The following is a 57671-nucleotide window of genomic DNA, read 5'->3' on the forward strand; positions in this document are numbered from 1 at the left end:
TCGGACGTGAAGCGGTGCCGTCGCGGCAGCGCCGCACGGTGCGGAGGCATCCGGCCCGGTGTCACCAGGGTCGCCCGGAGGCGGTCGCCGGATCCGCGGTCGCCGGATACGTCACCCAATCTGGCAGGAGACGGCGCGGTCAGCCTGGGCCAGGTTGGCCCACCCTGACGACGGCCGGCTCACCGGCGTCGTCGACGATCTCGGCGAGCCGCGCCGCATCGGCCGAACGCGGTGCCGCGGTGAGCATCAGGGCCGCCAGATCGTCACCCGGGATGGTGACCAGGCTGCCGACGAGGGTGACGACTCCGCCGTCCGGATGGACGAACGCGGCGCTGCTCTCGTAGGCCGTCACCGGACGCGGCTCCCGCCACAGGGTGTCGAACAGGCCGCTGCGGCTGCGCATCTCGTCCACCAGCCCGGCGAGGGAGGCGTCGGCCGGGTAACGCAGCACCGCGCTGCGCAGCCGGGCGACGAGGACCGCCTCGTGATCGGTCGCCTCGGCCGCCGACTGCCGGAAACCACGGAACGGATCGCAGAACGTACGCCAGGCGACGTTCCACTGCCACGGGTCCCCGGTGAGTTCCCAGTGCCCCAGGGCCAGGAACGCGGTGTTCACGGCGACCAGGTTCATCGCCGCGTCGGAGACGAACATCGGGGTGTCGGTGAACCGCTCCAGCAGCCGCATCGCGCCCGGACCGATCTCGTCGGGCACCCGCCCGTCCGCGGCGGCGTACCCGGCCAGCGCGCAGAGCCGCTCGTACTCCGCCCGCCCGACCCGCAGCGCACGGGCGATGGCGTGCACCACCCCGGCCGACGGATGACTGCGCCCCTGCTCCAACCGGCGTACGTAGTCAGCCGACATGCCCGCCAGCTCGCCGAGTTCCTCCCGCCGCAACCCCTGCACCCGCCGCCGGCCCACCGGCAGCCCGACCGTCGCCGGCGGCGTGCTCTCCCGCAACTGGCGCACCGCGACGCCGAACTCGTGACGTTCCACGGCACCAGTCTGCCCCGACCGGTCAGACCGCAGGTCGCGGGCGGTCCCGGTAGGTGCCCGCGCGACTGCTCCCGTGGGCTACGCCCAGGTCGGTCACCTACCGGGCGTATGCGGTGCGGTTTCCGGACGTGGTCGATCGCGCCCGGACCGTGTCATGCTGCACGGGCCCCGACGGGAGGACGACGATGGCTGCTGGCGATGCCGTACAGGTGCGGCCGACGCGGGGGTCGCTGCGACCGCTGCTGTCCGGGGCGACGCTGATCGCGGTCCTGGCACTGCTGTTCGGGCTGCCGTGGTGGACGTTGACGGTGGCGGCGCGGTGGCCGACGCCGGTGCAGGCCGCCGGCACGACCCTGTTCGTCGTCGCGCTCGTCGCGTTCCCCGTACTGATGTATCTCGGGCACGGCCGCCGGCGGCTGGACGCGGCGGCCCGCGCCGGGGACACCCTGCTCGGCCTGGTGTGGATCCTGTTCGTCTGGGCGCTGATCGGCAACGTGGCCCGGCTTCCGCTGGCCGCCGCGGGGGTCGCCGATCCGGCGCGGTCCCGGTACGTGGCGGCCGGCGCGGCCGTCGTCGCGGTCGTCCTGGCCGTCTGGGGGTACGCCGAGGCGATGCGGGTGCCCCGGGTCCGGCGGGTGGACGTCACCATCGACCGGCTGGGAGCCGGCCTCGACGGGGTCCGGGTGGTGCTGCTGACCGACACCCACTACGGCCCGATCGACCGGGCCCGCTGGTCCGCCCGCACGATCGAGGTGGTCAACGGCCTGGCCCCCGACATCGTCTGCCACACCGGCGACATCGCCGACGGCACGGTCGACCAGCGCCGGGCGCAGGCTGCGCCGCTGGGCACCGTGCAGGCCCGGCTGGCCCGGGTGTACGTGACGGGCAACCACGAGTACTACGGCCAGGCGCAGGGCTGGGTCGACCACATGCGGGCCCTCGGCTGGGAGCCCCTGCACAACCGGCACCTCGTGGTGGAGCGGGGTGGCGACCGGCTCGTCGTCGCCGGGGTCGACGACGTCACCGCCGCCTCGTCCGGGGTCGCCGGTCACCGGGCCGACCACGCCGCCGCGCTCGCCGGCACCGACCCGCAGCTGCCCGTGCTGCTGCTGGCGCACCAGCCGAAGCAGATCGGCGACGCGGTCGCGGCCGGCGTGGATCTGCAACTGTCCGGGCACACCCACGGCGGCCAGATGTGGCCGTTCCACTACCTGGTCCGGCTCGACCAGCCGGTCGTGCAGGGCCTCAGCCGGCACGGCCGGACCCAGCTCTACACGAGCCGGGGGACCGGCTTCTGGGGTCCGCCGTTCCGGATCTTCGCGCCGAGCGAGATCACCCTGCTCACCCTGCGGGCGGGTTAGCCTCCAGCCGTAACCGATGGGCGACCCCCGGTCCTCTTCCGGTGGGGTTCCCGCCGTCGTCGAGTGCGGCCAGCAGGCGCAGCCCGTCCTCGGCGGGGCTTCCCGGCGGTGCCGCCAGGACAATCAGTTCCATGCCCGATTCGTCAGGAAGGGCGAAGTTCTCCTGGTGCAGTTCGAGCAGTCCGACCAGCGGATGCCGGTAGGCCTTGCGGCCGTGCGTGCGGGCGCGCACGTCCGCGCGGGCCCAGAGCCGGCGGAAGCGTTCGCTGCCCATTGACAGTTCGCCGATGAGCGAGGCCAGGCGGGGATCGTCGGGGTACTTGCCGGCGGCCAGGCGAAGGTGCCCCACCACGTCGAGGGTGCACTTCTCCCAGTCCGCGTAGAGGCCCCGCTCGGCTTCGTCGAGGAAGATGTGCCGGGCGGTGTTCAGCCCCGTCGTGCTCCGGCCGTAGAGGAGTCCCGCGAGGCGGTTGCCGGCGACCACGTCCATCCGGTGGTCCATGATCAGGGCGGGGGCGTCGACGACCAGGTCGAGGACGCGCAGCAGCTCCGCCCGGGGGCGACCGCCGGGCGACCTGGCGCGACGGCGGCGTTGCCGGGCCAGCCGGTACAGGTGACCGCGTTCGGTCTCGTCGAGTCCGAGGACGCGGGCGAGCGCGTCGAGGACCTGTTCCGACGGCTGGGTGGCGCGGCCCTGCTCCAGGCGTACGTAGTAGTCGACGCTGACCCCGGACAGGTGGGCGACCTCTTCGCGGCGTAACCCCTCGACGCGGCGTCGGCTGCCGGTCGGGATGCCGGCGACCGACGGGTCGACCCGGGAACGCCTGGTACGCAGGAAGCCCGCGAGATCGTCCATGGCCTGAAGTATCGCTCGGGGTGACAGGCGTGCGGGTGGCCCTGCCGGTACCAGGAACTCCGGTCCGACGGAACGCGCGCCCCTGAACGGCGCGGTCCCGGCCGCCGAGCATGGGTGGCGACACACGTCGTCGAAGGGACCAGCCATGAAGACGCTCATCGTGTACGCCCACCCGGAGCCGCGTTCGCTGAACGGCTCGCTGAAGGACGTCGCGGTGTCCACCCTTGAGGCCGCCGGTCACGAGGTGCGGGTGAGTGACCTGTACGCGATGAACTGGAAGGCCGTCGTGGACGCGGCCGACTTCGGCGGGTACGCCACCGGCCCGCTGCGGGTGGTACCGAGTTCGGGTGGGGCGTACGACGCCGGCGCGCTCACCCCCGACGTGACGGCCGAGCAGGAGAAACTGCTCTGGGCCGACACGGTGATCCTCCAGTTCCCGATGTGGTGGTACACGATGCCGGCCATCCTCAAGGGCTGGGTGGACCGGGTGTTCTCCTTCCACTTCGCCTACGGCGTGGGCGTGCACGACGAGACCCGCTACGGCGAGCGTTTCGGCGAGGGAACACTGCTCGGCCGGCGGGCGATCCTCTCGGTGACCGTCGGCGGCCCGCAGTCGCACTACACCGACCGCGGGATCAACGGCCCGATCGAGGATCTGCTGTTCCCGATCCACCACGGGATCCTCTACTACCCGGGTATGGAGGTGCTGCCGCCGTTCGTGCTGTACGGCGCCGACCGGATCTCCGGCGGCGAGTTCGAGGACGCCGCGAAAAGGTGGAAGGAGCGGTTGCTGACGCTGGAGACGACCGCGCCCATCGCGTTCCGGCGGCAGAACTCCGGCGACTACGAGATCCCGTCACTACGGCTGAAGGAGGGCCTGGAGGCTCCTGGCCGTGCGGGTTTCCGCCTGCACGTGCGCGATTAGCCGCCCGTGCTGAGGCACCGTGGAGTAGTGGCGGAGGGGCGAACGCTCTCCTGTGGGTGAGGTCAGTCTGCTGTCGGGGCGGGTGCCTGCCACAGGGTGCTGACCGGCATTGCGCGGAGTCTGTCGCCGAACGGCAGCGTGGAGGTTCCGGTGTAGAGGACGATGCCGGCGATGAAGTCGTCACCGAGGCGGTCGGCGAGTCGGCGTAGCCCGCGGAAGTCCTCGGGCCCGATGGTGGTGGCTGCTTTGACTTCGATCCCGACTACCTGGCCGGATCTGTTTTCGAGCACCGCGTCGACTTCGTACCTGCTCTGGTCGCGGTAGTGGGACAGGTCGACGGGCTGCTCGGACCAGGTGAGCTGCCGGGACAGCTCGGACAGGACGAATGATTCGAGCAGCGGGCCGAACGGTGCGCCCGGCCGTAGTAGTGCCCGGGCGTCGGTCGCGATCTCGTTGGCGGCGATGCCCGAATCGACGAAGATCAGTTTCGATGCGGCGGTGGCCCGGGTGCCCAGGTTGCGGGACCAGCCCGGGATCCGCTTGATCAGGAAGATCTCTTCCAGGGCCTGGAGGTAGCGGGCGATCGTCGGTCGACTGAGCCCGAGGGTGGATTCGAGGGAGTTGGCGGCGATGATGGTCGCGGACCTGGCCGCGAGCAGGCGTACCAGTTTGCGTAGCTCGCCCTTGTGCTGGATGTCGGACAGTTGCCGGACGTCGCGGTCGATGAGCGCCTGGACGTAGGCGTCGAGGAACCGTTGGCGGCGGCGGGGGTCGGTACGGGTGGTGGCCTCGGGTAGGCCGCCGCGCACTATCCTGGCCGCATAGTCGGCGCGGGTCACCTCCGACTCGTGTCGCAGGTCCGGGCCGAGCGTGAAGACGGCGTCGATGAATCCGTCCGGCTCGGCATCGAGTTCTCCCTGGGAGAACGGCCAGAGTTCCACGGTCTCCATCCGGCCGGGCAACGCGTCCGGGGCGGCAACCATGCCGAACAACCGAGACGAGCCGGTGAGCAGATACCGGCCCGGACGAGGGTCCTCGTCGACTGCTGCCTTGATGGCCAGCAGTAGTTCCGGAGCACGCTGGATCTCGTCGATGACCAGGAGTTCGGAGGAGTCCACGAACCCGACCGGGTCGGCGATCGCCGCCGCCCTGTCCTGGGCCCGATCAAGATCGCGGCGCTCGGCCAGGCGATCCCCGGCGACGAGGCGGACCAGGGTGCTCTTGCCTGCTTGCCGTGCTCCGGTGATCAAGACGACCCGGGTGTCCGCCAGAGCAGCGTCGACCTGCGCGGCGGCGCGGCGGGGGACCAGGTGCGGTGTGGGCACAGGGTGATGATAGCGGGAGAGTTTTCGATCTGCGGGGACTGTGTCTTTCAGTTTGCGGCATCGTTCGTATTCGTTATGCGGCCATCTGGTGTTCGATCTGCGGGTCACTGGTCGTGCCGTTCGAGGGTCCCCCGCCGTATCGGGCATGTGTGTCGGTATGGGTGCGCATCCGGTGGAGACCGTCGCGGTGGGTATGGCGGGGTGGGAGCGACCTCAGGGTGAGCTCTCCGCGCCCCTGTGGTGCAGACGCTGAAGGTGGGTGCGTGGACGACACGTCGTCGATCTTCGATGAGGTGCGCGACGTGTGCTCGTCAGCGGATGCCAACCCGGGTCACTCGGTGTCGACGCAGCCGCTCGTGGTCGCAAACGGGGGTTCGTGTGCTCGGGCTGTGGTCCTGGGCTGGGCGAACACGGGTCCTGGCGCTGCGGGTGAACGTGGGCCACTCCCTGCCACCCCAGGTGAACCCGCAGGTCGCTAGACTAGGCGCTCGCGCCCTCGTAGCTCAGGGGATAGAGCATCGGTTTCCTAAGACTGGCCTCCGCCGGTGTCCACAGGCCGATGTCCTGCAGATTTCCTATCGTCCCTGTTGCGTGCCGGTCGCTTCGCGGGCTCGCTGCGATCCCTTGCCGAAGATCAGCTGGAACGTTGTGGGCCCTGTGGTGTCGGCATGACGTAGCCGTGAGTCGGGGCCGAGTCATCGTTCCTCGTCGTCGAGTAGTTCGCGGCGCCACTCCGCGAATCGCCTTCGGAGATCGTCCAGCGCTGGGCCGGTGACGCCGTACTGGGCGAAGTCGTCGGGGTCGAGGTGGGTGGCTTGTCCGAGGGCGTCGGCGAAGATGCGCGGGTCGAAGCCACGGTCGGCGCGCTGCGCGAGGGCGAGAAGGGCGTTACGGGTGTAGCGGCCGGAGCGGAGGGTGGCGTCGATGTCGATGAAGTCCCGGGCGAACGCCCGCCCGTAGAGGGCGCTCATCTTGTTCGCGACCGCGTCGTCGGGGTGGAGGACGGGTCCGATCGCCATGAGGATCGGTTCGTTGGCCCGCCAGTCCACGCCGAGTTCGACCTTGGCAACCCGAATGCCGTCGGTGACGGCCAGCCGGGCGAAGGCGTCGTACTGCCGCTCGGTCTCGACGGTCAGGCCGTCGCCGCGATAGGCGTGCACGACGGCGGTGACCGCGGAGGTGAACTCGTTGCGGCGGTCCCAGGCGGTGAACAGGTCGACGTCCTCGCTGGGCCGCTCGACAAGCCCGGCGGCCTGGACCGCGTATCCGCCGGCCAACGCGAAGCCGTATCGATCGGCCGCCGCGAGCCCGGTGCGGGCGAGGCGTTCGTGGAAGGGGTCCACCGCTACGCCGCGTTGCTGCGGGTCGCGGCGAGTTCGGGGAAGGCTTCCTCCCAGCGCTGCCGGAGCTGGGGCGGCAGCCAGAGGCTGGGCCAGAGCCGCCGGAGGAGGTCGGCGTCGAGCCAGGTGTTCAGATCCTCGACGGTGCTGGCTTCGGTGAGCACCACCTTGTACATGCTGGCCAGGCGTGCGGGTCGATCGAGGTCGTACTCGGCGTGCCCGGACCAGTCGAGGTGACGCGGAAGCGTCACCCTGCCCTCAGCTGGGCCGTGCAGCGCGGTAAGGGTTTCGGCCACCACGTAGGGCTTCCGGTCACCGTAGGGCCGGTAGTCCGCCGGCGGCTGGGGTGATGTCCTGCGTCGGCTGAGGTTGGTCGCCCGTCGGACCTCCGGTCGGAGGGCCTGGCGGATCGTCTCTCGGCTGTACCCGGTGACCCGCTGCAGGTCCACCGGCCGCCATCCGGCCGCGTGAAACGCCCGCAACTGCTCGTCCCGCTCGGTCAACGCCTGCGCCCGCGTCGCCTCGTACCTGGAGACAACCGCCTGCAGCTCATCCTCCGAGAACCGACCCATGGCCGTAAGCCTACCAGGCTAGGCCCAGCACGCTTGGCTTATTGCGATATTCGATCTGCGAGAAGGCACTCTTTCGATTTGCGGCGACGCCCGTGTTAGGTACGGGGGCCCACGACGTTCGACCTGCGGCATCCACCGAGTAACACCGGCCTGCCGCTATCTGGCTCCGGCCGCCCGTAGGTCGGCGATGAGCCGATCGAGCAGCCGTTCCTCCGTCACTGCTCGGCCGGCACGCCGCATCGACTCGTCCCAGGGCGTCCGGGTGGGCGTGCCGAGCAGTGCTGTGCCGGTGCCCGCCGCCGGCAGGTAGTCAGCCGCAGTCATCCGCCACGGGACCGCGCCCGGATACCGCTGGAGAGCCGCCGCAGTCAGTCGTACGCCGGTCGGTGGGCGCTCAGCTGCGCTACAACGGCGGCCTGCACATGGGGCAGGTGCGGGCCGCTTACGCGAGCGTGATGCGGGGGCTACAGGCTCCGCCGGAGGTAGACCTCGAGAGAGCCCGTTCCGCGGGGTGTAGCTGGGTGGGCCGTGGTGGCTTCACCGCAGGCCACCCAGGAGCCCCGGCATCCGGATGTCGACCTGCCAGTCGTCGCCCAGCACGCTCTGGACCACCGCGCGGACGTCGTTCTGCCAGTCGGTCACCACATCCATGACGGGTGTGCGCTTGCGCACGCGCAGCTCGATGCGCCGCGCGTCGGTGCGCTTCCACTCGGCGTCGGCGAGCACCGCCACAAGCTTCGGAATCCGGGGGCGCATCGACGTCTCAGCGAGCGCCTTGGCCACCTCCAGATCACCGCCCTCGGCCCGTCTGCGCGCCCGCCCGGTCGCATCTTCGCGCTGCTGGTTCCTGCGCTCTAGCTCCTGAGCGGCTTCCTGTTCCTGGCGACGGGGCCTAGCGTACTCCAGCGCTAGCTCGCGTGCCTCCGCCGCAGTGGGTCCGATAAACCAGGGGCTGACCGCCACGTACACGCCTCCGCCACCGTGGTCGTCGCCCTGCGTCACAAACACCGGCGAGAGCTCCTGCGGGTAGGCCGCCTCGTTACTTGGCGGCGGCTGCCACCCGATGACCGCGCCGACCAGCGGGGACGCGAGGTCGCTCATCTCCTGGGCCAGCCACAGGGGGTACGGCTGCAGGATCATCGCTCTCCTTCACTAGAGGGGCTTCCACCGTCGCACGCAGACGAGGCCCCCACCATGGGCGGGGGCCTCGTCTGCGTGCTTGGTGTCAGCCGAGCGCCAAGCGCTCGCCGTCAAAGTCGGCGACGAGCTCCAGCTTGCCGCCGAGGGCCGAGACGTAGCGCTGGATGGTGCCGACCTCGGTGGCCGGCACCTCGCCCTTTTCGATGGCGGCGACCCGCGGCTGCGAGACGTCCATGCGCTCGGCGACGTCCTTCTGGCTCAGCCCGCGCCGCTCGCGCACCTCGCGCAGCCGGGTGGCGCGGACCTCAGCGAGCATCCGCTCCTTGTGCTCGGTGACCTTGGCCTCATCGAGGTCGATGCGGGAGCGCGTGTCCCGCCAGCTGCGTGCCATCAGCGTTGTCCCTTCAGCCCTTTGAGGTGTTCAGTGAACCGTTGGTCGGCCTCGAGGATGCTGGTCTCGTACCAGCCCTTCCAGTTGCCGGCCTTGTCGCCTGCCACCAGCAGGATCGCTTCCCGCTGGGGGTCGAAGGCGAACAGGATGCGTACCTCGCTGCTGCCGGATGAGCCGGGTCGCAGTTCCTTCATGTTCTTGTAGTCGGATCCCTTGATCCTGTCGACGAGCGGACGCCCGAGTGCCGGGCCGTGCTCGACGAGCAGGTCAATCGCGGCGGCTACCTGGTTGGCGGAGTCGGGGTCTTCTTTGGCCAGGCGCTCGAACCAGTCGTCGACCTCGTCGGTCAAGCTGACTTCCCACCCGGCCATGAGTTCACTATACCTCACATCAAAACGCCAGCGTTATATCCCGACGATACGGGGAGCGCTTTGGCGTTGCCGACGGGGGAGCCGTGAAAAGGACATACGGTGCCATAACACTCGAAGGATCATTCCGGCGACTACCACCTTCTCGCCCATCCGGCCGGTAGTGAAGCGCAGCGCCCGAGGGTGTCCACCGACTGCTACCGGCAGACCCGGATCCGCAGCGGCCACCACAGCGGCGAGCCGGAGCGGGTCATGGCGTCGCGCAGGGAGTGGATGAACGTGCCGGCGCCGGCGGCCAGCCCCACCCACCACCACGAGCGGCCTGCCATGAGCGCCTGAATGAGCAGCACGGCCGCACCGGTGATCAGCAGTGAGCCCAGTGCCGCGGCGGTCCGAGCGCCGACGGCGTGCCGGGCCTCGCCGAGCAGGCGCGCACGCGTGCGCACGCTCAGCGCCGGATAGCTGGCCAGCCACACGCCCCCCGCCACGGCCAGACCGGGTGTGGGAGTGTTCAGGCAGGAAGAGGCTCAGTGGGCCGGTTCGGTCGCTTCGGCCAGTCCACCAGTCCATCGGGAGGAACGAGTGCCCTATCAGTCCGCCGAAGCGTGGAGGCACCAGCCTTCGTACCTGCGTGGACACCCTCGCAGTGACGGGGCGGCATGACCTGACCGACGTGCAGCGGGCGGTGCTAGAGCCGTTGCGACCCGCGCCGAAGCGGCCAGGTCGATCGTCGTCATGGACCAAGCGGCAGTTGATCGACGGGATCCTCTGCTGGGGCGCGAGAAGGGGGATCTGCAGGCCGAGGCGCCCGGCCGTGTCAGCGTCGAGCCAGACGACCATGCCTGGGTCGCTCTCATCCTGGTCCTGGCCGCTATTCGTGTTTCCCGCCTGGCCGCCGGCACCCCAGGACCCGACCGGATCGGGTCCTGGCTGACAAGGCGTACACGTCGAAAGCCAACCGCCGGTACCTGCGGCGGTGAGGCATCGCTGCGACGATCCCGTCGAAGGCCGATCAGGATGCCAACCGGCGTCGGAAGGGGTCGAAGGGCGGCCGGCCCCCGGCCTTCGATCCCGAGCGGTACATGCAGCGTCATGCCGTGGAGCGGGGCATCAACCGGCTCAAACGCCATCGGGCCGTCGCGACCCGCTCCGACAAGCTGGCCGTCCGCTACCAGACCAGCCAAGGGACGTATGAGCGTGGTCCTTGACGGACGCTCCCGCCGAACCGGTGAGCATCATGATCTCTCGGTCGTTTACGATTGACCGTCCCAGAGTCGACCAGCGGTTCGGACCTGGGGCGCAGGACCGAGGACAGCGATGTCTAAGGGGCGCGACGGGTGTGCAGCAAGTTGTCCTGATGTCCGCTGCGGCAGAATTCTTGCTTCCACGAGCGTGTCTGTGTTCTCCTGGTCCTGGTTGATGTCACGCGTACGAAGGGTCGTGCTGTGAAAAAGGGGCACTACGGCGTACCTCTTGAACGCAGTGACTACCTCAAGCTGGATCCGAACGAGAACAGCTGCACCCTGGAGGGTTTCCAGGACTGGCTGGAAGGCTTCGGCAAGGGCAAGAGGCTGGCTGTGGACCTCTTCTCCGGCGCCGGCGGCCTCAGCTCCGGCATAGAGCGGGCGGGATGGACCACAGCAGCAGCAGTGGACTTCGATGAGCGTGCGCTGGAAACCCACCGGGCGAACTTCCCGGGCCTCAGCCTGAAGATGGATCTCGGTGACCCCGCCGAGCGCGACAGGCTTGAAAGTGTCCTCAGGCCAGCCAAGATCGATCTCGTCGCAGGAGGACCCCCCTGCCAGCCGTTCAGCAGGGCGGGGCGCAACAAGATCCGCGACCTCGTGAAGAACCATGGCCGCGACCCGGAGGACCGCAGGAAGGAGTTGTGGAGCGCGTACCTTGACATGGTCAAGCGGATCAGCCCGCGCGCGGTCCTCATGGAGAACGTTCCCGACATGGGGCTCCACGACGACTTCTTCGTCATCCGGACGATCGAGGAGGAGTTGGAGGAGCTCGGCTACGCAACGCAGGTGCGGCTCGTTGACGCCTGGCACTACGGCGTTCCTCAGCATCGGAAACGTCTCATCCTTCTGGCGAGGAGGGATGTCGACGACTTCACGTGGCGGAAGCCCGACTCTGTGCGCACCACCCTGCGCGAAGCCATCGGCGACCTGCCCGAGCTGGAGGTCGTTCCGACGGAACGGGTCGGAGATCGGGAGCTGAAGTACCGTAAGCCCCGCGACCTGTCCGCTTTCGCCGCGAAGATGCGTGAGAAGACGCCTCGGGGAGTGGTCTGGGACCATATGACGCGGAGGGTCCGGATCGACGACCACCGGATCTTTGAGGTCATGGAGCCCGACACCAAGTACTCGGATCTCCAGGAGAAGCTGGCCGAGGACGAGAGGGGGTACCAGCGCTACAGCGCGGAGAAGTACACGGACAAGTACAAGAAGCTGGCCTGGAACAAGCTCAGCCGTACGATCACCGCCCATATCGCCAAGGACGGCTACTGGTACATCCACCCGCAGCAACTTCGGACGCTCACCGTGCGGGAGGCGGCACGTGTTCAGACGTTCCCGGACCATTTCCGGTTTGCCGGTACCCGGAGTGACGCCTTCCACCAAATCGGGAACGCCGTCCCTCCGCTGCTGGGCGAGGCCGCAGCGGAGGTACTGAAGCCTGTTGGCGACGCCACTGCCATGCCTGTCGGGCTCCGGCCCCATTGGCGTCAGGTCAGGAGTGGCCTCACCGACTGGGCTAGGCAGAGGCTGGTCGGCAAGGACTGGTATCAGTTTCCCGGCGAGAAGCCCGTATCGCTTCATGCCGCCGTGGTAGCCATGGTCTCCGGCGCGAAGACCAAGCCAGCCGTGATGGCGGAGCTCATGACGAACGTCAGGTCGTCGAAGACGCTCACCGCAGCCCTGTTCAGGAGGCTCGTCGACGCGGCGCCCTCGGCGTCGGTCCGGGCCCGCGTGGACCGCTTGGCCCCACTGGTGGACAGGTCCTATGACTGGCAGTGGAAGAAGCGATTCGACGTACCCGCCAAGCTGGCCATGAAGCCAGCCGAGGCGGCTCTCTACCGGCTGCTGATCGGAGAGGATCTCATGCTGGTGGGCCAGAGCACGTTGAGGGTCGCGGCTCGGGTGAACGGTATCGAGCCGGATCACGCCAACCGCCTCAGCGAGGGCCGCGTCAACCTGGTGAAACTCGTGGGCGCGGGCGCGGACGCACCTCTACGCATGGGCGCGATACGGTTGATCGGTATGGACCTCTGCAGGGAAGATCAACCTGTGTGCTCGGAGTGTCCACTCATTGCTCACTGTGCCAGCCGGAAGGAACTGCCCGGAGACCTGCTGACTCTGACCTTCGGTCAGGAATAGCCGGTCGGCGGCGTCACACCGCGCCGTTCGAATCCGCGGTCTTGGCGACCCGCTGTGCGGCTCCCTCAACATCACGTCGGATCTCGCACTCCCAGATCCGAAGCACGGTCCATCCAGCAGCCGTTGCTTGCTCGGTGTTGCGCGTGTCCCGTTCTCTGTTAGTTTTGATCTTCTCCCGCCAGAGTGCCGCGTTGGGGCCCCGGAACTCCCTGGGAGTGTGGTCGGGGCAGCCGTGCCAGAAGCATCCGTCGACGAAGACCGCGACGTGGTACTTGGGAAGTACAAAGTCCGCCGTGCATCGCGGCGTCACTCTCCTTTGAAGGCGAAACCTGAGACCGAGCCGGTGCACCGCGGTCCTGAGGGCGATCTCGGGCTTGGTATCCCTTACCCGCCGACCACGAAGGTGTTCCCCTTCTGCAGTGGTTACCCACTGTCGCCTTAGCGCCCCGCCACCTCCGGCCATGATCACACCCCCGGCCCGTGAACGTCATCCGAGTGGGAGAGTGCCACACCCTTCCCGCGGTTCGAAACCCACCCGAACCCGTCACCTGAGGTGGAAGCGAGGACGGCCTGGCAAGGCGTTGGGCGCGTGACGAGCACGCCCAACGCGCGGCCTACATGCCGGGGTTGAATCCCAACCGTAGCGCCTCGCTACGAGCATGCAGGGCCTGAATGGCGTGCGTCTCGGGGACCTCTTCTTCCAACTCGAGTCGCCTCGCCACGAACTGGGCCAACTGTCGCTGCCAGGGTTCGAGGTTGCGAGTCTCCTTGGCCCAACGCTCGATCGCGTACCACTCGTCGACCGAGATGAGAGCTACCTCTTCACCCCCGCCCTCTTCGCCACCGTCACCGCCAGCGAGCGCCGCATCGTCAAGGGCGTGATCCGACAACTCCACCGCCAGATCTCGGGGAGTCTTCCAGGGCACCCTGGACACGGCGTCCCAGCACGCCGCCTTCTTTGCCCACTCGCCGACATGGTTTCCCTCGTCCGGCTTGAGGACCGCCCCCATGACACGGGGGCACAGGTCGTGCAGCGCAGCCTCCAGTACGACCGAGATGCCCTGTTCCCGCCAGATCCGGTCAAGATCGAGGCGGCGGCCGGTCGCGAGCGACAGGCGAGCGACGGTATACGTGGTCACCAGGCTCTTGTGGCTACCTGCTTCGTGAATGCCGGCAACTCGATCCACCGCCTTGAACAGGATGGCCATCGCGATCACTCTCTGGCAGTACTGAATGTCGACGCGTGGCGGCAACTTGTCCACATTGAGCATGAACTCGACAAAATTCTTCTGTGCTCCTCGGCTCACGTGGTATGGCAGTTGGTTCCATGAGTGAACAAACTTGGCGAGGTCCGCCTTGGTGAACTTCTGCTTCGTGGGGTTCAGCTTCTTGAACTGCCGTTGCCGTGCTGGGGTGCGGGCCTTAGCCAGTTCGTCCGTGTACTGGCCTCGCACACGCTCGTAGAACCAGTGGGTCTCCTGGCCGCTGCCATCGACCGCTGGGGCCCACAGGGATCGAGTGATCCGCTGCATGTCCACGTGGTAGTCGTGGTTGGAGCTAAAGTCGACCTGGGTCACCCGGTTCTGCGTGTTGGAGTACTCCGAAATCTTCGGAACAATCTCCGCGAGTCGCTGGGGTGCTACCTCCGTCAGCTTCATCTGTACTCGGACGTGAGACAGGTCTGCCTTGTCGCGACTTAGCGCGTGATGGAGCGAGGCGGTCGTCTGACCGCCGTTCACGATCTGGAGGCCGTGCACCGCAGCGATGTGGCTGGGCTCGCCGTCCGGGCCCGTCACGAACTCGACCTGTGAAGCGGTCGCGGTGATGCCGTTGTTGTAGGCCAGGAACCGTCCCGGTGCGTTCAGCAGGGTTTCCCGGATGCCTCGGTTGACCGCACCGCGGGTCTGGAGGAAGGAGCGAACGTTGAGTTCGAGGAGCCGGGTGCCGTACTCGGCGTACAGTTCGGCGAGCATCTGACCGGGTACGACTGCTAGGACCACTGAGTGGTCCTCCTCCGAACTCGGCGCGGAGACGCACGGTAGTGGAGGCTTGAAGGGCACCACTATGGGCTCGCCGAGAGCGCCCGACGTTGCGTGGCGGTGCAGTCGCGCCAGGTCCCACACCTCGTGGGTCACCGGAAGGCCGTCAAACTCCGAAACTGGAACCTCGTTTGCGGTGCACGCCCTGTTGCTGAGCAAAAAAAGTCTGATCCGGCGCACCTCGGTGAGGGCCTTCTCGACCGCCTCGCACATGTCGTACACGTCGAACGACTCGTCGATATGCTGCTGCAGCCCGTCCCGGCAGCGCTGCACGAACACCAGAAGCCGTCGGAAGGACGTCAGGGTCTGGGCCTTCGTGAGCTTGGTCCCCAAGGGGTCCAGCTGGAAGTCCGTGATGAATAGGTCCAGGGACTCACCTGAGTCGCCGATACCGTATCCGTGAACCTCATGGCCGTGCATCTTGTGATAGGCGGTGAAGGTGTTCGACACGACGCCGGCCTGCTCCAGGTCCTCGAGAACACGGCGCGTAAACGCCTCGGGGGTGGTGGTCCCCTCAGCATCAGCGGTCGCTTGAGTGTCAGCAACGACGCTCCGCGCGAACTCGGCCAGGTCGAGTTCAGCCACGGGATCCTCCGATCAGCTCCTTTACCGCATCGGGTGTGGTGCGGTAGGCGTCAAGACCCGAGGTGCTCACGTGGTACGTGCAATTGCCGACGCCCTCTGGCAGATTCGACTCGACCAATCTGGGGAAGCCCTCGCGTACATGCCAGAACCGCAGCTCTCGAAGGGTGTACCGGGGTTCTTCGTAGAGGTCAGGGCGCCCGGGTAGGTAGCCGACCTGAATGAGCAGTCCGTCGAACCTCGCCCGGGCGGCGGGACTCGTGAGCCGCTGTCGAATAATGTCCACCCTTCTGTTCAGGCTCTCTCCCGATCCGCCGCGTCGCTCGTCGAGGCTCGCGAGCGCCAGGAACAGCGCAGGCGTACCGGTTCCGTCCAGCTGCCTCTCACTGGCGATCCGTACGCTCGTCGGCCGCCTCGCGACGCTGGCCTTGGTCTCGATGGCCAGATCAGGCAGCTGGAAATCCTGGTTGGTTCCGGTGGGACCCGTCCACGCTCCGACCGCGTCGGACTGGCTCAGGGAAGTCAAGAGAACATCCCCGAGCACCAGGAGCTCACCGTAGAGTCCACGCCGCGCCTCGGCGCTTAGCCCGTCCCTGCTCACCGCACGCAGCAGTTCCTGCCACCTCTCGAACCTGTTCACAGCGGCTGCCAGAGCCTCCGCCGCGGCGCGCGCGGCCCTGGCGGTCTCGGCAACGTCGGTGACGAGCGGGTTGAACACCTCACGGAGCCCGTCCGCCGTCAGGATCACCTGCAGCTCGTACTCGGTCCGCGACACCGCGCTCAGGCCCATCTCGATCCCGGCGGCTGTGGGGAGACGACCCACCGACCGCACGATCGGGTCGACGGAACGCGCGTCCGCTCTGAACACCAGCATGCGCTGTCGGCCGGGGTGGGAGACGGAGAGGAAGATGTCGAGCGGGGCATCCGGATGCAGACGGAGGCTGGACCGTCCCGGGACACCCTGTGGGCTTTCCAGCTCACGCCACTCGTTCTCGGTGACCGTCACGCCTCGTCCTCCTCGTCGATGGTGTAAATGTCCTCCTGGAGCCAGACGGTGTTGGCGATGTACTCGGTCTTCGACTGGTACTCGGAGTGCGGGAAGCTCGCCTGGAAACCGACAAGGACAAGAGGTCGTGTCGTTGGCTCCCCGTCGTCAGCCTGCGGCACCTTGATGGGGTAGATCAGTAAGAGACCCTGGTCGGTCCGCCGCTGCCGTCGGATGTGCGGACCAGCCGGCGTTTTCGGGACTGACGGTTTCTCCTTCTCCTCTGCGGCTCTTCTCGCGGCCTCGGATGCAGCAGCCCGCTGTGATTCGTCGAGATCGACGAGCTCGTCTGGTGGGCTGAGCACTCGGCGAATCGTGTACCTGCCCTCGGTCCTGAAACCGGGATTGAGGGGCTTGCGGGTCACGAGGCCGACGGTGTGCCCGGCGATGGGCAGCGAAGTGGCCGTCGGCGTTGTGTTACTGACCAGGCACACCGTCCAGCTGCCCAGCTCGCCCACCTTGGCGCACTGCTCCACGTACCTGGCAATGAGTCCCGGACGTACCCGCTGAGCCATGCGGTCCGGCTCGTAGGAGGTGAGGAACTCGGAAACAATGCCAGGGGGAACTCCTTGCCACCGCACATTACCCGCTGGGGGACCGGGTACGGACTCCGCGACAGCGTCCAGCCGACGGACAAGGGCTTCGAGGGCATTGAAGTTCTTCTCAACGGCCTTGTCCGCAAAGTTGAAGATCACTGTCTCGGGTCCCTCCCCCGAGTAGCTGAGGAGGATCCTCGTGCCCTGCCGCATCTTGTTGGCCGCAGTCACGGTGAGTCCCAGCGAGGAGGACCGAACCTTCAGCCCGAACTCCCTCGGGGTGAGTCTGAGGGCCGCCATCTCCTCGACCTCCCTGCGAAGTTCGTCGGTGGCAGCCGTGACCTCCGCGTAGGCCGCCTGAAGCGCCGGCGTCGTGTACAGACGGCACATGTCCTCATAGCCGGGCCGGTACCCGAACCACCGACCCATCTGCAGGAGGGTGTCGTATGTTTTCGAAACACGCAGGTAGTAGCTGACGGTCAGGCCGTCCAGGGTGAGACCACGGGAGAGCTTCTGTCCTCCGATGGCGATCACGGACAGGCCGTTCCGCCGGTTCTCGTAGTAGTCGAGCGCATCCTTGGACGCCCCATTCACGGTCTTGACCTGGATCTTCCTGAGGGCAGGTAGGAGCTGCTCCGATACCTGCTCCCAGGTCAGGCGTTGGGCCTCGTCGGCCGGGAAACAGGCCGTGGTGGCAACAAAGTCCTGCTCCCAGAGAGCCCTGAGTTCGGCACGAAGCGCAGGGCCTTTCCCGTACCGGTCACGGAGCGTTTCCACGATGAGCCGTAGGTGGTCGTCGACCTGGTCGCGTACCAGGGTCTGCACGGCGGTGAACCGGGTGACGTGCACCAGCATCGAGTTGTGGACCTTCGTCTGGCCCCGCGCCCGGCGAGCCGCACAGGCGAGCACAAACGAGGAAATCGCGTCGCGAAGGGACTGCGGGAGTCTGTCGCCGGGGCTGTCACCGGACCTGTGCTTGGTGGGGAGCCAGGTGTCCGTGTCGTTCACGTGCCGTACGAGCGGCAGCGGCTCCACGTCGTCCTCATCCTCGTCGTCCACCTGCAGGCCGAAGACCCGCTCAGGACCCAGGTAGTTCGATGGGGACGGGAGAGTGCGGATAAAGCTGTACGGGAAGAGGTCCTCCCCGACGATGTCGTGGTCAACCTCCGGGTCGATGTAGATGTTGGCGAAGGGAGTGGCCGTGTATCCGACGTACGCGGCCTTGTCGAAGCTCTTCATGAGCCTACGGATCGCGTCGTTGGTCTTGGTCGGGTCTGCCTCCGGGTCACGGGCCGTGTTGATCGAGGCGTTGTCGGCCTCATCGTCGATGACGAACAGGGGGAGGTCCTTCACGACCTTGTCGCCGTGCTCGCCTTCGGTCCCGTGGACGTCCGTCACCCACTTGCGCAGGTACTCGAGAATCTTGTAGTGCTTCTTGACGACGAGGACGACGGGGAAGCTGCCGAGAGGGAAGTTGATGGCCTTGGCCGTCGCGAGGCCGAAGTCGCCCTTCTCCGCGCTGCTTGTCGGGGACGCGATATCGAGCTTCTTCGCGAGGGGCATGGCACCCGCGCCGATCGCACGCGAGCGGCCCTCCTCGTTGGACCTGCTCTGGTGCTGGGTGTCGAAGCCCAGAAGTCCCTCGTCGATCCGCAGCTGCGTCTGGCTCCGGAGATCGTTGTGGATGCCGGCAAGGACCACGATGAACCGGTATCCCGCATCCACAGCCTTCGCGGCAAGGCCAATGTACTGGCCGGTCTTGCCCGACTGCACCTGGCCGATCACCAGACCCTGCCGACGCCAGGGGCCAGGCCGGCGTGGATCCTCGATCTGGCTGAGCACCTCGTCAGAACTCTGGTCCAGCCGTCTCACGACCCATGGTGGAAGGTTCACGACGTCCTCGAGGTACCGCCGGTAACGCTCCCAGAAGTCCCAGGCTCGGTCGTTCTTCGCCTCGGGCAGCCAGGGTTCATGCCCCTTGGGATCGACAAGCGCCATGGACCGCTCCTGGAAGACGGCGGTCATGGCCTCTATCTCCTTGGCCAACTGGTCCCGGTCAAGGTTCTCCCCCTGCGCGGCGAGCATCCCAAAGATCGCGTTGACCGCGGTCTGCACCTCCTCCAGCTTCGGCTGGCGATCCTGAGGAAGGAATCCGAGAACCAGGCGCGTGGCCTTAGCCATCGGCTCGTCGGCAGGGGCACTCACAAGACAACCTCCAGCGGGACGTAGAGAGCAGGACCGGCCGCCGACAACGGGTCAGGGCTCATCTATTCCAGAAACCCTGCAGTTGGTTGAAAGGGGGCATGGTGCGTAACCTCTCACGCGCGGCGGCGGGCGACCGTCCGCCCGAAACCAGCGACTCGTAGATACGCTGCGCGACCTCGGTCGCCGCCTCGCCAGCGGGCCCTGGCCCGCCGAACGGTTCCGGGTCGTCGCTGGTGTCCGTCTCGTGCATCACGCGCAGGGCGGTGACGGGCACCGTCTCCTCCAGCAGTCGAACCAACGCGCGAACGTCCGCGGTGTTGCTGCCGCCAGGTCGCAGCACGGCCTGGACCAGTGGATGGCTGCGGTTGATCCGACAGGTGACCCTGCCGTCCGTTCGGCGCACGTTCCAAGCGTACGAAAGAGGATCACCATGGATGCGCGCAGCGACCTGTCCACGGTGCCGCAGCACGTCCGCCGCCGACGCCCGGGCCTGCCTCGCGATGCGGTTGAGGTGCTGCCGTAGGCCGACGGGCGGAACGACGCTGGACTTCCTCACGTCGACGCTCCACTCGGCGTCTGTTCCGGCCGGTATATCGATGGCAATACGCGCCAGGTTGTACTTCTCCTCGCGGCGCATGCCCCTGTGCCCCAGCCAGTCGCCGGCCAGAATCAGGCGATTGCGGCGGTAAACGTAGAAACCCTGCTGGTCGAGCCACCCCTGCGGTCCCGCAGCTGCCTCATACTCCTCCGGCGTGAGCCGGTGGGCGCTGGGGAGGATGAAAGCCTCGACCCGTACGGAATTGCCCCCGATGGGCAGGTTTTCAGTGGGGAGCCGCTGTACCGAGGGGTGGTTGCTCATGAACGGATCCCAGGGTTCCACCGCGCTCCCGGACACCCGCAGGTTCCGGCGATGGCCCCCAGTGAGGAAGCGGGCAAACACCATTGCGAGGTGCGACTCCGTACGGGCTGCCTCGGCATAGAACTGCCTCTGGGTGCGCTCGTCGTCCTCGCTCACGTCACCACCGCGGTAGCCGTTGAGCCGACGCCAGAGCACGATCGTGCCGTGGTCAGTGCCACTCCGAAGTCTGTCCAACACGGTGGTGGTGTCGACGTCAGCCCCGTGGAGCAGCCGCCACTCGCCAGTCTCCTCGACGACGTCGAGATCCCAGGTCCGTACGTACCAGTCACCGGCCGTGGCGGTGGCCACGGAGAGCTGTCGCGACTGCGAGAACGAGGCCGACTTCAGGCCCACTCCGAAACGGCCCAGGTCGGTGGAGGCGCGTGACGTCGCAGGCCCGCGGGCCGCCACGGTCATGGCCGTTACGAGCTCTTGGACGCTCATGCCCCTGCCATCGTCGATGACCGCGATCCACGAGTCCCGCCCCGCCCAGGTGAACTCAACGTCGATGTTTCGGGCCTCCGCCGAGACGCTGTTGTCTATCAGATCCGCGACAGCCGCCGGCAGCGAGTACCCCAGGGAGCTGAGCGAAGCAACCATGCCCGCAGGCTCAGGAGCCACGATGTCGTACGTCATGGTTCGTAACAGCCTGCTTCCCTGACAGGGCCACTGCTTGGCGTACGGCTTTGCCGGATCGAGCGGACCATGCGAGGGGGCACCGCACGGGTCGGGGGATGCCTCAGCATCGTCGGCCTATGCACGCGACACTCCCCTCATGGAACGATGGTAATGGAGACACGTGCGCCTAAAGCTCTTCAAAGTGAAGCACCGTCCATCTCGGATGGTGCCCCGAGAGCTTACATCCATTCCGATTTGGACCGGCTTCGCGCGGCTGCGCGCATTGCCCGCCGCGCACCGGGGCATCCTCGCCGCAGCAGGTTTCGGCCTCCAGGTTCACCGCCCAGCTCTTCAGCGATGTGCACGGGCTACGTAAGCCGAACCCGGAACTGACACGGCGGACAACTGGCGCTGTTGGCGTGCAGATCGAGGAGTGCTGGTTCGCCGGAGACATCATCACCGAGACATCCTGTGCGCTCGCCGCTACGCTTCAGCTTCATGTGCTGGGGAGGTGGCCGGCGAGTATGGCCGTGGTTGCCGCCAAGCTGCACGCGGTCTTGAACGGCATCGCGCAGACACAGGTACGCGCGGCGGCTGGCATCGAGGCGGCCATCCAGACTCGTGACCAGCTTGCCGCAGTGATTGCGTCCAGCCACACCCGCTGGCCGAACAGGCGATGCAGCACTTTACGGCCGCGATCGAGCGCCTGCGTGAGGCTGACCGGGACGCAGCCCTGGCAGCGGCGGCACCTGTGGCGTATGGCCGCACCGGCATCAACCTCCCGGTGTCAGCCCCAGCACGCCTGAGGTGACTCGCGCGTCTCACAGCACCCGTGACACAGCTTCAGCTCAGCATGTCCTGCCGTGACACGACGCTTGTGTCACGGCAGGAGATGCTGTGACACCGATTGCGCCCCGACGAGCTGATAGACCTTTGACAACGAGGCTCCTGTGCCCGCCCCTGCATTGCTGCAGGCTGGACGCTCTCGCGAGGGGACCGACACGTCAGCGTTAGCGACGATCATCGGATTGATCGCTGACAGAACGACCCTGAACTGCGAGTTGACACGCGGAGCTGCGGCACCCCCCCCGCGAGCGGGGGGTGCGTCGGTACCGATGGCTTGGTCTTGGACATCGCGGGTGGTTGAACGGTTATCTCCGTCAGCAGCTCCGACAACGTCTACTGCCGGGCGCTCGTCAGGCTCGTGAGCGTGCTTGTCAGAGCACGGAGAAGCGCTGTCAGGGCACCGGGTCTCTGTCAGAGGCGGTGTCGCGGCGCGGTGACACCTGTCAGCGCGGGCTCTGCCAGGACAGCGGTCCTCTGACAGAAGTCGACCAGGATGAAGTGACAGCTTCACGACGCCTGTCATGAGCTTCGCCGGGGGCCGGAGGGCTGACAGCACCGGCCAACCGGCGACCCTATCGATCATGGCCTCTGAATGGCCGAGTGGTGGCGAGGCGTGGTCCCCGACAGGCGGTCGCCGATCGAGCAGGCCGCAACCCGCGGGCCCAGTGGGCGGACTGTGAGCAGCAGCGGCCAGCGTCTTTTGCGTGTTCTGTGAGATCGCCGTGGCCTTGTGAGCCGATGTCAGAGGGCTGTGAGGCCGGGAAGTGTTCGCCAGAGCTGACAGAGCCCGGTTTGGGGGTGTCAGCGCATCGTGGCCGGTGACCATGGCCGGCAGCCAGTCGGTCGATGCGGATGACCTCAGCCTGCTCGGCCAGTCGCTGCAGAGAGTTCCCCTCGTCTCGCGCCGGGTTCCCATTGCTCTGTCAGGGTGGAGGGGCCGGCCTGGTCGCCGCCGTCCGTCGGCATCACCTGCGACACGTAGCACTGCACGGATGCGTGGTAGCCGGCGACGACGGTCGTCGGCTGCAGCTACCGCCGTCGGGGTCCCCACCAGGGCAGGATGGGCGGCAGGTCGGCCAGGGGGTTGCTGGGTCGTCTCGGCGCGGCGGACCCGTCGTCGCCGTCCCAGCGGCGGCCGTACTGGTCCGGTAGGTCGCCCCAGCCCCGGTACGGGGTGGGCTGGGCGGCCATCAGGCCGAGTTCGTCGAGTGGGTCGATGCGGTGGTCGGCGACGGTGCACAGGTGGGCCCAGTCGTCGCCCATGTCGAACACGTAGGCGAACTGATCACCTGGCGTGAGTCGGTTCAGTGTGGTCCTGTCGCTGTCCACCGCGCCGTCCGGTGTGTCTTCCCAGGTCCGGAAGGAGCAGATCGGGGTCTGGTCGGCCAGGGTGAACAGCCGTAGGTGTGCGAGGTCCCAGCGGGCGAAGGCCAGGTCGATGGCTGTGCCCAGTTGCTCGAACGTGTGCGATCTGGCGGCGGCGATGATTCGGCCTGGTCGGGGCCAGTAGTCCTCGCCCCGCCCGGAGACGAGTTCGACCCGGATCGACAACCACGTCCTGGCCACCGTTCACCTCCGCTGCCGCAGGCCGACCACGCTACCGCCGTGCCACGGCCCGTACACCAAAGACACGCCTCGCACCGCTCGGACCCGGCGTCCTTCGTCGCCGGGTCTTTCACCATGCCACCGCAAGCTTCTTCATCAGGGAGATTGACCATGCGACCGCCACGACGAACCCGAACCGCTACACCCGCCACCGGTGAGGCGTCCCGCCGTGAGGAACGGCAGGCGTGGACCGCCGAGCGGATCCGCGCGCTGGGTCCGAGCACGGACCTCGCCACGGCCGCCGCCGTCCTGGGCATGTCCCGCTCGGCCGCCTACAAGCTGGCCCGCCGCGACGCGTTCCCCACGCCGCTGTACCGGGTCGGTGCCCGCTACCGGGTACCGACCGCGCCGATCCTGGCCATGCTGCACCTGCCGCAAGCGGCCGGTCCCGGGCCGGACGTAGGGGACGCCGACAGCGTCGGGGACCCGCCCTGACCGCCTCCGCGCTGCCCTCCGGTCTCGCCGGGGCCGGAGGGCGGACCCCGCCGGCCGCAGCCTTGACCCCGCCGATGGCCGGTGTCCGTCGATGACTTGATCGTCGCGGCGTGTCACGCGTGGATGTCGATCGACAAACCGATGCCGCACCACGAACCCGAGGAGCACCACGAGCTATGCCAGACGGGAGCATCTTCAAACGCTGCGGCTGCCGCCACCCCGATACCGGTAGGCCGTTGGGCAACGAGTGCCCGAAGCTGCGTCGCCCCAACCGGTCCTGGAGTTTCGAGCACGGTCACTGGACCTACCAGCTGGAACTGCCGCCGACCAGTGACGGTCGGCGTCGGCAGTTGCGCCGGTCCGGGCTGTCGACCCGCCGTGACGCCGCCGCCGAGTTGGACCACGCGCGGGCCCTGCTCGCCCTCGCGGTCCGGGACCGGGGCCGTCGTACCGAGATCGCCGACCTGTTGCAGACCTGTGTGCGGTCGGGCCGGCCGCTGCCCGAGGTCGACCGGATCCGGCAACGGCTGCGTGGTGACGGTTCGCTGGCTGACATGGTGACCGTCGGCGAGTACCTCACCGAGTGGCTCACCCACCTGACCGTCGATGACAACACCGCGTGTGGCTACGAGTCGCTCGTCCGGGTTCACCTGATTCCGCATCTCGGGGAGATCCCGCTGGACCGGCTGCGTACCGGCCACATCAGGGCCATGTTCGCCGCGATCGAACGCCGTAACCAGGAGATCCGTGCGGCGAGGGCCAGCGGCGACCCTGACGTGCGCGCCTCGGTCGTCGGTGTCCGGACCACGGGCGCGTCGACCCGGCAGCGTATCCGCGCCTGCCTGCGTAAGGCCATCAACGACGCTCTCGCCGAGGAGGTGATCGTCGGTTCCAACCCGGCCGCGCTGGTCAAGGTTCCCGGCGACCGGCCGGTGCCGATCGTGTGGGAGGCCGAACGCGTGGAGCGGTGGAGGGCCACCGGGCAGGTTCCGGGTCGGGTCATGGTGTGGACCGACGAGCAGATCGTCGCGTTCCTCGATCACGCCCGGATGCACGCACCCGACCTGTACCCGATGTGGCACCTCATGGCCTACCGGGGTCCCCGGCGTGGAGAGGCCTGTGGGCTGCTCGACTCCGAGGTCCGCCTCGACAGGCGTGAGCTGACGATCAACCACCAGATCGCCACCCACGGCTACACCGCCGTACGCAAGAAGCCCAAGAGCAGGGCGGGTAACCGGGACCTCGCCCTCGACGCCGAGACGGTCAGGGTTCTCGCCGCCTATCGGGCCCGCCGCGCCCAGTGGCGCTTGGCCGCCGGCGAGGGGTGGCCCGACACCGGCCTGTTCTTCGTCCGCCCCGACGGCCGGCCGTGGCATCCCAGCGGGGTCACCCAGCGGTTCCGCAGGCTCGTACGCCAGGCCGGGCTCCCGCCGACCCGCCTGCACGACCTGCGGCACAGCGCGGCCACCATCGCCCTGGCCGCCGGGGTGGACATCAAGGTCGTCTCCGAACAGCTCGGCCACTCCACCACCACCCTGACCCGCGATACGTACCAGAGCGTCACCAGGGAGATGCACCACGACGCCGCCGACGCCGTCGCGGAGAAGATCCGCCGGAACCGGCCCAGAACCGCCTGACCGCCCGCGTGCCGCCGGCGGCGGTCTCCACCGGCTCGGCTAGCGTGCGCGGCATGGTCGCCCGTTCGTCCGCTCGTGGTGCCGCCCGGTGGCGCGCTCCGGCGGCACCGAAACTGCCGGCGTCGCCGGACCTGACCTCCGCCGGGGACCTGACCATCGGCGACGAGGCGACGTTCGAGCGGCTGGGCCTGGGCGATCTCGACCTGTCCGGGCGGTCGGCGGACGGGGCCGAGTTCACCCGGTGCCGCCTCACCCGCACCGACCTCAGCGGTACTCGACTGGAAGCGGCGCGGTTCACCGACTGTGTGTTCGAGGGTACGAACCTGGCGAACCTGCGGACGGACAGGTCGTCGATGCTCCGGGTACGGCTGTCCACGGCGCGGATGACCGGCCTGCAGTGGGTCAACGGGGCACTGCGGGACGTCACGATCTCGGACTGCCGACTCGACCTGTCGTCGTGGCGGTTCACCACCTTCGCGAACGTGGCGTTCGAGGGCTGCAACCTGACCCGCGCCGACTTCCAGCACGCGGACCTACGCGGTACCCGCTTCACCGACTGCGACCTGACCGGCGCGCAGTTCTCCCAGGCGGGCATGGACGGCACCCGTTTCGCCCGCTGCGACCTCACCGGGATCGGCGGCGTGACCAGCATGACCGGCGCTGTCCTCGCCCACCAGGACCTCATCGCCCTGTCGTACGCCCTCGCCGGTGCACTGGGCGTCCGCATCGAGGGCCCCGACGACGGGTAGGCCTGTCGCACCCGAAGCCGCGTCGGGAAGGGCTGCCGGGAGCGGCATCCGGTGAGGCCGCGCCGGCAGTGCTGTGTTCGATGCCGGGCGTGTCGGCTGCTTGATTTCCGCAACATCAACTGCGGTATGGACTAGATTCTGCGGCATGGGGTTGCTGGATGACGCGGTGGCGGTGCTGGACGGGCGGGGTGTGCTGGAGCCGCTGGGCGGGTTGATCCGGCAGGTGTACCGGCGGGCCGCGGACCGGCACGAGCCGGAGCTGGGTGACGACGCGATGAGTTTCGGCACCACGGTGTGGCGGAATCTGACGAACCTGGGCAAGGCGTCCTTCGACGGGGTCGACGGGGTGCGGGTGCGGGTGGAGGACAACTCCCTGGAGATCCTCTGTGCCGGCTATGTGGTGCGGTTGTACTCGTTGCAGGGCGGGATCGAGTCGATCCGGTGGGAGGGCAGCGAGGCACGCCTCGGCGGGGCGGTGGAGAACAGCCGCGACGGGCAGTTGGCCTTCGACGACGCCGAGCAGTTCCCGGAGGTCTTCGCCGGGGTGGTGCCCCCGAAGCGGCACCTGCGGGTCGCGCACACCGGTGACATCACCACGGGTGAGGCGACGGCGTACCTCGGGTTGCCCCGTGACAACCGTGAGGGCGGGTCGCCGTGGTTCGAGGTGACGCTCTGGTTCGGTGACGCCGTCACGGTGGGGACGCCGCTGCCGATCGTCGGTGACCCGGTCGGGGTTCCGGTGCAGCGGCACGACGAACTGCCCGTGCCGGAGCTGCCGCTCGGGACGCTGCGGCCCGCCTCCGGTGCCGGCCGTACCCTCGGTGCTGTTGCCGGCCGACGGGCGTGACGGGCGGGGTGCGCCCGCCGGTGCCGGTCACCGCGGCCGTGGCGGGGTTCGAGCCGCACGCGCTGGGGTTGGCGCGCAGGTGGCGGCGGATGCGGAAGAACGAGTTGGCCCGGCAGGTCGGGGTGACGGCGGCGGCGGTCAGCCAGTACGAGTTGGGGCAGGCCCGCCCGTCGGCGGCGGTGCTGGCCCGGTTGGCGTTGGCGTTGGCGATGCCTGTGGAGTTCTTCGCCGCCGGTGTCCCGGCTCCGGCGTCGCCGGGGCGGGCGCACTTCCGTAGCCTGCGGGCCACCAGTCAGGCGGAGCGGGACCAGGCGGAGGCGTTCGGTGAGGTCGCCTGGCGGGTCGTCGAGGCCGTGGGCCGGCAGTTGCGGCTGCCGCAGTTGCGGCTGCCGCAGCTCGACTGGCCGGAACCGGCGCGGGCCGAGGACGTCCGTACGGTCGCCGCGGCGGCACGTGCGGAGTTCGGCCTCGACGACGGTCCGGTGCCGCACATGGTACGGCTGCTGGAGGCGCACGGCGTGATCGTGTTGTCCCTACCGGACGCCTCCGAACGGGTCGACGCGTTCTCACACTGGTACGGCCAGCGGCCGTTCGTCTTCCTCAACCCGGCCAAGAACGACAAGGCCCGCTCCCGGATGGACGCCGCCCACGAACTCGGCCACCTGCTGCTGCACCACGACGCCGAGCCGGGCAGCCAACTCCTGGAACGGGAGGCCACCGCCTTCGCCTCCGAGTTCCTCGCCCCCAGCACCACCCTCGCCGCCGAGCTTCCCGCCCGGCTGGACTTCGACCGGCTGCACGAGCTGAAACGCCGCTGGGGCATCAGCCTGAAAGCCCTCGTCTACCGGGGACACGACCTCGGCGTCTACCGGGACCACACCTACCGGCGCGGGATGAGCCTGCTCGCCCAGTGGGGCCACCCCGAACCCGGCGACCTCGGCCCCCGCGAACAACCCTCCCTCCTCGGCAAGGCCGTCGACCTCCTCAACCAGCAGCACACGACTATCGAGGACCTCGCCGCGCAGGCCGGCCTCCCGGCAACCCTCGCCCACACCGTGATCGCCGCCGCCACCGAACACCTCCCCGAACTACGACTCACCCCGACCAGCCCCTGACCTGAGCCGGGACCCTCCCTGCCAGGGCGATCCCCATCGCTTACTCAGGCGGTGTGGCGGTGGGTGCTGTCGGTTCGACGTGGTGGCTGTCCCAGACCCACTGGTCGTCGCCGTGGTCGACCAGGGTGCTGCACCGGTACCGCAGCAGGTCCACGTCCGTGCTCGGGTCCGGGCGGCCGGGATGCGGAGGTGTCGGGTCCAGCGCCGCGTCGGCGTTGTAGACAAGCCGGTCGGGCAGTCGGTAGTCACGGCGGAAGCCGGTACGCCACTGCGAGTTGCTGCCCCAGCCGTGCGACAGGTCGGCCACCTGCCGGTACCGCCGTCGCCACGCCCAGTACAACGTCGAGCTCGCGGTGAGCGCGGGATCCAGGTGATCGGCACCGGCGCGGACACTCACGCCGCCGCGCATGAGCAGTAGCGACCCGACCAGGCAACCCGGCCACCACTGCCCGGCCAGCACCGGCGGTGCCTGCGGATCGTCTGCCGGTTCGACCTCGACGATCTCGTGCGGGAACGGATGGAACCCTTCCCCCGCCGGGAACGTGCCGCCGATCGCCGCGACGAACCGCCGGTACGCCGAAGCCGGAAGCCAGTCCACAGGGTCGCCGGGACCGGTGGCGGGCGGCTGGCCGGGCAGGATCAGCAACTCCATCACCCTGCTCAACGCGTACAACGTCCACAGGTCCTCGTGCGCCAACGCCACAGCGGCCATCCTCGGCTCGCCGACCTGCCGCAACGCCGCCAGGACCGACGAGTGGGCGGCAACCCAGGGGTCGAGGACCTCTCGATCCCATGCGCTGCCGCCGTAGTCGAGGGTCGGCTCGAACAGACCGAACCTGACCTCCTGCCAAGCGCCGTCCGGGAACACCATCTCGGCTCTCACGACCGCCAGTCTCCCGACCGTTGGGCAGCGCGTCGAGCGAGATCCGCCCACCTCCGCCCACCTCCGCAGGCGGCCGAGCCCGCCGACCGGGATCGATGAGAACGCCGTGCAGGGGGTGAGCCGGATTCCCGGCTCGACGCAAGGATCCCCACGATCAGCGGTCTTGGCGTCTTGGCTCGATGGGCGAGCCGAGTGGCGGAAACGGGGAGTTACGGGACGTTGCTCCTGGGCAGGAAGAGGTTCCCTCCCGATCGGGAGGGTGTCTGGACCGGGTGGGGACGGCACGGAGGGCCTGTCAGGGGGCGTGTGCAGCACTGACAGCCCTGGTCAGCACTGTGCCGGGCATGTCCGGCGGTCACGGCTGACGATCCCGGGAACGAGCCGGTGCGCGACCCGTCCGACGCCACCGCCTGACAGCCAGTCCTCAATGCCGCTCGATTCTCGGACGGGATCGGCATTCGTCGGGCTGCGGCGGAGCTTCCCGACGAGGTCGCCGACGCCGCAGGGGCCCTGGCCCAACACCTCGCGTACGCCGTCATCAGGCGCACTGGACCGCTGACCTTGCTGCCCACCACACCGAGTCCCCGCCGCCACGTTCATCGTCGCCGGTGAGCCAGGGTGGCGGCATACTGCCAGTCCGAACTGCGGCACGACCACACCAAGGCCAGTCAAGAGGCGCGCTGTCGGAGTTTGTCGGAGTCGAACTCCGACAAACTCCCAACGTCGTCGGTCCGCGAATCGCGAGACGCGGTGCCGGCCTCCCGAGCTGGTGTTTCGGGTGCCAGGTCCGGCCGGCGGCCTGTGTCCGGATCTGCGGCTGGTCCATATCCTCGGGCGGTAGGTTCGTCGGTGTGCTTGCGATGACTCTGGGAGAGATCGCCGCCGCCGTGGGCGGGACGGTGCGGGACGGGTTTGACGAGGTGACGGTCACGGCACCGGTGGTGTTCGACAGCCGGCGGATCGAGCCGGGTGGGATGTTCGTCGCGCTGCCCGGTGAGCGGGTCGACGGCCATGACTACGCCGCCCAGGCGGTGGAGGCGGGCGCGGTGGCGGTCCTGGCGTCCCGGCCGGTCGGTGTCCCCGCTGTCGTCGTTGACGACGTGCCCACCGCGTACGGCCGGCTGGCCCGCACGGTCGTCGACCGCCTGCCGGACACGACGGTGATCGGCGTGACCGGGTCGGTGGGGAAGACGTCGACCAAGGACATCCTGGCGCAGGTGTTGTCGGCGTTCGGGGAGACGGTCGCGAACCGGGCTTCCAACAACAACGAGCTCGGCCTGCCGTACACGGTCACCCGCGCCACCGCCGACACCCGCTACCTGGTGCTGGAGATGGGCGCCCGGGGTGTCGGGCACGTGGCCTACCTGACCCGGCTCGCCCCGCCGTCGGTCAGCGTCGTGACGCGGGTCGGACACGCGCACCTGGGTGAGTTCGGGTCGGTGGAGAACATCGCGCTGGCCAAGGGCGAGATCGTGGAGGCACTGCCCGGCGAGGGCGGGTTGGCGGTGCTCAACGGCGACGATCCGCTCGTGGCCGCCATGGCCACCCGCACCCGGGCGAGGGTCCTCACCTACGGCATCGACGGGCCGGCTGACGTACGGGCCGAGGACGTGACGGTCGACGAGTTGGGCCGCGCGGCGTTCCGGCTCGTCCACGAGGGGAAGACCGCGCAGGTGCGGTTGCGTCTGTACGGGCTGCACCAGGCGTCCAACGCGCTGGCCGCCGCCACCGTCGCCCTGGGCCTCGGGCATCCGATCGGGGCGGTGGCCGAGGCGCTGTCGCGGGCCGAGGCGGTGTCACCGGGACGCATGCAGGTCACCACCCGCCCGGACGGGGTGACGATCATCAACGACGCCTACAACGCGGCACCGGATGCCATGCGGGCGGCACTGCGGGCCCTGTCGACGATGACCGGTGGGGAGCGGCGGGCGGTCGCGGTGCTGGGTGAGATGGCCGAACTGGGTGAACACGCCGCCCAGGTGCACCGGGAGATCGGCCGGCAGGTCGTCGAGGCCGGCGCGGGTTGGCTGGTCGCGATCGGTGGGGCGGACGCCGCCCACTACGCCGCCGGCGCCGACGGCGGCGCGACGGTGGTCGACCGGGCGGCCGACGTGGCGGCGGCGTGGGAGTTGCTGCGTGACGGGCTACGTCCGGGCGACGTCGTCCTGGTCAAGGCCGCCAACAGCGCCGGGCTCCTGACGCTTGCCGACAAGCTGGTCGAGGAGCCCGGCGCTGTCACGGCGTGAAGGTCAGGCGGACAGCAGCACCTCGGACCGGCTGCCGAGGCCGCCCATGATCACCGATCCGTAGCCGGTCACGTCGCCGAAGGTCAGTACCCGGGTGACCGGACGGCGGGAACACCACAATCACCCGTCTGCTGACCAAGGCATGCCAAATTTCTGCCGGCGCGGGTGTGAATCGGCGCGCGGCCTGAAACACGTCCTGGGCCGGTTCGCCCCTGCTGATTGCTGCGACGGCACCGATGAGCACTTCCGGCGAGACGATCAACACGGCCCTTCGACGTGGTTGTCCGAGGTCATCCGGCGGCCACCGTTGCGATGGCATTCACAGCCGGCGGGATCATGGCCGGCTGTGTGAGGGATGGGCTGGCTGACGGGGACGCGTGGGCGGTCAAGGCGGACCTCGGATCGGCGGGGGCGCTGGTGCGGCAGCCAGCGAGGAGGACGGTGCCGAGCAGGCCTACCGCCAGGTGAGCAGGGAGCCGGGGTGGCCATCACGGTGACGGGGTTCCCTCCTGATGGTTAGCGGTAGGTGGCGGTGGCGAGGTCGCCGACTGCGGCGTCGACGGCGGCGGTGATGTCGCGGACAGGGCGCAGGTGTTGGTGGGCGATGGCGCGCAGGTGGGTGGTGATGACGGTGGTGTTGTCCGGGAGGAAGAGGTGAGGGGTGAGGTGCAGGGCGACCACGAGTCCGGCGAGGGCGGCGGTGTGGTTGTCGGGTTGTTCGCGGCCGTCGGCGAGGTAGCGGAGTCGGGCGCGGGCGATGACGGGCCATAGGGTTTGGGTGGGCAGGTAGGTGTCGGCGCGGATGAGTCCGGCGAGTCGGCGGCGGCTGGTGTGTCGCAGGATCCCTGCGGCGTGCAGGCCGGCGCGGGTGCGTTCATAAAGGTCGTCGGCGAACCCGCGTAGCCAGTGGCGCAGGGGTGGGGCGGGTCGGGTGTGGCGGAGGCTGATGAGGGCGGTGTCGGCGATGAGGTCGCCGACGGGCCGGTCGATGTGCATCTTGACCCTCTGCTCGCCGGCAGGGTGGTCGTCGTTGTCGAGGATGGTTCGGCCGGCGAGGACGAGGTCGATGAGGACAGCGCCGGCGAGGCCGAGGGCCAGGGCTTGGCGGTGGATGTGGGGTTGGCCGGTGTCGTCGTTGTGGGCGAGCAGGTACAGCTCGTCGCGTAGCGGCAGCCCGGGGACCGGAGTGGTCATGGCCGTTCCTGGGTGAGGTGGCGGAGCCGGGCGTGGACGCCCTGGTAGGCGGGCTGGGGGCGGGGGAGGTGGGTTTTGTCGATGGCGGCCAGAATCGTGTAGTTGGGGTCGCAGACGTTGCCGATCGGTGCCCGGCCGGCCTGGGAGATGAGTTGGTAGGCGTCGAGCGTGTCCAGACGGCACAGGTCGGCGGTCCAGGTGGTGAGGTCCTGGTGGGCGATGCGGTAGGCGTCTTCGAGCGGTCGGGCGCAGCCGACGGACATGAGGGCGGTGTCGGTTTCCAGCCGCGGCCAGGTGGTGGGCAGGTCACCCTTGATGACGTCGACGGCGAGGGTGGTGACGGTGGCGATCTCCACGGCGACGCCGCAGGCTTCGCCGTGTCCTTGGCGGGCGTGTCCGTCGCCCAGGGCGAGGAGAGCACCGTGGACGTTGACGCCGAGGTAGAGGGTGGTGCCGGCGCGGAGTTCGGGGGTGTCGAGGTTTCCGCCGTGCTGGTCCGGGACGATCGTGGCCCGGGCTTCCATCGCGGCGGGGGCGACGCCGATCGTGCCGATCATCGGGTCCAGCGGAAGGTCAACGCTGTGGTCGCTGGTGGTTGCCCGGTACCGCACGATCCCGGCCGACGGGTCGATGTCGTAGACCCATACGCGTTCGTCGAGGGGTGGTTGGAGGGTGGTGGTGTGCGGGGTCGAGGTCAGCGCCCCGAAGTAGGGGAACGTCGCGGACACGCCCCAGTTGCGGGCGGGTTCGATCGCGGCGATGTGGACGGCCAGGGTGTCACCGGGCTCGGCGTCCTCGATGAAGAACGGTCCCGACACCGGATTCAGGTACGGCATCGGGCACACCTGCGCAGGCAGATCCGCCGGTCCGCGTACCCGACCGCCGAAGCAGTCCTCGGTGTGCACGGTGAACACGTCACCGGAGCGCACGTGCGCCACCGGGATCCGGCCGCCGAAGGTGTAGGCCAGTTCGTCACGCGCCGGCCGATAGGTGAAGTGGCTGCGGTCAGACATCGTGCTCACACCCGCTCTGGGCTGCGGCCGGTCGGCTGCGCCTCGGTCATGCCCGACAGGGCGGGTCGGCGGCCGGTGGCGTAGAGGCCGGCGAGGACGAGGACGCCGAGGGCCAGCCACGCCAGGCCGAGACGCTGCGCGGCGATGTTGGCGTTCACCACCACCCACGCCAGGACCGCGAAGCCGACCGCAGGCATGAGCAGATGAGCCCACCAGTTCCCGCTGCGTCGGCGGATCAGATGGTGCACGACGACGGAGACGTGCAGGACCAGGAACGCGACCATCGCCCCGAAATTGATCAGCGACGACAGCAGGGCGATCCCGTCCGCCCGCGTCGCCATGTACAGGCCGAGTGCGAGGGACACCGCGCCGGTGAGCAATGTGGCGTTGATCGGCACGCTGCGGCGCACCGACACCTTCGCCAGGAACGTCGGCAGTTGCCGGTCGCGGGCCATCGCGTACAGCAGCCGGGACGTGGCCACCTGCGCGACCATCGAGTTCGGCAGGCCCCACGCGATCGCCGTCGCCACCGCGCACACCGTCGCCAGCCCACTCCCGCCGGCGACCGCAGCGGCGTCGTAGAACGCCGTGCCATTCACGTCGCCATCCGCGAGCAACGCGTCGGGACGGGGTACCAGCATCGCGGCCAGCCACGTCTGCGCGATGAACAACACCCCGGCCAGGACGAGGACGGCGGCCATCGCCCGGCCGATCTGCCGGGTGCCGTCACGCGTCTCCTCCGCCAGCATGCTGATGCCGTCGAAGCCCAGGAAGGACAACACCGCGATCGACACCGCACCCGCCACCAGGGACCAGGTGAACGTGTCGGGGTTGTAGAACGCGTCCCAACTGAACCGGCCCCTGCCCGAGGCCATTGCCCAGCCGGCGACGGCCAGGAAGACCGCCAGGACGATCAGCTCGCCGACCAGCATCACCCTGGTCACCATCGCGGTCATCCGGATACCGACCGAGTTGACGACCGTGTTGACCCCGACGAACCCCAGCAGCCACAACCACACCGGCACCGCCGGCACCGCCGCGTGCATCGCCACCGACGCCACCAGATACAGCAACCCCGGCACGAGCACGTAGTCCAGCAGGATCACCCAACCGGCCAGGAACCCGACCGGCGCGCTGATCCCCCGACCCGCGTAGTTGTAGACGCTGCCGCTCATGGGGAACGCCTTCACCATCTGCGCGTACGAGAACGCGGTGAACACCAGAGCCACCACACCCACCGCGTACGCCAGAGCCACCATCCCGCCCGAGCCGGCGTAGACGCTGCCGAAGATCGCCATCGGCGCGATCGGCACCATGTACACCAAGCCATACGCGACCAGGTCCCGGAACCGCAGCCTCCGGGCCAACTCCTGGCGGTAGCCGTAGCGCGCCAATTCCTCCTGTAGCTGCATCGGGCCCTTCCAATGAGGTCGTAATGGGGGAACGGAACACTCATCGCCGCACCACCCGTGAAGGCTTATCGCTCCGAATGGTGGCTCGCCTCGAATGGCCTGGTCGATACCGGATATGCGGACAAGGATTGTTGTCCGCATCGACTCTGCCTCGAGAGCGCGAAATAGGAGGGCGGGCAGTTCCCGAGGGGGAACATCGAGCGGCAGGGACAGGCCGTTCGGGCGTAGAGTCGGTCATCTGAGCACTCGCGGTGCCTGCAGGTCCGAGACCAGCCGCCGGCCTTGGCGATGCCCGGACCGGTTGGCGAGCCGGCCGTAGTCCGGCCTGCTGGGAGTTGTTCGAGGAGGACACGTGAGGGTGGCGGACAGGACCGCTGAAGTGTCGGTCGATGACGCCGTCCGCGCCTCGGTGAGCTACGACCAGCTACGTGCCGGTGACGACGGCGTGTATTGGCTGGAGACCCGCCCCGACGCGGAGCAGGGGACGACGGTGACGGGCTGGCGGGCAAGCGATGGCAAGCGTGATGTCAGTCCGAAGAACTTCGATGTCGGCAGCGGAGTGCACGCGTACGGGGGCGGATCGTTCGTTGTCGCCGAGGGAACGTTGTGGTGCGTCGGCGGAGATCGCCTTTACCGGAGGCACCGGGATGGCGACGAACTCGAATTGGTCGGTCACGGGTGCTTCGGTGATCTGACGATCGGTGACGGCGAGTTGCTGGCCGTGCGGGAGTCGGAGCAGGGTGACCAGCTCGTGGCGGTGCCCCTCACTGGCGCTCCGCGGATGCGGACTCTGGTCTCGTCCCCGGCGTTTCTCGGCGCGCCTCGGCCAGGCCCGGGTCGGTTGGCTTGGACCGCTTGGATCGAGCACGACATGCCGTGGGATGCCTGCGAGGTGTGGACCGCCGCCTATTCGCCGCACGGTGAGGTCGAGAATCCCGTGAAGCTGGCCGGTGGTCCGGGGGAATCGGCGGTGGAGCCGCGATGGGGACCCGACGGAGCGTTGTACTTCGTGTCGGACCGCAGTGGTTGGTGGAACCTCTACCGGTGGGACGGCCTCACGGTGGAGGCGGTGGCACCGATCGCGGGCGAATGCGCTGCGGAGCCCTGGGAGTTGGGCTACGCGTCGTACGGCTTCCTCGACGACGGTCGGATCGTCGCGGTTGTGCAGGAGGGGCCGCGACACCGCCTTGTCGTCATCGAGCCCGACGGCACTGTCCGTCCGGTCGACCTGCCGTACACGTCGATCAAGCCGTACCTCGCCCTCCGAGGGACGACGGTGGCGTTGATCGGTTCGTCGCCGACCGCAGCCCCGCAGGTCGCACTCGTAGACGTGGCTAATATCGATCCCCCTCAGGTGGAGGTGCTCGCCAGCCCGGAGCATGCCGCGCTCGACGGCGTGCGGGTATCCACGCCGACGGAGCTCCGCGTACGGGTGGCCGGTGGCCGGGAGGTCATTGCCCTGGTGTACGCGCCGACGAACTCGACTGCGGACTGGCTCGCACCAGTGATCGTTCGCGCGCATCCCGGGCCTACCGCCTCGTGTCTGCTGCGCCTGGACTGGCAGGCGCAGTTCTTCACCAGTCGCGGGTTCGCCATCGTTGACGTCGACTACCTGGGTAGCACCGGGTACGGCCGGACGTTCCGGGAGTCGCTCTACGGACGGTGGGGCCTGGACGACGTCGACGACTGCGCTGCTGTGGCGGTGCACCTGCTATCGGCGGGGCGGGCGTTGCCGGGGCAGGTGTTCATCCGCGGTGCCAGCGCCGGCGGATACACCGCTCTGCACGCGGTGGCACAGGACGGCCCGTTCGCCGCCGCCACCGCCGTGTCGGCGATCGTGGATCCCGACCGGTGGGCGCAGACGGTGCCCCGGTTCCAGCAGGCGCACGCGATGCGGCTACGCGGGGGTGCCGGTGCGGTCCGTGCCGCCGAGATCCAACGCCCGGTGCTGCTCATCCACGGCACCGCCGACGAGGTGGCCGAAGCCGATGATGTGCAAAAACTCGCCGAGGAGTTGACGTCTCTCGGCATGGCACCCAGGATGTTGCTTCTTCCTGATGTCGGCCACTATGTGGCGTCGTCCCGTCGAGCGGGCGCGGCGTTGGAGGCAGAACTGGCCCACTACCGCTCCGTGCTGGCGGATGCCGCCAACGATCAACAGGGGTTACACAGCGGCCAGCGGTAGCCGATGATGCACGTACTCGCCGAACTCGCGAACCTCCGGCTTGCACCGGTAGGGCTCGAGGTCGACCTGTACCTCGACGATGCGCTGCAGGCAGCGGTGTGAAGAGGTTCGTGCGGCGTGGTCGACTGCCTCGCGTGCGGTGGCGCAGGCCTCGTCGAGGCGTCCGGCGGCGACCAGCGAAGAGGCCAGGAGAGCCGTGTCAATGGCGAGTCGTCGGACATGAGTGGGGCTCAGAGCGGTGAGAGCGTCGCCCAGGTGCCGTTGGGTCTGCTGCGGCTGACCCAGGTCATGGAAGCAGTGGGCGATCTCGTCGGCGAGATACGCCGCATCGAAGTACCGGATCCAGGCCGGCTCGTCCTCGGGCTTGCTGCGGGCCAGCTGCTTCTCCGCGGTGTCGAGGTGAAGCAGACAGTCGCCCTCGCGCCCGAGGCGGGCGTGCGTCCGCGCCACCACCGCGTGCAGCGTGGCTGCCACTGCGGGCGTCAACAGCGCTTCGCTTCCTCTTACCGCCGTCAACGCCATCCTTCGTGCCGGTTCGGGGTGGCCGCAGTGCAGGGCGAGATGGCCGATGTTCACGGCGAGCAGGTAGCTGCCGTACAAGCGGTCGCCAGCGGCTTCCGTCAGACGAAGAGCACGAAGGTAGCGGCGCTGGGCGAGGCCATGGGCACCGGTGTCGACCGCCTGGTACCCGCAGAGCTCGAAGAACCCCGCCGCCAGGGTGTAGAGGTGCCGACCGACCGCCTCCGAGGCCGGCGGGCTGGCCAGTAGCCGGTTCAGCTCGCGTTCGACGTACCGCTGCACCTGGGCGTGGACTTGTCCGGCACCGTGGGTGTGATCCAACTGGCGGAACATCGCCAGGGCGGCCTCGGCGGAGTCTAGATCCTCTTCGCAGACCTGATCAGGTGAGCCGGCTCGGCCGGTCACGGACAGACCGGGTCCCGCTGAGGCGTTCAGCCAGTCCAGCGCGGCGCGGTCAAGAACGCCGGGTTGGAAGGGGACACGGACGACCATGTCCGCCACCCCGGGCATCTCCTCCCCTTGGGCGGCCAGCAGGGCGCCGGCGCGGGTAGGACCGCTCGGAAGAGTCGCCCGCCCACGTTCTTCCTCAAGAAGCGGTAGCAGGCGGACCAACGCCCCACCGGCCGCCAATGCCCTGTCGCATGCTTCAACGAACTCCCGGGACGGGAAACGGTCCGCTGTCTCGACCCGACGCACGAGATCAGAGCTGAACCGGATCATCGCGCCGAGACGCGCCTGTGAGAGCTTGGCCTGCTCCCGTAGCCGACGCAGCTCGGCACCGAAGAAGTGGCGCTCAGACAGGGACGGCTGGAGCGTCCGCGGGGTCTGGCCCATAGCACCGCCTCCTCTGGCTGCTTGCACCACCATGGCGGTGAGCAGCATGGATATCGCGCACATAGGGTCACTCAGTGTTCAGCGCGGCGCAACCAAGAACACCGAGACGGGATAGATGCAGGAGTGGCGTACATGCGGACAACCGCGTCGTCCGCATGGTGGGCATTCACTCCACGGGCTCGACGCGCGAGTGTGGAGACGGGCCGGGCTACTCGTCAGATCCGTCCCGAACTCGAACGAGCACGGGATGTCGCAGTGGAGCAGGAGACCGTTCCGCCCGTGATCCTGATGCACCGCGCCAGCAGGACGGAACCCTCGACCGGCACTACATCGACTTCGGACTCCCCGGCGACTTGGCGAGTCCAGCGGCTTGACGCCCTGTTGAGCCCGACGAGAGCGGAACGGCGGGCCATCCGATCGGGAGGCCCTGATGGCAATGCGAAGGAGAACGGCCGAATGAGTGTCGACACGGCGAACGGCGAGGACCTGCACACCGCGATGGTCGATCAGCTCGTCTCTGATCATGCCGAGAAGGGCCTGGTCATGCGGCCCGAGGTGGAGGCGGCGCTACGGTCCGTGCCCCGCCATCTCTTCACGCCGGATGCCGCGTTGGCAGAGGCGTACCGGGCCGACCAAGCCGTGGTGACCAAGCGGATCGGCGACGAGGCGGTCAGTTCGGTGTCGGCGCCGTGGCTCATCGCCGAGATGCTCGGTCAGGCCGCCGACGCCATCGACGGCGGGCTGGCCGGCCGGCACGTCCTGGAGATCGGCTCCGGCGGATACAACGCGGCGCTGCTGCGCGAGCTGGTCGGCCCGTCGGGATCCGTCACGACCGTGGACATCGACCGCGAGGTGACCGACCGGGCCACCGCCTGCCTCACCGCTGCGGGTTACGACGACGTGGTCGTGGTGTGCGCCGATGCCGAGCAACCGGTCAATCCGGGCCGCCGATACGACCTGATCATCGTCACGGTCGGCGCCTGGGACATTCCACCGGCCTGGACCGCGCAGCTCGCCGAGAACGGAACGCTGGTCGTACCGCTACGGACGTTCGGGATGACCCGCTCGTGGGCGATGCGTCGGACCGGGGACCGGCTGGTCAGTCACAGCCAGCGGTTGTGCGGGTTCGTGTCGATGCAGGGCGCCGGGGCACATGAGGTGCGGTACGTCGACGTCGCTGACGGGGTTCACCTGCGGCTGGACGAGGACCAGAAGGTCGACCGCCATGCCGTCGGTGCGCTGTTGGCGCAGCCGAAGACGCAGGCATGGGCCGGGGTGAGCCTGCCCCCTCGTACCGTCCTGGCCGACCTCGACCTGTGGCTGGCGTCCCGCATCACCGATGCGGGACAGCAGTTCGTCGTTCTCACGGCTCAGCAGGAGGCCGTCGATGCAGGTGTCGTCGCCCCGGCATGGCGCTTCGGCACGCCGGCCGCCCTCGACAACAGCGCGCTCTGCTACCGCTCGACGCTGCGCTGGAACGACGACGACATGTTCGACCTCGGCGCCTGTGCACATGGGCCCGACGCCGCGTCGGCGACCGGTCGGATGGTCGGACAGATGCGCGCGTGGCTGGATTCGGGCAGCCCGTCACCGGTGCTGCACGTCCTGCCCGCTGGTACTCCCGACGGCGACCTGCCGGCCGGGACAGTGCTGGACAAGCGGCACAGCCGCTTCGTCCTCACCCTCACCCCCGCATAGAAGGGAACGCACATGAACGATACCGACACCTCGGAGTTCGCCCTGGACGTCAGCCTGGTCGACGCCGGCCCCACCGCAGGCGGCTACGCCACCGCCACCGACGACGGGTGCGGCTCCGGCAACACCGGCTCCAACGCCTGCACCACGAAGTGCGACGGCGGCAACTGACCCTTCCGTTTCTCTCACGATCGGGCCCGGCGTCGCGTGCGCCGGGCCCGTCGATTCGGTGGTGCATCATGGTTCCCGCAGCTGGTGCGGCGCTGATCAGAGTCGCCGCCTACCCCGGGGGCCTCGTTCTGCCTCCCTGGCCCGACATCGCCCATGGTCATCCGGATCAGTGGCGCGGGTGGCTGGACAAGACGTGGGCGCTGCCCGGGTTCGCGGCAGCCGTCACCGGCGCGGCACCGCAGTTGGCCGACCAGATCCAACGCACGCTGAGCGGGGAGCCGATGTCCCAGCAGCGACTACGACGCCTGGTGCAGTCAGCGGTCCGGTACCTGCTGCGCTGGACCACCCGGGCGACCCCGTTCGGCACGTTCGCTGGTATCGCCCCGGTCCGGTTCGGCGCTCGCGCAGCGGTCCACCTGGGCGAGGCCCACCGTGCGGTCTCCCGCCCCGATGGCCAGGTCATCGCCGAGCACACCGCGCGGGCCGAACAGGATCTGGCGACCCTGCGCACCGTCGCGGTGGTGACGAACTCGCTGGGATACCGGCGTGGCGACAGGTGGGTGCTGCCCTGCGCCCATGCCAGCGGCGATCGGCGGTGGGACGTCGAGGTCCGCCTGACCAGCCCGATCCGGGCCGCGATCCAGGCGGCGCGGTCCCCGGTCAGGTTCGCCGACCTCGCCGAGACGATCGCTGTACCCGCCAGCATCGCCGACGCCGAGCGGCTGCTGGCCGACCTGGTTCACACCGGGGTGCTGCTCTCGGCCCTACGCCCACCCATGACCGCCACCGACCCGACCGCACACCTCACCTGCCATTACGCCATCCCGGAACCGGGCAACCGAGTCGCCGTCGATCTCCGCGCCGACATCGCCGTGACCCTGCCCCCGCCGGTCCTGCACGAGGCGGAGCGGGCCGCGTCGACCCTCGTGGCGGTAGCGCCACCACCTACTCCCGGATGGGCCGAGTACCACAGCGCGTTCATCGAGCGATGGGGTCCAGGAGCGGCTGTTCCCCTCCGTGAGGTGCTGAACGTGCTGGGCTTTCCGGCCGGCTACCGGGGATCCACTCGCCGCGCCCCGGCTCTTTTCACCGCCCGCGACCGGCTGCTCGGACAGCTCGCGCAGCAGGCCGCACTCGACGGCTGCGCCGAGGTGGTGCTCGACGACACGCTGATCGACCGACTCCGCTGGAATGACGACCGGCCGTCGATCCCGCACACCGAACTGCGGTTCGCCCTCGCCGCCGACACTCCCCGCGATCTGGACTGCGGCGCGTTCACCCTGACGGTGCTCAGCGGGTCCCGCCACGCCGGGGTCGCCGCGGCCCGGTTCCTGCACCTGCTCACCCCTGTTGAACTCGCCGGATTTCAACAGACCTACCGCCATCTGCCGACCGCCCTGCCCGGCGCGGCCCCGCTGCAACTGTCCGGACCACCCCTTGACGCCCGTCTCACCGCAGTCGCCCGGACGCCCGAGCTGCTGCCCGTCCTTCCTGTCGGCGACTTCCATCCGGCACCGCCGTACACGATCGAAGACCTGGCGGTGGCCGGCGACGGACGCCGGTTGTGGCTGGTATCGCTGACCACCGGTCAGCCTGTCGAGCCGCTGCTGTTCAACAGCGTGCTGCTGCCCACGTTGCAGCAGCCGCTGATGCGGTTCCTGGCCGAGATCTGGACCGCGTGGACGGCACCGTGCAGCCGGTTCGACTGGGGACACGCCAGCGGCCTGCCGTTCCTACCCCGCCTGCGACGGGGCCGCACCATAGTGCACCCCGCTCGCTGGATCGTCGACCACACGGCGCTTCCCGCTCAGGGGACAGCATGGGCGCAGTGGTGTGACGCCTGGCGACGACACCGCCTCCAACGGCACATTCCGGAGCAGGTCCTGGTCGGCGATGACGACATACGCCTACGCCTTGACCTGGACAACCCCGCCCACCTGGCGGTCCTACGCGACCACCTCGAACGGCATCCCCGCACTGTGATCACCGAGGCTCCAGGGCCAGCGGGCTGGATCGACGACCGCCCCGCCGAACTCCTGCTCACCCTCACCCACCCCGCGCCGGCCGCTCAACCAGCCCGACCAGCCCGACCAGCCACCACTGTTCAGCACTGGCCAGGGCAGTCACGGTGGCTCGAGGCACACCTACACGGTCGGCTCGATGACATCTTGACCGACCTCGCCCGCCACCCCGCCGACCACCTCCCAGCCGGTTGGTGGTTCCTGAGGTATCCCCGCCCCGAGCCGCACCTGCGGCTACGCATCCCGCTTCCGGACACCGGCCGGATCGCCGACACGACCCGCCACCTCGCCCGCTGGGTGCAGCACCTGCACGACGACTCCGTCGTCCACGACTACAGCCTGCACCCGTACCGCCCCGAAACCCGGCACGGCGCCGCAGCGACCCTCGCCGCCGCCGAGCGGGTGTTCGCCGCCGACTCCCGCGCCGCCCTGCACCAACTCACCGGAGACCGCCAAGCCGCCACCGCCGCTGGGATGATCGCCATCGCCGAAGGCTTCACCGGCGACGGCCCGCGCTGGCTCGCGACCCACCTTCCTCACCGGACCGGCCCCCGCCTCGACCCCGCCCAGCTCGGACAAGCCCGACGCCCAGTGCATGACGAGCGGCTCGCGGCAGCGCTGGCCGCCTACCGCTCCATGGTCGCCGATGACGGGCTCGACCCCGACACGGTGCTGGGTGACCTGCTGCACCTGCATCACGCCCGCATGATCGGCGTCGACCTCGCCTCCGAACGGCACTGTCTGCGGCTGGCCCGAACCATCGCCCGCACCATCCTCGCCGGGCGTAAGCCGTGACCGCTGGACAGTCCCTCGCCGACGGCGCGGCGGGCATCGCTCTGCTGCACCTGGAAACCGGCAACTGGCCCGCAGCGTACGAGGCACTGCGCGACGCCACCGCCGGTGGCGTGAGCATCAGCGACGGAGCCAGCCTCTTCTACGGCGCTCCCGCGCTCGCCTTCGTCCTCGCCACCACCGACCACCCCGGGCTCGCCCAGGCACGATCGGCCACCGCCGACGGCACCGCCACAGTGACACGCCGCCGGCTCGACGCTGCCCACCTCCGCATCGACCGACACGAGCAGCCGCACTACGCCGAGTACGACCTCATCCGGGGACTGACCGGGCTCGGCGTCGTCCTGCGCCGGCTTGGCGATCACGACCTGCTCCGTCAGGTCCTGGACTACCTCGTTCGGCTCACCGAACCGCAAGGCGAGCTACCCGGCTGGTGGTGCCGGAACGGGCCCGAACGCCGCCAGCCACCGCCCGCCGGCGGTCATGCGAACCTCGGCATAGCCCACGGCATCACCGGCCCACTGGCACTGCTCGCCCTCACCCTCCGCGACGGCATCACCGTCGCCGGACACACCACGGCGATCACCCGCATCAGCCGATGGCTGGACGCCTGGAAGCAGCAAACCGACGGCACGATTTGGTGGCCGCAAACCATTACCCTCACCGACTTACACCACGGAACACCCGCCCAGCGAACCCCGCTGCGGCCGTCCTGGTGCTACGGCACCCCCGGCATCGCCCGCGCCCAGCAACTCACCGCACGAGCCCTGCGCGACACCACTCGGCAGCACCTCGCCGAGACCGCCTTCACCACCTGCGTCACCGACCCCGAACAACTTCGACGGCTCACCGACCGAAGCCTGTGCCACGGCACCGCCGGACTGGTGGCCACCGCCCGCCGCATCGCTTCCGATGCCCTCACCTGGATACCCCTGGCTGCCGTAGAAGATCTCCACCGGCAGACCGCCCCCACCACCAACGAGCCCGAAGGGCTGCTCGATGGCAGGGCAGGCGCCGACCTCGTCACGGCCGTCGCCGCCGCCTGGGACGCCTGTCTCCTCCTCACCTGAAAGAGCCATCCGTGGACCACACCTCCTGGCACCAGGTCAACATCACCTACCCCGGCCAGACCGCTCAGGAGCGCGAGAAACCGGCCGTCGCCCACCTGCGCCGAGTGCTTCCCGCCGCCGAGACCGCCGGCCTGATCACCTCCTGGTGGTTCATCCGCAAAGGCGCCTGGCGCATCCGCTACCTCCCCACAAGCAGCCCAGACAGCGGCGACCATGCCCGCCGGCTACTCACCGAAGGGGCCACCTGGACCGGCGACATCTACGAACCCGAAATTCACGCCTTCGGCGGCCACGACGCCATGAACACCGCCCACACGCTGTTCCACCACGACAGCCGCCACCTCCTCACCTACCTTCACCAGCACCCCACAACCCGGCGCGAACACTCCCTGATCTTGTGCAGCGCCCTGATGCGCGCAGCAGGGCTGGACCTCAACGAGCAGGGCGACGTATGGGCACAAGTCGTCGAGCATCGCGCAGCGCACCTCAACCATCCGCCCACAACTGATGCCCGTAGATGGCAGAGCTTCACCGAAGACGTTCGGGATCTGCTGCTCGGCTCACCTCGCACCACCGGCGACTGGCACACCGCATTTCAGAACGCCGGAGCAGCCCTACACCGCCAACGGGAAACGGGCACCCTTACTCGTGGTCTGCGGGCAGTGATCGCCTTGCACGTGATCTTCCACTGGAACAGGCTCGGCCTACCCGCCGCCACCCAGGCCACCCTCGCCCGAGCGGCCCAGCAAGCCATCTTCGGCCTGCCAGATCCGCACCTGCCAGATCCTGGGTAGACGCACCAGGAAACGCGAGTGAAGGAAGGCGCCATGCCCGAGAAGGTGATCACCAACAAGGTTCTCTGCTACGTCGTAAGGGAGGGACGGTTGCTCGTCTTCCGGCACACCGACTTCAGCTACGAGGAGGTGGGGATCCAGGTGCCCGGCGGCAGCGTCCGTCCGGGTGAGGACCCAGCGGACGCGGCGCTACGGGAAGCCCGCGAAGAGACCGGGCTGACGGGCTTCAGCGTCGTACGGAAGCTGGGAGAGGTCGAGTACGACATCAGCCCGCTCCGCTTCGAGGTCCAGCGTCGCCACGTCTTCGAGCTGGCGCTGCACGGGGCGACGCCCGAGCGGTGGGCGAGCCAGGAGGACCACGACGGCGAGCAGGAGCCCACCCGGTTCGAGTGCTTCTGGATATCGCTACGGACTGGGCATGTCCTGCAGTCCGGCCAGGGCGCACTCATGGGCCGGTTGTTCGACTGACCAGGAGTCCCAACAGCGGCAACCAGAGGTACCAATGCGGAGGACTTGGTCCAGCGCAGCCGATGGCTGGTGAGGGCGCTGGGCGTCGTTCGGGCCTTCCGCTTCATCCTGGTGGGCGTCCTACCAATCGGATGGCCGGCCCTCTCGAATCTGACGTGGTGCAGAGCGCTCGACTCGACGCCAGCCCCGACGACTGGGCACCCGACACCTGCAACCACTTGGACGGCCCGCCCGGGCAGTGGGCCGGCGAGCATCTCCAGGACCGGGCCGTACGCGAGGAGGTAGTCGGCGAGGCTGATGAGTTCGGCGGCGTTGCGGCCGGGGCGTTTGCATCTCGTTGACGGTGAACTCGATAGTTCCTTGGGTGAGCTCAATGCGAGGGTGTTCGCCAGTTCGTAGAAACGCACGAGACGCTTGCTGGGCTCCACGTACGGCGCGCCGTACGTGGAGCCCAGCAAGAGCGGTTAGAAAGGTGAGATCAGCTCGATGGCGGTGCGCGCTGCTTCCTGCGCGCCGTCGCTTACGCCCTGGCCAACTCCGGCGGTACCGGCGGCGGCGATCGGGGTGAGCCAGGTGCGAAGGACCGTCGCGGCCCGCCGGATCGGCCCGGGCCGCGGTTCGTCCTGGACAATCTCGGCGAGGATCTCTCTGCTGGCTGCGTCGATGTCTTCCCGGGCTTCCTCGGACAGACCCATGGCCGGGACCTGCTGCAGCATCTCGGTCAGCGCCTTGGCGAGCGCCTCGTATCCCGGGGCGATCTGTTCGACCCGGGTGTTGTTCTGGGTCACCGACTGGTTGTTCCAGGCCAGCTGCGCCCCATCGGCACTGCCGCCGTTGAACACGGGACCGTTGTACGTGGACGTTGACGTCGAAACCGTGGGTTCCTGACGGCGCAGGTAGGCGGACACGTTGGCGCTCCAATCGACGACGCAGTCCATGCCGTCCGGGGTGATGTCAGCCCGCAGCGGGCCGGTGTGACCAAACGCGCCAGGGCCCTTGATCAGTTCCCGCTTCGCGAGGTACTCGGCAGCCAGTGCGATCTCCACCTCGGTGAATGCGCTGCCCTCGAAGGCCGCCTCGGGAGCCGAAGCGAACCGGCCAGGGAGGGGCATGTGCACCCTGGCAATGTGCTGGCGGTACATCCACCGCAGCAATCCGCTACGGGCCGCGCCAGCGCGCAGCGCCGGGTCATCCCGGCGCCGGCGGCGCTCCTGCACGTGAGCCAGCCCGTCCGGAGTCAGCAGGATTCTTGGGTTCCCGAACGTGGACACGGACCGGGCCAGGCCGCTGGCCGTGCACATATCCACCAGCGTGAAGCCGACGTCGAGGTCGAGACCACGTTCCTCGGCGAACGGCATGACCGGAACAGCGTTCGTGGTGTCGCCGCCAGCCTGGTCATAGGCCCAGTCGAGCAACGCGTCCCGCATCGCGGCGGTGTCGTCCATGACGATCCTTGTCAGTGAGGTGGGGAAAGCCGGGGAAGCCTCCCCGGCCTGACGAAAGGTCTGCTCGGTCGCGACACTTCGCGCGGCGACCGAGTACGGCTCTCCGGTCGCTGCCATCCGGGCACGGATAGCCCGGGTGCGAGCACGGCGGTTGTCACTGGAATGGCCCATCGTGAATCCTCCAGCGGAGCCCCACGTCCCCCGCGAGATCACGGCGGTCTCACGCTGCGTCGAAGACGGCTTGTCCTCGTCGCGATCCAGAGGCAACGTGGGTGCCAGGCGATCGCTCAGAGCAGGCCAGCGTGATGGCCCACTCGGACACTAGTCGCAACCTCTAGCAGAAGCGCCTCGACACGCCGAGCATCGGCTCGAATCCCACGGACGGCTTCCCGGCGGCTGACACCAGTCAGTAATCGAGACCCGGTGACAACCATAGTGCGCCGTCCAGCCGGTCGTTCATCAGTGTGGTTGCGCCGTGGTCGCCGGTTATGGGTAGCACTCCTCAGAGCAGACGGAGCCGATGAACTCCATCAGCTCGGGGTGGTTCTGAAACCACTCGAGATGGTCGGGCAGGCGCAGGTGGTCGAAGCGCCGGTGGAGCTGGCCTTCCAGCCGTTGGCGGGCGGATTTGCCGCCTTCGGCGATGACGTGCAGCAGCTCCAGGCCATGGGGGTTGCTGCCGTGGAAGTCGCGCATCCGCTCGTACGGGTCGGCGGTCTCACCGATCTTTATAGACGGGCCGCTGGCGATGAAGTAAACGCCCGCGTAGTGGTGCGGCAGGCCGTGGGCGCCGAAGCGGTCGAAGACGGTCAGCTCGGCTTCGATCATGGCTTCTTTCAGATCGCCGTGGGTGCCGTAGCTGCGGATCTCTCTTCGGTATCGGGCGGTCAGCCGCTTTCGGTCCTGGTATTCGCGGTAGGCGGTCATCGGTCACCGTCCCGGCGGGAGTAGGTGCCGACTGGGCCAACGCCGTTAGCAGCGCGGAGGGCGTTGAGGACGCGCAGGAACTCCTGGTGGGCCGGTGGTGAGGTCGTCAACCTCCGCGTCGACCCTGTCGAGACTCTGGCCCTTGCTGTATCTAGGCCTCGCGGGGCGCACCGAGCACGCGAGTGCAGCTGCGGAGTTCGGCGCGGTACTCCGCGACGTCGCGGCCAAGACCCGGGCAGCCAGGACCCCTGCCACGTGATCGTCAGCTCAGCCCTCCGTGCCGCGATCCGCTGTCCCAGTTCTTCCAGGCGGCTCATCGCTTGCGATTCTTCCCAGCGGCGCGGCCCTGTGTCCAGGGCGGTCTGTACGGTAGCCAGACCGCTGCGGAGCTGTTCAAGGTCGGCGGCCTGCCGGTCGGGTGGAGGAACCCCGGGCACCGGCGGACCCGCCTGGGCATCCCCGCATCCTGGCCTGCGGCATTGCCGCCGATGACCGTCTGATGCTGGCCACCTACCTGGGCGACATCATCACCGCCGCCCCGATCGGTGCCATCTAAAGTCGGCGATTTGCCCGACCTCGACCAACACGAGCAGGTCCAGACCATCTACCCGCCTGCCACACCGTCCCGGAGGAACACGGTGCGGCAGGCGGGTACCTTCTGCAGGGTGGCCGACGTGCGTAGTCTGCGGCCGGCAGCGCCCGCGTGGTCCGACACCAGCCGTGGTCGCGGCGGCGTGTCATCCGCTCGGATGGGAATCGAGAAGCTACACTGCTGCCCTCGAACCTGCCCAAGTCTCAGATCGAGCGTGGCAGCCGGACCGTTGAGGGGGCTTTCAAAAGAATGGGCCCACCAGAATGGTTCTTAATGTCACATTATTGCTAGCTGTCGCTTAGGCGAGGCTGCCCAAAACCCGACAGAGATCATCAAGGTTGGTGGGGCGTTTGCCCTGGTCGTCGGGCTTCTGCGCTTGGCCTACTATCTTCCGCAGGAGTTAGCCGCAGCTTTCGGCGCGCTGATACGCATGGCGGCCGCTGGCAGTACTGCCCGACCTGCGGGTCCCGCAGAGTCGAGACTCCCTGGTGCCTGCCACTGCAACTGCGGGCTTCAGGGTCGACTACCGGTCGTATGCTTTGAACGGGCAAGCCTCGGGGACGATGAAGGCCTGCTGAGAATGCAGGGTGCCCTCTTTAGGACGACGGTCAACCACTACGGCCCGGTCATCGGTGGCAATGCCGACGGCGCGCAGTTCGCATGGGGAAACCATACCGTCCACCAGTCACGCAGCCATGTAGAGCAGGCCGCCCCGGAATTCGAGCTGCTTGTACAGGTGGTGGCGGACACTCTGGAGAAGATGCCAACCATCGACTTAAGTCCGGATAGCTTGCGGGAGGTGAGGGCTGCCGCCGAGGACGTCCTCAACGAAGCCACGCAAGCCGAACCTGACAGAGACAGGATCCGACGGGCAGCCAATGCCCTGAAGGGCTTATTAGCTCCAGTGGCCTTGGGCGTGAGGGGCGGCAGCGTTGCCGGTGCTCGAGAATGGGCGCGCACCACGATCGAGCAGCTCAGTATGCCGTTCTGACGCAGCGGCGGCTCCATCTGTCCTGTTTCAGCCTGCTGATCAGTGTCGCTTGTGATGCCCTTGGCGTGAAGCTGGCGGTGGCAGCAGTCATAGCTGCGGTCGGCGTGGACCCTACGGCCGTCGAGGCAATGGCTGGGCATGGTGTCTCGGACCCGCAGACCACTGGGTAAGCGGTACCGGCGAGGCGCACAGGACGGCGGCAGGGGTTCACCCCGGCCCACAACTCATCCGGCACGGTTCCGCGACTATTGGGTAGCGCCGTTCGAGAGTTGCGACCCGCGGGACCACGGTCGGACGACTGCAGAGGCCGTCGTAGTCGGTGACGGGGGCGAGTGATTCCGTGGTTCGCGCACCGTGCCCTCCGGCGGCGACGCCGAAGGTGGGCGTACAGACGAGGCGTGGTTGATCTTCGATGATGTGCACGACGTGTGCTCGCCAGCGGATGCCAGCCCCGGTCACCCGGTGCCGACGCGGGTCACCGCAGCCGCTCGTGGTCGCAAACGGGGGTTCGTGTGCTCGAGCTGTGGTCCTGGGCTGGGCGAACGGGGGGTCCGGGTGCTGCGGGTGAGTCTGGACCACTCCCTGCCACCCCAGGTGAACCGGCAGGTCGCTAGACTAGGCGCTCGCGCCCTCGTAGCTCAGGGGATAGAGCATCGGTTTCCTAAACCGTGTGTCGCAGGTTCGAATCCTGCCGGGGGCACCTCCAAGATCAGCCACTGATTCGTCTGGCTGCGGACATGCTCCCGCAGGACCGCCTGCAAGAGGCGCCGGCGGCACCGACCAGCCCCGGCCCTCCGCACCACCTAACCAGCCGTCAAGAACAGCATGCTGGTGCCCTCGGCTCCCGACCGTGCGGCGCGCAGTCCCTACCCCATCAGGTGCTGGGGGCGGCAGCATTGCGGTCGGCCCGCCGGACAATGTCCAGGAGCATGAGCAGCACCAGAGCCGTCATGATGAACACCGCGAGGTAGAAGCCCCAGGCCACGTTCACCTCCCTGGCGGAGAGATGGTCACGCATGATGTCGCCGGACCTGATCCCACCCGCGATTTTCTCAGCGGCGACGAAGCCGTACCCGCCCGGCGCGTCCACTGACGGGATCGCCAGCCAGGAAACGGTCGCCACGAGCAGACCCGTCGTCCCGGTGAGCAGGAACAGCCAGCGCAGCCGCGCCGGCAGCGTCGGCCACCTGCCGGCGTAGACGCCGCAGGTCACGTAACCGATCGCCGCGACGACGCCGAGGAGCACGGCCAGCGACCAGCCGGATGAGCTGTGCCACGCCGTGGCCGTGTTCACGTGGTGGGTCTGCTGTCCGGTGCCGTACCGGACGACCGTCCAGCTCAACCGGTACCAGGGGAGGAAGCTGTCGGCGAGCAGCAGCACGCCGAGCGCCGCGATGGACCGTTCCAACCACGGTGAGCGTAGGAGCGGGCCGTACAGGGGGTGCTGGACAAGGAATCGCATAGCCAGATGTTGGCCTGTCGCGGTGTTCCCCGCTTTCCAGGGTGACTGCTCGGCCACGGTTGTCGGCCCCACCAGATCAGGGGCAGACCGGGCGCTGGCGGTGCCGGATAGGGTGCTGCCGTGCTGACACTGCCGTGCGGGCATCCGGCGGATGCGGCCACCAGTCGGGTCTGCTCCCACCTGGTCGGCGTACCGGAGGACCGGGAGGTCTCGTGTTTCCGGCTGCTGACCGGGCGCGGGCTGGCGTTCGACCTGGTCTGCCGGGAGTGCGGCGAGGCCGGTGGGTCGCCCGCGCTGGTCGTGGTGTGCGAGGGGTGCGTCGACCGGCTCGTCGAGGACGGGGAACTGCTGGGCTGGCGTGGCGAGCCGGAGATCCTGGAACGCCCGGAGCCACTCGACCCGACGGTGTCGGACTGGCCGCTGCCGGCGTCGCTGGGGCAGGTGATCGATCTCGCCCCGGTCGACGACGCCGACGGCTCCCGCTGGCTGGTGCTCACCGCCGACGGCACGATCGTCGCGCTGGACCCGGACGACGACCGGGTCACCGTGTTGGCCTCCGTCGAGCTGGTCGACGAGCCGGGCCGGCAGCCGTGGCTGGACCACCGGTTGCGGCGCAGGCTGCACGTGTCCGGATGTGGCCGGTTCGCCGCCGTGGTCAACGACTTCGGCCGGTACGGGCAGGTGGTGGATCTCGACCGGGGCGGTGCGGTGACGCTCGCCCTCGACGGCGGGGACTACCACGCGAACACGGTGCCGTTCGCGCTGGTCTTCGCCCGCGTCGACGGCCGGCCGGTGGTGCTGCACCGCACCCGGTGGAACCGGCTCGACGTCAGCGACCCGGCCACCGGCGAGTTGCTGACCGCGCGGGAACTGGAGAAGTCGGCGGAGGGGGACCGGCCGGCGCACCGTCTCGACTACTTCCACGGCAGAGTGCTCTGCTCCCCGGGCGGTCGGGCCCTCGCCGACGACGGCTGGGTCTGGCATCCGGTCGGTGTGCCCACGGTCTGGGCGTTGCGCCCGTGGTTGGACGGCAACGTGTGGGAGTCCGAGGACGGGCCCACCCGCCGGGCGCTGTGCCACCGCGACTACCACTGGAACGGGCCGCTCTGCTTCGTCGGTGACACGCTGCTGGCCGTCGGTGGCATCGGCGACGACGACGAGACGATGCTGCCCGGCGTACGACTGTTCGACGTGGCCTCGGGCCGTGAGCTGACCACCTTCGCCGGGCCCGCCGGGGCCTGGTTCTCCGACGGCCGGCGGCTCTACTCGGCGCACCCCGACGGCCTGCACGTCTGGGACCCGCTGACCGGGCACCGTACCGCGACGGTGCCCGGCTTCGTGCCGACCTGCCGGCACCGGGGCACCGGGGAACTCGCCGCGGTCACCGACGGCGTGTTGCGCCGGTGCCGGCCGGCGTGAGCGGGCCACCGGACGCGCGACGCTGACCCCGGCACCGGGCTTGCCCGCGGGGGCAGGGGGGACTGCCCCGAAGGCGGCCGGTGCCCGCGTACCGCGGCGGCCGGGGTCCGGGCAGGGTGGCCGGGTCGACTGTCGCCGATCCGAAAAGAGCGGTCATGACCTGGCAAGAGAACTACTGGGACGATGCCACGCAGAGCCCGGACTACTTCCAGCTTGTCGAGTTCGCCACCGTCCTCGACGGCGACTACGGCACCCGGATGTTCGGCCGGTGGATCGAGCAGATGCACCCGGACCGCCACGACCTGATCCGCAGCCTGGAGTACCTGCTGGTCACCTACCGGCACGGCGACGACGTGCGGGCGACGCTCGACACGTTCGAGCGTCAGCTGCCCCGGCCGTGGGACGACTGGGCGATGGGCACCGCGCTGGCGGAGACCGCCCGGCGGTACCCGGACGTGCCTGTCGAACTCCGGGACGACGACGACTTCGCCACGCTGGCCGAGCTGCTGCGCGACGACGAGCAACTGTTCACGCTCTGGCGGGAGGAGGTGCAGCAGGCCGCCGTCATGGCGCTGTCCGTCCCCGAGGTGATGCCCGCCTTCGTGGCCTCCTGCCAGGCCCTCGCCGAGGAGGCGCTGCGGCACCAGGGCCGGGGCAAGGAGGAGGAGAGCGACCGGGAGAGCGAGGAGGAGAGCTACGACTACTCCGGGTACGACCGGGCGTTCGGCCACATCGCGTCCGACGACGACCTGGTGGCGGTTCCCACCCCGGCGAAGTCGGTCCGGTTCGCGGAGCCGCTGGTGGAGGGGGAGGACGCGCCGGAGTGGCAGCACCAGGAGTTCAAGATCGGAGTGGCCTTCACCCTGAACCCGGAGGCCAACTCGAACCTGCCCGGCCACTACTCCTGGGCGCAGACCCAGGCCCTGGTCAGCCCGTGGGGGGTGGACGTGGACGAACTCGCCACCATGATCGGGACAGCGATGAACCGGATGCCCCGCATGTACCGGGACGACCGGGTGACCATCCACGTCTTCCCGCAGCACATCTTCATCACGGTGACTATCGACTCGGCCCTCAACGCGCACAACACCGGGATCATCGCCACCCTGACCGACGAGGGAGCGTACGCGCACTACGTGCAGTTCAAGGACCTGGTGATGTTCTACACCGACGAGAGCGACATGGACACCCCGATCTACAACGTGCTCAGGACGTTCGGGGACCCGTGGGCCGGCGGCACTGCCGAGAGCTACGTGGTGCGCCACGGCCGGGGCCGCAAGGCGCACTTCACCGTCGACCCGGTGAAGACCAGCCACGAGCAGAGCGTGGCAGCGGTCGTCCGGCGCTGCTCCGGCGGGCTGGACGTCCGGGTGCTGTCGGCCCGCCCGCAGTAGGGTGACAGCCGGCGGGGGCGCCGGGGCGGTGCCCGAACGGGCAGGCGGGACTGCCCGCAGGATTTCCCGCACGGTCGCGGTCGACCCGGTCGGGCCGCGTTCACTGTCCACCATGGCAGCGTCAGCGTCCCGTTCCCTGCGCGCCGCGTCGGCGTTCGCTGTGGTGGCACTCCTGGTGGCCGGTGCACCGCCGGCCGCGTACGCCGAGTTCTTCGCGGCACCGCGACCGGCCGGTGGGCCGGCGTTGCGGATCAGCGTGGGCGACGGCGTCGCCCCCCTGGTCGGCGAACCCGCCGGGACGACCCTCGGGCTGACCCCCGGTGGCTCGGCGGTGGTCACCCGCACGGTGACCACCGCGACCATCCCGCCCCGGCCCGACGTGGTGCTGCTCGCCGACACGACCGGCAGCATGCAGGCGGCGCTGAACGACGTCCGGATCAACGCGAAGCGGATCGTCGACGACATCAGCGGCGTCCAGCCCGACGCCCGGTTCGCGGTCGCCGAGTTCCGGGACGAGGGCGACGAGTTCGTCTTCCGGCTCAACCGGGACCTGACCGCCGTGCCGTCCGAGGTGCAGGACGCGGTGAACGTCTGGACCGCCGCCGGCGGTGGCGACGACCCGGAGGCCGGCCTGAACGCGCTGTACTCCGTCGCCACGGGAGCGGTGGGCCTGCGGGCCGAAAGCAGCCCGATCGTGGTGATCTTCGGGGACGCGCCGTCGCACGACCCGAGCGTCGGCCACGACCTCGCCGGCACCATCGGGGCGTTGACCGACCGGGGCGTCCGGGTGGTGGCCGTGGACGTCGGCAACCCGGGCAGCTACTCCCTCGACCAGACCGGGCAGTACACCGAGATCACCAGGCGGACCGGGGGCGTGCTGCTCAACGCCGCCGGCCCGTCCGAGGTCTCCAACGCCATCCTGGCCGGCGTCCGCGCCATCCAGAGCACCGTCGCGGCCCACGTCACCGACTGCGACCCGCAACTCACGGCCTCCGTCACCCCGGCCGAGCAGACCGTCGACAGCGGCGGCACCGTCGACCTCACCGTCGCCGTCGCGGTCGACCCGGCAGCCCGCAACGGGGAGTACGCCTGCCGGCTCGACGTGTCCGTGGACGGCATCGTGCAGGGCGAGCCGGAACGGCTGACCGTGACCGTCAGCGGCGCGGCGCCCGACGTACCGGTGCTGCACTCCGACGCCGCCACGCTCGACCTCGGGGAGGCCCCGCTCGGGGTGCCCTCGGCGGCCCGGACGGTGACCCTCACCAACACCGGCGACTACCCGCTGACCGTGGCCGCCGCCCTCGCCGAACAACCCCTCCCGGCGGTCTTCGCGGTCACCGGCTCCACCTGCGCCGGGGTGCTGGCCGTCGCCCGGTCCTGCACGATGGCCCTCACCGCCACCCCCCGGGCGATCGGCGCGGCCACGTCGGTGCTCAGCCTCGCCAGCGCCACCGACACCGGTGGGGTCGCCGCCCAGTCGCTGGCCCTGAGCGTCTCGGGCCGCAGCCCGACGTTGCAGTTCAACCCGGGCGTCGGCCGTCCCGGCCAGGTGGTCACCGCGCTCGGCCAGGGCTTCCCGGCGGGTGCCGAGGTGCTGGTCGGCTGGGTCGACGGCACCGGCACGGTGACGGCGGTCGCCGACCTGTCCGGTCGGTTCGCGGTGCCGATGGTGGTCTTTGAGGAGGGGCTCGCCGGCCCCCGGGCCGCGCTCGCCTCGGTGCCGGCGGTCGGCCAGGTGACAAGCGGTACGTTCCTGGTGCAGTCGGCGACCGCCCAGCCGGGGCCGTTCACCCGCCGCCGCTGACCGGCCCACCCGCCCGGGCCCCCGCGACCCGGGCCGCCCCCGGGGGGGGCGCGGCCCGGTCAGCCGAGCAGCACCTGACCGGTGGCGACGATGCTGCCGGCCGGCAGGGGAGCCGGGTCGTTGCAGGTGTTGACCTTGTCGCCGTGCCGGGCCGCCGGCTTGCCGTTGATCAGCACCAGCGGGCTGCCGGCGATGATCGTGCCCTGGTTGTTCGGCGGCGTCTGGAACGGCCCACCGGTCGGCACGTGCGGCGGGGCGTTCACCGCGACGCTGCCGACGACGGCGGCCGGCTTGCCCTCGATCAGCACGTCGGTGCTGCACCCGTTGGCGATCGTCCCGGCGAACGGCATCGGGGTGGGCGTCGGCACCGGCCCGGTCGGTGAGGGCACCATGATGATGTGCGTGTCGGTGCCGACCACCTTGTCACCGAGCTTCGCCGCGGGTACGCCCACGATCACTACCTCCGCTGGACCGACGGGACGGGATCAGATCAGCCCCTCGCGGATGGCGTGCGCGACCGCCTGGGTGCGGTTGCGGACACCGAGCTGGGTGGTGATCTCGTGCACGATGTTCTTGATGCTGCGTTCCGAGTAGGACAGTTCCCGGGCGATCGTCGCGATGTCCGCCCCGGCGGCGATCATCCGGAGTACGGCGAGCTGGCGCGGGGACAACGGCAGGATGGTCAACCCCCGGGGCGCCAACACCTGCCGCTGCGCCCGACCCACCCGGGTCAGCAGCGAGCTGAGCAGGTCGGTGGGGAGCCTCGCCTCGCCCCGGGCGGCGGCCCGGACCACCTCGCGCAGCAGGGTGGCGGTGCTCTCCGAACGGCGTACCAGGCTCAGGCCGCCCGCCTCGATCGCCTGGAGGCCGGCGGTGTCGTCGAGCTGCCCCACCACCAGCACCGGTCGGGGGGACGGCCGCCCGATCAGGGCTTCGAGCTGGGCCAGCAGCCACCCGTCCACCGTGTCGGCGACGATCACCAGGATGTCCGGGTCGTCGTCGGGGCCGGCCACCACGACCGGCCGCGCACCGGCGGGTTCGTCCGGCCCGACGGTGCCGAGCTGGGCTGTCACCCCGGCCTGGGAGATCGGGTCGCGGGAGCGGACCGCCGCGCGTACCGGCCCCGGATGGGCGGTCCCCGCCGGGTGGACGGTCTCCGCCGGGTCGGTGGTGCCGTCCGGGTCGCCGGGACGCGGGGCGGGGGCCTGCCGGGCGGCGCGGTGCGGGCCCGGGGCCTGCCGGGCGGCGGGGCGCGGGTCGCTCATCGGCTCGGGGAGGGGCTCGGGGAGGACGCGACCGGCACGAGCTGACCGGCGAAGTACGCGGCCGGGGTGCACGCCGTGGTGCCCGGGTTCGCGCACTTCACCGCGACCGTCACCGGCTGGCCGGCGGAGAACCGCAGCGGCTGGACGAAGTGGTAGTCCAGGTCCCGGAAGTTGTTCAGGCCCGTCTCCAGCAGCACGGTGTCGCCCCGCCGCACCTGGAGCAGGCCGGCGTCGCCGTGCGGGTTCTGCAACACGATGTCGGTCACCCACAGCACCTTCTTCTCGGCCGGCCGGTAGGTGGAGAGGGTGAACTCGTTGGCCGTGGTCGGCGACGCGCTGGTCGCCACCCGGAAGTCGGCGGCGGTCTCCGGGTCGGCGTTGTCAAGCGTTCCGGCCTGGCCGCCCGGCCCGTTGCCGTTGCCCTTCCCGGTGTCGGTCGTCGGGCTCGGCGACGCGCTCGGTTTCGGGCTGGCCCCGGCCGCGACGTTGGCCACCTTCTCGGCCTTCTCGGCGGTCTGCGCCGCCTCGCTGGCCTGGGTCTTCACCTCGGCGACCTCCTGGGACAACTCCTTGGTCTCCACCTGCGCGGCCTCCTTGGCGGTCGACTGCACGGTGGGCTTGAGCACCGCGAACCAGAGCCCCACCAGGGCCACCGCCGCCGCGGCGGCCACCAGCACCACCCGGGGCGACCAGGCCGGCAGGACGGAGCGCTGCACCAGCAGGCCGTCGCTGGTGATCGGCTCGGCGTCGGGACGGGTCACCGCCACCTGGAACGGCAGGTTGCGGTCCGGGCCGAGCAGGAACCGCTTCCGGGGGCGCACCCGCAGCTTCACGAACGTGGCGGTGCCCGGCCGCAGCACCGGCGCGGCCGGCAGCACCTTGAAGGTCAGCAACCGGTCCGGGTCGGCGGGCAGCACCTCGACCGTGGTCTCGACGTTGCCGGTGTTGTCGATCACCAACTGGTGCCGGGCGGCACGCCGCGCCTGGGAGGTACGGGGCACCAGCTCCGTCGCCAGCTCCACGAAGGGCTGCACGGTGACGGTGCCCTCCTCGACCACCGAACCCTCCGGGTCCTCCCGCCCCCGGACCCGTACCCCGAAGTCGACGCTGCCGGCCGGCACGGTCGCCGCACGCGGCGGGGTGAACGTCACCCGCGCCTCCTGCTCGGTGCCGGGCAGCAGGTTCATCGTCGCCGGCTCGACCTCGGCCCACGGTGCGGCGTCGCCGACCACGTCCAGGGTGAACTGGTCGACGACGGCGGCG

General features: G+C 69.2%; 47 protein-coding genes, 1 tRNA gene and 2 pseudogenes (1 of these 50 only partly in view). 23 read left to right on the plus strand and 27 right to left on the minus strand.

Annotated elements, in window-relative coordinates; translation table 11 throughout:
* Positions 1–139: 139 nt before the first annotated feature.
* Positions 140–994, minus strand: a complete 855-nt coding sequence (locus B5D80_RS10995; protein WP_088643725.1) for a helix-turn-helix domain-containing protein — start codon at positions 992–994, stop codon at positions 140–142.
* Between the two features lie 185 nt (positions 995–1179).
* Between B5D80_RS10995 and B5D80_RS11000 the strand changes: the two genes are divergently transcribed.
* On the plus strand, positions 1180–2355 hold the full coding sequence (locus tag B5D80_RS11000; protein WP_088643726.1) for a metallophosphoesterase: 1176 nt from the start codon (positions 1180–1182) through the stop codon (positions 2353–2355).
* Here B5D80_RS11000 and B5D80_RS11005 read toward each other — a convergent pair.
* Positions 2336–3211 (minus strand): helix-turn-helix transcriptional regulator, encoded by an 876-nt coding sequence (locus B5D80_RS11005; protein WP_088643727.1) that lies wholly within the window; start codon positions 3209–3211, stop codon positions 2336–2338. The genes B5D80_RS11000 and B5D80_RS11005 overlap by 20 nt on opposite strands.
* 145 nt (positions 3212–3356) lie before the next feature.
* Between B5D80_RS11005 and B5D80_RS11010 the strand changes: the two genes are divergently transcribed.
* Complete coding sequence (locus tag B5D80_RS11010; RefSeq protein WP_088643728.1) at positions 3357–4136, plus strand: NAD(P)H-dependent oxidoreductase; 780 nt, start codon at positions 3357–3359, stop codon at positions 4134–4136.
* A 62-nt stretch (positions 4137–4198) separates the two neighbouring features.
* Here the strand turns inward: B5D80_RS11010 and B5D80_RS11015 are convergent, their stop codons facing one another.
* From B5D80_RS11015 to B5D80_RS11050, 8 genes are all read right to left on the minus strand, one after another.
* Positions 4199–5461, minus strand: a complete 1263-nt coding sequence (locus B5D80_RS11015) for an ATP-binding protein (RefSeq protein WP_088643729.1) — start codon at positions 5459–5461, stop codon at positions 4199–4201.
* A gap of 695 nt (positions 5462–6156) precedes the next feature.
* A complete protein-coding gene (locus tag B5D80_RS11020) occupies positions 6157–6804 on the minus strand; it encodes a nucleotidyl transferase AbiEii/AbiGii toxin family protein (RefSeq protein ID WP_088643730.1) in 648 nt (215 codons plus the stop codon).
* 2 nt (positions 6805–6806) lie between these two features.
* On the minus strand, positions 6807–7373 hold the full coding sequence (locus tag B5D80_RS11025; RefSeq protein WP_088643731.1) for a hypothetical protein: 567 nt from the start codon (positions 7371–7373) through the stop codon (positions 6807–6809).
* Between the two features lie 156 nt (positions 7374–7529).
* Entirely contained in the window at positions 7530–7745 is a 216-nt protein-coding gene (locus tag B5D80_RS11030) for a DUF2399 domain-containing protein (RefSeq protein ID WP_281253456.1), read from the minus strand.
* 165 nt (positions 7746–7910) lie between these two features.
* Positions 7911–8513, minus strand: a complete 603-nt coding sequence (locus tag B5D80_RS11035) for a hypothetical protein (protein WP_088643732.1) — start codon at positions 8511–8513, stop codon at positions 7911–7913.
* Positions 8514–8598: 85 nt separating this feature from the next.
* Positions 8599–8904 carry a helix-turn-helix domain-containing protein gene (locus tag B5D80_RS11040; protein ID WP_088643733.1) on the minus strand — a complete coding sequence of 102 codons (306 nt, stop codon included), beginning with the start codon at positions 8902–8904 and terminating at the stop codon, positions 8599–8601.
* On the minus strand, positions 8904–9275 hold the full coding sequence (locus B5D80_RS11045; RefSeq protein WP_088643734.1) for a type II toxin-antitoxin system RelE/ParE family toxin: 372 nt from the start codon (positions 9273–9275) through the stop codon (positions 8904–8906). Before B5D80_RS11045 ends, B5D80_RS11040 begins: the two co-directional genes overlap by 1 nt.
* A gap of 194 nt (positions 9276–9469) precedes the next feature.
* A complete protein-coding gene (locus B5D80_RS11050; RefSeq protein WP_144081639.1) occupies positions 9470–9718 on the minus strand; it encodes a metal-dependent hydrolase in 249 nt (82 codons plus the stop codon).
* Between the two features lie 185 nt (positions 9719–9903).
* Here B5D80_RS11050 and B5D80_RS35100 point away from each other — a divergent pair.
* Positions 9904–10480, plus strand: a pseudogene (locus B5D80_RS35100) (transposase).
* 237 nt (positions 10481–10717) lie between these two features.
* On the plus strand, positions 10718–12655 hold the full coding sequence (locus tag B5D80_RS11060; RefSeq protein ID WP_088643736.1) for a DNA cytosine methyltransferase: 1938 nt from the start codon (positions 10718–10720) through the stop codon (positions 12653–12655).
* Between the two features lie 13 nt (positions 12656–12668).
* Here B5D80_RS11060 and B5D80_RS11065 read toward each other — a convergent pair whose 3' ends face one another.
* From B5D80_RS11065 to B5D80_RS11085, 5 genes are all read right to left on the minus strand, one after another.
* Complete coding sequence (locus B5D80_RS11065; RefSeq protein ID WP_088643785.1) at positions 12669–13118, minus strand: very short patch repair endonuclease; 450 nt, start codon at positions 13116–13118, stop codon at positions 12669–12671.
* Between the two features lie 151 nt (positions 13119–13269).
* The gene (locus B5D80_RS11070) at positions 13270–15279 is read right to left on the minus strand and encodes an AIPR family protein (protein WP_088643737.1); all 2010 of its coding nucleotides are present in this window, start codon (positions 15277–15279) and stop codon (positions 13270–13272) included.
* Complete coding sequence (locus B5D80_RS11075; protein ID WP_088643738.1) at positions 15272–16282, minus strand: PD-(D/E)XK motif protein; 1011 nt, start codon at positions 16280–16282, stop codon at positions 15272–15274. Before B5D80_RS11075 ends, B5D80_RS11070 begins: the two co-directional genes overlap by 8 nt.
* On the minus strand, positions 16279–19062 hold the full coding sequence (locus B5D80_RS11080; RefSeq protein ID WP_088643739.1) for a Z1 domain-containing protein: 2784 nt from the start codon (positions 19060–19062) through the stop codon (positions 16279–16281). The genes B5D80_RS11075 and B5D80_RS11080 overlap by 4 nt, the downstream gene beginning before the upstream one ends.
* Before the next feature lie 58 nt (positions 19063–19120).
* Positions 19121–20596 (minus strand): ATP-binding protein, encoded by a 1476-nt coding sequence (locus B5D80_RS11085; protein ID WP_088643740.1) that lies wholly within the window; start codon positions 20594–20596, stop codon positions 19121–19123.
* A 506-nt stretch (positions 20597–21102) separates the two neighbouring features.
* Between B5D80_RS11085 and B5D80_RS11090 the strand changes: the two are divergent.
* Positions 21103–21377: pseudogene (locus tag B5D80_RS11090) on the plus strand (DddA-like double-stranded DNA deaminase toxin); the annotation flags it as partial.
* 1076 nt (positions 21378–22453) lie between these two features.
* Here B5D80_RS11090 and B5D80_RS11095 read toward each other — a convergent pair.
* On the minus strand, positions 22454–22990 hold the full coding sequence (locus tag B5D80_RS11095; RefSeq protein ID WP_088643741.1) for an IS1096 element passenger TnpR family protein: 537 nt from the start codon (positions 22988–22990) through the stop codon (positions 22454–22456).
* A 150-nt stretch (positions 22991–23140) separates the two neighbouring features.
* Between B5D80_RS11095 and B5D80_RS11100 the strand changes: the two genes are divergently transcribed.
* The 5 genes from B5D80_RS11100 (at position 23141) to B5D80_RS11120 (ending at position 27812) form a co-directional block, all read left to right on the plus strand.
* Entirely contained in the window at positions 23141–23464 is a 324-nt protein-coding gene (locus tag B5D80_RS11100; RefSeq protein ID WP_245854466.1) for a MerR family transcriptional regulator, read from the plus strand.
* Positions 23465–23640: 176 nt separating this feature from the next.
* Positions 23641–25101 (plus strand): tyrosine-type recombinase/integrase, encoded by a 1461-nt coding sequence (locus B5D80_RS11105; RefSeq protein ID WP_088643742.1) that lies wholly within the window; start codon positions 23641–23643, stop codon positions 25099–25101.
* 53 nt (positions 25102–25154) lie between these two features.
* A complete protein-coding gene (locus B5D80_RS11110) occupies positions 25155–25850 on the plus strand; it encodes a pentapeptide repeat-containing protein (RefSeq protein ID WP_088643743.1) in 696 nt (231 codons plus the stop codon).
* A gap of 145 nt (positions 25851–25995) precedes the next feature.
* A complete protein-coding gene (locus B5D80_RS11115) occupies positions 25996–26697 on the plus strand; it encodes a hypothetical protein (RefSeq protein ID WP_088643744.1) in 702 nt (233 codons plus the stop codon).
* Positions 26698–26717: 20 nt separating this feature from the next.
* Positions 26718–27812: an XRE family transcriptional regulator gene (locus B5D80_RS11120; RefSeq protein ID WP_211291457.1), complete on the plus strand. Its 1095-nt coding sequence runs from the start codon at positions 26718–26720 to the stop codon at positions 27810–27812.
* Between the two features lie 40 nt (positions 27813–27852).
* On the opposite strand, the gene B5D80_RS11125 is transcribed toward B5D80_RS11120, so the two are convergent.
* Positions 27853–28695, minus strand: a complete 843-nt coding sequence (locus B5D80_RS11125; RefSeq protein WP_144081640.1) for a hypothetical protein — start codon at positions 28693–28695, stop codon at positions 27853–27855.
* A gap of 860 nt (positions 28696–29555) precedes the next feature.
* Here B5D80_RS11125 and B5D80_RS11130 point away from each other — a divergent pair.
* Entirely contained in the window at positions 29556–30941 is a 1386-nt protein-coding gene (locus B5D80_RS11130; protein WP_088643746.1) for a UDP-N-acetylmuramoyl-tripeptide--D-alanyl-D-alanine ligase, read from the plus strand.
* 516 nt (positions 30942–31457) lie between these two features.
* Here B5D80_RS11130 and B5D80_RS11135 read toward each other — a convergent pair.
* From B5D80_RS11135 to B5D80_RS11145, 3 genes are read right to left on the minus strand one after another with little or no spacing between them, the layout of a single operon-like run.
* Positions 31458–32135 carry a GOLPH3/VPS74 family protein gene (locus tag B5D80_RS11135; protein WP_088643747.1) on the minus strand — a complete coding sequence of 226 codons (678 nt, stop codon included), beginning with the start codon at positions 32133–32135 and terminating at the stop codon, positions 31458–31460.
* The gene (locus B5D80_RS11140; RefSeq protein ID WP_088643788.1) at positions 32132–33148 is read right to left on the minus strand and encodes an acetamidase/formamidase family protein; all 1017 of its coding nucleotides are present in this window, start codon (positions 33146–33148) and stop codon (positions 32132–32134) included. Before B5D80_RS11140 ends, B5D80_RS11135 begins: the two co-directional genes overlap by 4 nt.
* A gap of 5 nt (positions 33149–33153) precedes the next feature.
* Complete coding sequence (locus B5D80_RS11145; protein WP_088643748.1) at positions 33154–34560, minus strand: APC family permease; 1407 nt, start codon at positions 34558–34560, stop codon at positions 33154–33156.
* 352 nt (positions 34561–34912) lie between these two features.
* On the opposite strand from B5D80_RS11145, the gene B5D80_RS32890 reads away from it, so the two are divergent.
* On the plus strand, positions 34913–36745 hold the full coding sequence (locus B5D80_RS32890; RefSeq protein ID WP_144081641.1) for a S9 family peptidase: 1833 nt from the start codon (positions 34913–34915) through the stop codon (positions 36743–36745).
* Here the strand turns inward: B5D80_RS32890 and B5D80_RS11160 are convergent.
* Positions 36725–38098: a helix-turn-helix domain-containing protein gene (locus B5D80_RS11160; protein ID WP_088643749.1), complete on the minus strand. Its 1374-nt coding sequence runs from the start codon at positions 38096–38098 to the stop codon at positions 36725–36727. The genes B5D80_RS32890 and B5D80_RS11160 overlap by 21 nt on opposite strands.
* 456 nt (positions 38099–38554) lie before the next feature.
* On the opposite strand from B5D80_RS11160, the gene fxlM reads away from it, so the two are divergent.
* The 6 genes from fxlM to B5D80_RS11190 all read left to right on the plus strand — a co-directional run bounded on the left by fxlM (position 38555) and on the right by B5D80_RS11190 (position 45109).
* Positions 38555–39796, plus strand: coding sequence for a methyltransferase, FxLD system (fxlM, locus tag B5D80_RS11165; protein ID WP_088643750.1), 1242 nt, complete (start codon positions 38555–38557; stop codon positions 39794–39796).
* A 12-nt stretch (positions 39797–39808) separates the two neighbouring features.
* Positions 39809–39964: an FxLD family lanthipeptide gene (fxlA, locus tag B5D80_RS11170; RefSeq protein WP_088643751.1), complete on the plus strand. Its 156-nt coding sequence runs from the start codon at positions 39809–39811 to the stop codon at positions 39962–39964.
* Positions 39965–40032: 68 nt separating this feature from the next.
* Positions 40033–42780, plus strand: coding sequence for a lantibiotic dehydratase (locus tag B5D80_RS11175; protein WP_088643752.1), 2748 nt, complete (start codon positions 40033–40035; stop codon positions 42778–42780).
* Positions 42777–43847 carry a lanthionine synthetase C family protein gene (locus B5D80_RS11180; protein WP_088643753.1) on the plus strand — a complete coding sequence of 357 codons (1071 nt, stop codon included), beginning with the start codon at positions 42777–42779 and terminating at the stop codon, positions 43845–43847. The genes B5D80_RS11175 and B5D80_RS11180 overlap by 4 nt, the downstream gene beginning before the upstream one ends.
* 11 nt (positions 43848–43858) lie before the next feature.
* Positions 43859–44641: a thiopeptide-type bacteriocin biosynthesis protein gene (locus B5D80_RS11185; RefSeq protein WP_088643754.1), complete on the plus strand. Its 783-nt coding sequence runs from the start codon at positions 43859–43861 to the stop codon at positions 44639–44641.
* A 33-nt stretch (positions 44642–44674) separates the two neighbouring features.
* Entirely contained in the window at positions 44675–45109 is a 435-nt protein-coding gene (locus B5D80_RS11190) for an NUDIX hydrolase (RefSeq protein WP_088643755.1), read from the plus strand.
* 464 nt (positions 45110–45573) lie between these two features.
* Here the strand turns inward: B5D80_RS11190 and B5D80_RS33880 are convergent, their stop codons facing one another.
* Positions 45574–46554, minus strand: coding sequence for a hypothetical protein (locus B5D80_RS33880; RefSeq protein WP_211291458.1), 981 nt, complete (start codon positions 46552–46554; stop codon positions 45574–45576).
* 486 nt (positions 46555–47040) lie between these two features.
* Positions 47041–47481 (minus strand): GIY-YIG nuclease family protein, encoded by a 441-nt coding sequence (locus tag B5D80_RS11205; protein WP_088643757.1) that lies wholly within the window; start codon positions 47479–47481, stop codon positions 47041–47043.
* Positions 47482–48653: 1172 nt separating this feature from the next.
* Here B5D80_RS11205 and B5D80_RS11210 point away from each other — a divergent pair.
* Both B5D80_RS11210 and B5D80_RS11215 read left to right on the plus strand, forming a co-directional pair.
* On the plus strand, positions 48654–49064 hold the full coding sequence (locus tag B5D80_RS11210) for a hypothetical protein (protein WP_088643758.1): 411 nt from the start codon (positions 48654–48656) through the stop codon (positions 49062–49064).
* A 627-nt stretch (positions 49065–49691) separates the two neighbouring features.
* Positions 49692–49764, plus strand: a tRNA-Arg gene (locus B5D80_RS11215).
* Between the two features lie 174 nt (positions 49765–49938).
* On the opposite strand, the gene B5D80_RS11220 is transcribed toward B5D80_RS11215, so the two are convergent.
* Complete coding sequence (locus tag B5D80_RS11220; protein WP_144081642.1) at positions 49939–50472, minus strand: hypothetical protein; 534 nt, start codon at positions 50470–50472, stop codon at positions 49939–49941.
* Positions 50473–50646: 174 nt separating this feature from the next.
* Here B5D80_RS11220 and B5D80_RS11225 point away from each other — a divergent pair, with 174 nt between their 5' ends.
* The 3 genes from B5D80_RS11225 (at position 50647) to B5D80_RS11235 (ending at position 55143) form a co-directional block, all read left to right on the plus strand.
* Entirely contained in the window at positions 50647–51945 is a 1299-nt protein-coding gene (locus B5D80_RS11225) for a WD40 repeat domain-containing protein (RefSeq protein ID WP_088643760.1), read from the plus strand.
* Between the two features lie 155 nt (positions 51946–52100).
* Positions 52101–53339, plus strand: coding sequence for a hypothetical protein (locus tag B5D80_RS11230; protein WP_088643761.1), 1239 nt, complete (start codon positions 52101–52103; stop codon positions 53337–53339).
* A gap of 112 nt (positions 53340–53451) precedes the next feature.
* Positions 53452–55143, plus strand: a complete 1692-nt coding sequence (locus B5D80_RS11235) for a choice-of-anchor D domain-containing protein (RefSeq protein ID WP_088643762.1) — start codon at positions 53452–53454, stop codon at positions 55141–55143.
* Positions 55144–55202: 59 nt separating this feature from the next.
* On the opposite strand, the gene B5D80_RS11240 is transcribed toward B5D80_RS11235, so the two are convergent.
* The 3 genes in view from B5D80_RS11240 to B5D80_RS33330 are tightly spaced (at most 33 nt apart) and all read right to left on the minus strand, a layout consistent with a single transcriptional unit that may run on beyond the window.
* On the minus strand, positions 55203–55595 hold the full coding sequence (locus B5D80_RS11240) for a PAAR domain-containing protein (protein ID WP_088643791.1): 393 nt from the start codon (positions 55593–55595) through the stop codon (positions 55203–55205).
* 33 nt (positions 55596–55628) lie between these two features.
* On the minus strand, positions 55629–56408 hold the full coding sequence (locus B5D80_RS11245) for a helix-turn-helix transcriptional regulator (protein WP_088643763.1): 780 nt from the start codon (positions 56406–56408) through the stop codon (positions 55629–55631).
* Positions 56405–57671, minus strand: partial view of a COG1470 family protein gene (locus B5D80_RS33330; RefSeq protein WP_158224160.1) — the 3' portion only. The gene runs 86 nt beyond the window's last position; 1267 of the gene's 1353 nt are visible here — the last part of the coding sequence; its start codon lies off the right edge, out of view — the gene reads right to left on this strand; it ends in the stop codon at positions 56405–56407. The genes B5D80_RS11245 and B5D80_RS33330 overlap by 4 nt, the downstream gene beginning before the upstream one ends.

The organism is Micromonospora wenchangensis, from assembly GCF_002210435.1.
GTDB lineage: Bacteria > Actinomycetota > Actinomycetes > Mycobacteriales > Micromonosporaceae > Micromonospora > Micromonospora wenchangensis.

Bases quoted from the DNA above. Each gene is read 5' to 3' on its own strand.
- B5D80_RS11000 (WP_088643726.1), top strand. From the start codon at position 1,180: ATGGCTGCTGGCGATGCCGTACAGGTGCGGCCGACGCGGGGGTCGCTG.
- B5D80_RS11005 (WP_088643727.1), bottom strand. From the start codon at position 3,211: ATGGACGATCTCGCGGGCTTCCTGCGTACCAGGCGTTCCCGGGTCGAC.
- B5D80_RS11010 (WP_088643728.1), top strand. From the start codon at position 3,357: ATGAAGACGCTCATCGTGTACGCCCACCCGGAGCCGCGTTCGCTGAAC.
- B5D80_RS11025 (WP_088643731.1), bottom strand. From the start codon at position 7,373: ATGGGTCGGTTCTCGGAGGATGAGCTGCAGGCGGTTGTCTCCAGGTAC.
- B5D80_RS11035 (WP_088643732.1), bottom strand. From the start codon at position 8,513: ATGATCCTGCAGCCGTACCCCCTGTGGCTGGCCCAGGAGATGAGCGAC.
- B5D80_RS11040 (WP_088643733.1), bottom strand. From the start codon at position 8,904: ATGGCACGCAGCTGGCGGGACACGCGCTCCCGCATCGACCTCGATGAG.
- B5D80_RS11045 (WP_088643734.1), bottom strand. From the start codon at position 9,275: ATGGCCGGGTGGGAAGTCAGCTTGACCGACGAGGTCGACGACTGGTTC.
- B5D80_RS11065 (WP_088643785.1), bottom strand. From the start codon at position 13,118: ATGGCCGGAGGTGGCGGGGCGCTAAGGCGACAGTGGGTAACCACTGCA.
- B5D80_RS11085 (WP_088643740.1), bottom strand. From the start codon at position 20,596: ATGACGTACGACATCGTGGCTCCTGAGCCTGCGGGCATGGTTGCTTCG.
- B5D80_RS11100 (WP_245854466.1), top strand. From the start codon at position 23,141: ATGCGACCGCCACGACGAACCCGAACCGCTACACCCGCCACCGGTGAG.
- B5D80_RS11105 (WP_088643742.1), top strand. From the start codon at position 23,641: ATGCCAGACGGGAGCATCTTCAAACGCTGCGGCTGCCGCCACCCCGAT.
- B5D80_RS11110 (WP_088643743.1), top strand. From the start codon at position 25,155: ATGGTCGCCCGTTCGTCCGCTCGTGGTGCCGCCCGGTGGCGCGCTCCG.
- B5D80_RS11115 (WP_088643744.1), top strand. From the start codon at position 25,996: ATGGGGTTGCTGGATGACGCGGTGGCGGTGCTGGACGGGCGGGGTGTG.
- B5D80_RS11130 (WP_088643746.1), top strand. From the start codon at position 29,556: ATGACTCTGGGAGAGATCGCCGCCGCCGTGGGCGGGACGGTGCGGGAC.
- B5D80_RS11135 (WP_088643747.1), bottom strand. From the start codon at position 32,135: ATGACCACTCCGGTCCCCGGGCTGCCGCTACGCGACGAGCTGTACCTG.
- B5D80_RS11140 (WP_088643788.1), bottom strand. From the start codon at position 33,148: ATGTCTGACCGCAGCCACTTCACCTATCGGCCGGCGCGTGACGAACTG.
- B5D80_RS11145 (WP_088643748.1), bottom strand. From the start codon at position 34,560: ATGCAGCTACAGGAGGAATTGGCGCGCTACGGCTACCGCCAGGAGTTG.
- B5D80_RS11160 (WP_088643749.1), bottom strand. From the start codon at position 38,098: ATGGGCCAGACCCCGCGGACGCTCCAGCCGTCCCTGTCTGAGCGCCAC.
- fxlM (WP_088643750.1), top strand. From the start codon at position 38,555: ATGAGTGTCGACACGGCGAACGGCGAGGACCTGCACACCGCGATGGTC.
- fxlA (WP_088643751.1), top strand. From the start codon at position 39,809: ATGAACGATACCGACACCTCGGAGTTCGCCCTGGACGTCAGCCTGGTC.
- B5D80_RS11175 (WP_088643752.1), top strand. From the start codon at position 40,033: ATGGTTCCCGCAGCTGGTGCGGCGCTGATCAGAGTCGCCGCCTACCCC.
- B5D80_RS11190 (WP_088643755.1), top strand. From the start codon at position 44,675: ATGCCCGAGAAGGTGATCACCAACAAGGTTCTCTGCTACGTCGTAAGG.
- B5D80_RS33880 (WP_211291458.1), bottom strand. From the start codon at position 46,554: ATGGACGACACCGCCGCGATGCGGGACGCGTTGCTCGACTGGGCCTAT.
- B5D80_RS11205 (WP_088643757.1), bottom strand. From the start codon at position 47,481: ATGACCGCCTACCGCGAATACCAGGACCGAAAGCGGCTGACCGCCCGA.
- B5D80_RS11210 (WP_088643758.1), top strand. From the start codon at position 48,654: ATGCAGGGTGCCCTCTTTAGGACGACGGTCAACCACTACGGCCCGGTC.
- B5D80_RS11230 (WP_088643761.1), top strand. From the start codon at position 52,101: ATGACCTGGCAAGAGAACTACTGGGACGATGCCACGCAGAGCCCGGAC.
- B5D80_RS11235 (WP_088643762.1), top strand. From the start codon at position 53,452: ATGGCAGCGTCAGCGTCCCGTTCCCTGCGCGCCGCGTCGGCGTTCGCT.
- B5D80_RS11245 (WP_088643763.1), bottom strand. From the start codon at position 56,408: ATGAGCGACCCGCGCCCCGCCGCCCGGCAGGCCCCGGGCCCGCACCGC.